We start from the raw sequence: 56,641 nt of genomic DNA on the forward strand, positions 1-56,641 counted from the left end.
GAGCTCGGTGACCAGGCCCCCGAAGCTGTAGCCGAGGACGTGGGCCGGCCCGCCGTCCTCGAGGATCGCGACGAGGTCGTCCACGAACAGGCGGTAATCGTACGACGCCTGGGGCGGATCGAGACGGGCGGGTCCGGAATCCACGGATTCGTAATGGCCCGCGAGGTCGTAGGACTCCACGCGGTAGCCCGCGTCCGCGAGGAGCGGGAAGAGCAGGATGAAGTCCTCCTTGGAGCCGGCCACTCCGGGCACCAGCACGACCCTCGGCGCGCCCGCGTCGCCGAGGCGCACGCGCGCCAGACCGCCGCTCGGGGCCGCGAACACGTCTCGCTCGGTGCCGGGCGGGAAGACGTGCCAGTCGAGGTCGGGAATGGCCTGGTCGCGCTGCAGCGCGTCGTCGATCGTGGTCATCGCGCGGAAGAGACTACCGCCCCCACGGGCCGACGGCGCGTCCGGACCCGGCGCGGCGGGCCCGGGCTAGTCTGGTCAGCGCGCAGCGAGGGGGTGGACGATGACCGGCAGCAGCGCGCCGCCGACGGCGGCGACCCCGGCGGGATCCGTCTCGCGGCCTCGCCGCCGCGTCCCTTTCTGGGACAACGCGCGCTTCGCGTGCATCGTGCTGGTCGTGCTCGGACACGCGGTGCAGCGGCTGACGTACGATTCCGACATCGCGCTGGGCCTGTACCTCGTGGTGTACGCGTTCCACATGCCGGCGTTCGCGATCATCTCGGGATACTTCTCGAAGTCCGACGCGCCCACGAGGACCCAGATGGCGCGCGTGATCACCGACATCCTGGTGCCGTACGTCATCTTCGAGGGGCTGTGGACCCTGACGAAGTGGCTCGTCGAGGGACAGGCCACCGCGAACCTCACCGAGCCGTCCTGGACGCTGTGGTTCCTGCTGGCGCTCGGGATCTTCCGCCTCGTGCTGCCCTACCTCGCGCTGCTGCGCTGGCCGCTCGCGTGGACCGTCGCGATCTCGATCGGTGCCGGATACTTCGCGGGCATCGACTCGACGTTCTCGCTGTCGCGGACGTTGGGCCTCCTTCCCTTCTTCACCCTCGGCTGGTGGCTGCGCGAACACGACATCGTGGCGCGCTTCGGCCTGCTGGACCGCCGGCCGTGGTGGACGCTCGCAGCAGGCCTCGGACTGTTCGCCGCCGCGGGGTGGGCCGCCTGGTTCTTCGTGGACGACTGGCGTTCGATGAACCTCCGCGAGTGGTTGTTCTACGACGAGAACTACGCGTCGATCGGCGGCACGCAATGGTGGGCGGGCGGCGTCCGCCTGGCGCTCATGGCGGTCGCGCTGGTGCTGTCGGCCGCGTTCTTCGCGCTGGTGCCGCGCGGCGGCCACTGGTGGACGCACTTCGGCCAGTACACGATGTACGTCTACCTGCTGCACTCGTTCGTCCTCTACCCGTTCCGTGAGAACGGCCTGCTGAGGCATGCCGAGCCCACCTGGATCTGGCTGCCGCTGGTCGTCGTGCTGTCGGTGCTGATCGCACTCGGGCTCGCCACCAGACCCGTGCGGTGGGTGTTCCGGCCACTCATCGAGCCGCGCCCGTCGTGGCTCTTCGCCGACCGACGGCTCGCGCGTCGCGAAGGTCATCGCAGCGACCCCACCGGTTCGCGACGTCCTCGCGAGGAGTCCCGGATGCCTCGGCACGGGCCGCGGCGACACGACTGAGCCCCGGTCAGCCGGCCGCCCTGGTGTACACGCCGGCGAGGCGCCGCAGGTGGTCTCGCAGCTCGCCGGGCGAGTCGACGGTGAAGTCCATGCCGAGCATGCCGATGTACGCGGCGACGGTCTCGAGACTGTCGGCCCCGGTCACGAGGACCGAGGTCTCGCGGTCGACGGCCTCGACCACTCCGACCGTCGGGTTGATGCGGGCGATGACGCGATCCGCGGGCGCGGCGATCCGCAGTCGCGCGTGGACCTTCCACCCGCCGGCGGCGATCGAGCGCAGCGCGAACGCGGTGAAGTCGCCGCCCGGGACGGGCATCGGCTCGAACCCCCGCCGCGTGGGCATACGGGGTTGGATCCAGTCGAGGCGGAATGTCTCCCACGCGCCGCTGTCGGGGTCCCTCGCGACGAGGTACCAGCGTCGCTGCCAGCTGAGCAGCCGGTACGGCTCCACGAGCCGCGGCGTGCCGCGATCCTCGAACCGGAGCCACTCACGCGCGTGCACCGCCTTCGCAACCGCGCTGAGCACTTGCGGATCGACCTCGGGATCCGGCGCGTCGGTTCCGACGTTCTCGGGACCGCTGTCGACGGTCGCGGCGACCGCGTCGACGGTCGGGCGCAGCCTCTCCGGCAGCACCTGCAGCAGCTTCGCCAGCGCGCGGGCGCCGGCCTCGTCGACGCCGGCGATGCCGCGGGCGACTCGGAGCCCGATCGCGACGGCGACGGCCTCCTCGTCGTCGAGGAGCAGCGGCGGGAGCTTTCCGCCCGCCGCAAGACGGTAGGACCCGGCGCGGCCGCGCTCCGCCTCGACGGGATAGCCGAGCGACCGCAGCCGCTCGATGTCGTTGCGGATGGTCCGCACCGAGACGTCCAAGCGCGCGGCGAGTTCTGGCCCCGACCACCGCGGCCGGCTCTGCAGCAGTCCGAGGAGCGCGAGCATGCGCGCCGAGGTGTCCGCCACGTCTCACCGATCTCTGGAGAACTTGGATATCAGGAAGAGAACCTGCCTGTTTCGACCGTAACGTCGAAGACATGAACACCGCAACCACCGCCACCGCCGACATCCGCCCGTTCCGCATCGACGTTCCGCAGACCGCCCTCGACGACCTGGCCGATCGCCTCGCCCGTACCCGCCTTCCCCAGGCAGCGCCCTCCGACGACTGGGAGTCGGGCACGCCGAACCACTACCTCGCGGATGCCGTCGCCCGCTGGCGCGACGGCTTCGACTGGCGGGCCGCCGAGGCTCGCATGAACGAGTTCCCCCACTTCACGACCGACATCGACGGGCAGCCGATCCACTTCGTGCACGTGCGCTCACCCCATGAGGGAGCGACGCCCCTGCTGCTCGCGCACACGTACCCCGGCTCGTTCGCCGACTACCTCGACGTGATCGCCCCGCTGGTCGACCCGGTCGCGCACGGCGGCCGCGCCGAGGACGCATTCGACGTCGTCGTCCCCGACGCGCCGGGCTTCGGCTTCAGCCAGCCGGTGACCGAAGCCGGTTGGACGACCGCGCGGGTCGCCGCCGCGTACGACACGCTCATGCGCCGGCTCGGCTACGACTCCTACGGCATCCATGGCAGCGACAACGGCGCGATGGTCGCTCGCGAGCTCGGACTGCTGAACCCCAAGGGATTCCTCGGCCTGCACGTCCTGCAGCTCTTCTCGTTCCCGTCGGGCGACCCGGCGGAGTTCGAGAAGCTCGAGCCGCAGGACTACGCCGGCCTCGAGCACATGCAGTGGTTCCAGTCCGTCGGCGGCTACAACACGATGAACGCCTCACGGCCGCAGACCATCGCGGCGGCGCTGTCGGACTCGCCCGTCGGGCAGCTGGCGTACTCGGAGCTGTTCAACTCGTTCGGCAACGGCACCTCGCTGGTCCCTCTCGACGCGATCCTCACCGAGGTGAGCATCGCGTGGTTCACGAACGCGTCGGCGGGCATGAGCCGGGCATACCGCGAGAACGCCCTCGCCGGCGACGAGCCGCGCGTGAGCGACGCGCGCACCGGCGTCGCCGTCTTCAAGGACGACTTCCAGACGATCAAGGTCTTCGCCGAGCGAGACAATTCGAACATCGTCCACTGGAGCCGGTTCGAGCGCGGCGGCCACTACGCCGCTCTGGAGGTCCCCGAGCTCCTCGTGGGCGACATCCGGGCCTTCTTCGCCGCGTGACGGCGGGACGAGGGGCGGCGCCACTGCGGCGTCGCCCCTCGTCGCTTAACCGGAGGCAACAAACCGGCGGATGCCTCGGCATCCGCCTACTCTCGCACCATGACCGACCTCACCCTCCCGATCCTCGACCTGTCCCGACTGGACGCCGGGCCGGAGGCCGCCGCACGATTCCGTGACGACCTGCGCGCCGCGACGCACGACGTCGGGTTCTTCTACCTCACCGGCACCGGTGTCACGCCTGAGCTCGAGTCGCGGCTGCACCGCGCCGCGCGCGACTTCTTCGCGCTGCCCGAGGCCGACAAGCTCGCCATCGAGAACGTCAAGAGCCCGCATTTCCGCGGGTACACGCGCATCGGCGGCGAGCGCACGCAGGGCAAGGTGGACTGGCGCGAGCAGATCGACATCGGCCCCGAGCGCGAGGCGGTGACCGACCCCGCCGCGCCGGACTTCGCACGTCTGATCGGTCCGAACCTGTGGCCCGACGCCCAGCCGGAGCTGCGGGAGGTCGTCTCGGAGTGGCACGACCACCTGTCGGGCGTCGCGCGCAAGCTGCTGCGGGCATGGGCGCTCTCGCTCGGCGCCCCCGAGGGATACTTCGACGAGCACTTCGGCGAACCGTCGACGCTCATCAAGATCGTGCGGTACCCCGGCAAGGAGGATCCGACGCCGCAGCAAGGCGTCGGCGCGCACAAGGACTCCGGTGTGCTGACGCTGCTGTGGGTCGAGCCCGGCAAGGGCGGCCTCCAGGTGGAGCGCGACGGCGAGTGGGTGGACGCTCCCCCGGTGCCCGGCGCGTTCGTCGTCAACATCGGCGAGCTGCTCGAGTACGCGACGCAGGGCTACCTCATCGCGACGAAGCACCGCGTCATCTCGCCGCAGTACCCCGACGACCGCATCTCGGTGCCGTTCTTCTTCAACCCGGCGCTCGACAAGCGCCTGCCCCTGATCGAGCTGCCGCCGGAGCTCGCCGCCCAGGCGAAGGGCGTCACGCAGGACCCGGCCAACCCGATCCACGCACTGTACGGCGAGAACGCGCTGAAGTCCCGCCTGCGGGCGCACCCGGACGTCGCCGCCATCCACCACGCAGACCTCGTCGCGGCCCGGGAAGCGGCCTCCGCCTGACCGGTCTTGCACGCCCTGCACGGCCGGGCAAGGGGGTGACGGCACACCATCGCCGCGCCTAGCGTGGCGGGCATGAGCGACGTCACGATCTTCGCGCCCTCCCCGACGCTCACGGTCACGGTCGAGGAGCACGGCGACGAACCCGACATCCATGTCCATGCCGGCGGTCAGGGCGTGTGGCAGGCGCGGATGGTGCTGCGACTGGGCGTCTCGGCGACCATGTGCTGCTCGCTCACCGGCGAGATCGGACGGATGCTGCGGCACCTGCTCGAGGATGAGGGCATCTCCGTCGCGGGTGTCGAGCGTCCCGGCAAGGGATCGGCCTACGTGCACGACAGGCGCGGCGGCGAGCGCCGGCCGATCGCCGAGACCGAGGGCGACCCGCTCGGCAGGCACGACCTCGACGAGCTCTACGGCCTCACGCTCCGCGAGGGCCTCGCGTCGGGCCTGGCGATCCTCAGCGGCCCGGCCGGAGAAGGGGCCCTCCCCGCCGACACCTACCGCCGCCTCGCTGCGGATCTGCGTGAGGGCGGCGCCAGGGTCGTGGTCGACCTGGCCGGGGAGCGCCTCGAGGCCGCCGTCGCCGGAGGGGTCGACGTGCTCAAGGTGAGCGACGAAGAGCTCTTGCGCGATGGGCTCGCCGAGGACGACTCCCCCTCCGCGCTCATGGCCGCGATGCGCGAGCTCCGCCGGCGCGGCGCCGACGCCGTCATCGTCTCGCGCGGGACCGAGCCGCTCCTGCTGCTCGACGCCCGCGGGTTCCTCGAGGTCGGCCCGCCGCGGATGGAGGCGGCCGACACGCGAGGCGCCGGCGACTCGCTCACCGCCGGAGTCGCTGCGGGCATGGCGCGAGGCGAGAGTCCCCGCACCGCGATCGTGACGGGCGCGGCGGCCGGCGCGCTCAACGTGACGCGCCACGGGCTCGGGACCGGCGACGCCGACGTGATCGACAAGCTGCGCGACGCGGTCACCGTGCGGGAGATCGCGGACGAGTCCGAGGCGGGGATCGATCAGCCCGCGATGGGACACGTCAGTCCGGACGGCCTCGCCGCCCTGGCCGTGCCCGACGACGAGGAGGACGCGCGATGACCCGGGCGCTCATCACGAACGACGACGGCATCGACGCGCCCGGGCTCCACGTGCTCGCCCGTGCGGCACTCGACGCGGGCTTCGACGTCACCGTCGCCGCGCCCGCCCGGCAGTCCAGCGGAACGAGCGCGTCGATCGTCGCCGCCGAGGAGGGCGGGCGCATCGCCATCGAACGGCGCGAGCTTCGGGGACTCGACGGCGTGCCGGCGTACGCGGTGCGCGGCGGACCGGGCCTCGTGACGCTCATCGCGGCGCACGGCGCGTTCGGCGACCCGGCCGACCTCGTGCTGTCGGGCGTCAACCACGGCGCGAACGTCGGCCGCGCCATCCTTCACTCCGGCACGGTCGGAGCGGCGCTCACCGGCGGCCTGAACGGGGCGTGGGGTGCGGCCGTGTCGCTCGACGTCGGCATGAATCCCACCGAGTTCCACTGGGAGGCCGCGGCCGACGCCGTCATCGGACTGCTGCCGTTCCTCTTCGAGCGTCCGCGCGGCACGGTGATCAACGTCAACGCGCCGAACCGGCGCGACAACCGCGGAGTGGTCGAGGCCGCGCTCGCCCCGTTCGGCATCGTGCAGACCACGCTCACCGAGCGTCACGCGACCCACATCCGGCTCGCCGTCGAGGACCTGCCCAACCGGCCGGAGCCGGGAACGGACGCCGCGCTGCTCGCGGACGGCTGGGTGACGCTCACAGGCATCGATCCCGTATCGCAGGTGCCGCTCGGGTTCGAAGCGGCCGAGGCATCCGTCCCGCCGTCCACGACGCGCACATGACGAAGGCCGCCCCACACCGTGGGGCGGCCTTCCAAGAATGTTCTGCGCGATTGAACGCTGGTTCGCTCTGCCTTATCGACGGAGACCGAGGCGCTCGATGAGCGAGCGGTAACGGTTGATGTCGATGTCCTGGAGGTAGCCCAGGAGACGGCGGCGCTGGCCGACGAGCAGGAACAGACCACGACGCGAGTGGTGGTCGTGCTTGTGCTCCTTGAGGTGCTCGGTGAGGTCCTTGATGCGCTGCGTCAGCATCGCGACCTGCACCTCGGGGGATCCGGTGTCACCGGGGTGCGTCGCGTACTCTTCGATGATCGCCTTCTTGACGTCTGCATCCAGTGCCATAGGTGATCCCCTCTCTCCTTGTTGCGCGGTGCCCGTCACCCGATGTGCGAGCTCTCTTTCTCCGCGGCCGATCCAACGGCAACCTCAAGAGTCTACCAGCCGCGAACGCGGACGCGCACCAGCGGGTGCGGCCGCTTGCGCCGCCCGCCGATAGCCTCGAGAGGTGCAGGAACGGCGCAGCCACTTCATCGATCTGCGGCCCTTCCGCGTCAGCCCGGCATTCACGAGGATGTGGATCGGATCCACGCTCGCGGGCCTCGGCGGTCAGCTCACGATCGTCGCGATCATGCTGCAGATGTACGACCTCACGGAGTCGACGTTCGCGGTGTCGATGATCGCGGTCGCCGGCCTCGTCCCCATGATCCTCGCGGGCATCTACGGCGGAATGCTCGCCGACGCGTTCGACCGTCGCGCCGTCGCACTCATCGCGGCGAGCGTCACCTTCGCCTCGACCGTCGTGCTCGCCGCGCTCGCGTGGGCGCAGCTCGAGACCGTGTGGTGGCTGTACGGGCTGAGCATCGTCAACTCGGCCGCGAACTCGATCGTGATGGCCACGCGGCAGGCCATCGTGCCGCGACTCATCCCTCGCGAGCTGCTGCCTGCCGCGAGCGCGCTCGGGGGCATCACCGTCGGCATCATGGTGATGGCGGGACCAGCGCTGGCGGGCGTGCTCGTCGCGCTCACCGGCTATGCGTGGACCTACACGCTCGACGTCGTCCTCATGCTCTCCCTCTTCCTCGGGCTGTGGACGCTGCCCCGTCTGAGGCCCGAGGGCGAGATCGTGCGACCCGGGCTCGAGTCGCTCCGGGACGGCTGGCGGTTCCTGCGTCGCGCCTCGAACATCCGGCTGCAGTTCGTGCTCGACATCATCGCGATGACGTTCGGGCAGCCGCTGTCGCTCTTCCCCGCCATCGGCGCGGTGCTGCTCGGGGGCGGGCCGATCACGACGGGCCTGCTCACCGCCTCGGTGGCCGTCGGGGCGTTCACGTCGAGTCTCTTCTCGGGCCGGGTGGGTGCGGTGCGCCGGCAGGGGCTCGGCATCGAGCGGGCGATCCTCGTGTACGGCGGTGCGATCGCCGCTCTCGGCCTCGTCCTGGGCGCGGCGGCGCTCGGCTGGTTCGCGCCGGCAGGCGTCGATGCCGAGACGCCGAACGTCCCGTTGATCGCTGCCGCGTGTCTCGTGCTGGCGGTCTCGGGCGCCGCCGACAACATCAGCTCGATCTTCCGCAACACCATGGTGCAGGCGGCGGTGCCCGACGCCATCCGCGGCCGCCTTCAGGGCGTCTTCATCGTCGTGGTCGCCGGCGGGCCGCGCGTCGGCGCCCTGTACGCGGGAACGCTCGCGACGCTCACCGCACTCTGGTTCCCGCCGCTCCTCGGCGGATTCGTCATCATCGCCCTGGTCGCGACGCTCGTCCGGTTCAGTCCGAGGTTCCGGGCCTACGACGCGGAGAACCCCATGCCGTAGCCGGGCGGTCGCGCATGCGCGGATTTCGGACGTCGTATGCCCGCACCGGGGGCGACGACGGATGCCGCGCCTAGAGTGGGCGCGTGACCTCGACCGACACCCTGCCGACGACCCGTGCGACCGCCCCCGGGTGGATCGCGACGCAGTTCGTGCTGGCCGGCATCGTGTGGGGCTCAAGCTTCCTCTTCATGAAGATCGCGCTCACCGGGATCTCGCCCGCGCAGGTGGCGTGGACCCGGATCATGCTCGGAGCGCTCACCCTCGGCGTGCTCGTCCTGCTGCGGCGCGAGCCGCTCTCGAGGAGCCTGCGCGTGTGGGGTCACCTCGCCGTGCTGGGTCTCACGTTCTGCGTCATCCCTTTCCTGCTGTTCTCATGGGCGCAGCAGCATGTCACGTCGGGCGTCGCGAGCATCTTCAACGCGACGACGCCGATCATGACGGCGATCATGGCGTGGCTCGTGTTCCGGGTGGAGCGGCTGCGAGCCATGCAGGTGCTCGGCATCGGCCTGGGCATCGCCGGCGTCGTCGTCATCATCGCACCGTGGCAGGGCGTGGCGCTGGGCGGGAGCCTCATCGCGGAGCTCGCGATCCTCGGCGCGACGGCCAGCTACGGCTTCAGCTTCGCGTACATGCGCCGGTTCGCGTCGAACACCGGCATGTCGGCGCTCGCCTTCACGTTCGGCTACATCGCGCTGGCGGGAGTCGTGATGGCGCTGCTGACGCCGTTCCTCGTGCTCACTCCGGTGCGGCTCGACGCACCGATCGTGGTGAGCCTGGTGCTGCTCGGATGCCTCGGCACCGGCATCGCGTACGTCTGGAACCAGAACACCGTGCGCGCGTGGGGACCGACGCGCGCGTCGACGGTGACCTACATCACGCCCGTCGTCGGAGTCGTTCTCGGCATCGTGATCCTCGGCGAGACGATCTCGTGGAACGAGCCCGTCGGCGCCCTCATCGTGTTCCTCGGCATCCTGCTCGCGCAGGACCGCCTGCGCCGACGGACGGCATCGAAGGTCTGATGACCTGCGAGGCGGCGCCGGTCTCGGGCTGACGAGCCGACGGAACGACGAGAGGGCGGATGCGCAGCATCCGCCCTCTCGATTCGGAAGTGGGTCAGCCGACCGCGATGAGGTCGATGACGAAGATCAGGGTCTTGCCGCCGAGGAAGTGACCGCCCGCCGGGCCGTATGCCAGGTGCGGCGGGATGACGAGCTCGCGGCGCCCGCCGACCTTCATGCCGGGGATGCCGTCCTGCCAGCCCTGGATCAGGCCACGCAGCGGGAACTGGATGCTCTCGCCCCGGTTCCACGAGGAGTCGAACTCTTCGCCGGACTCGTAGTCGACGCCCATGTAGTGGACGGTCACGGTGTCGCCGGGCTTCGCCTCGGCACCGTCGCCCACGACGATGTCGCGGATGACGAGGTCGGCCGGAGCGGGGCCGGTGGGCGCGTCGATCTCGGGCTTGGTGCGGTCGTCAGTCATGGGTCCATCCAACCATCAGAGGTGCTCGCGCGCAGTGCCGTTCGCGATCAGGGAAACCCGTCGCGAGACTGCCGTTAACGAACCCAGCGCCCGGTGCCGCGGCGATGCCTGCGTGTCTACCGAGCGCTGAGTTGGCCTGGTTTCAGGATGCCGGGGGCCCGCAGACGATGTCAAGACCTAAGGCGCGAACATCGCGGCGCGTGTCGCCGCGGTCTTCGCGAGAAGGTCGTGCTCGTCCGACGCGGCGTGCGGATCGCGGCCGGTGAGCGCCCGCTGGCGCGTGGCCGCGAGTGCCGTCGCGTCGGCGATGAAGGTCTTCATGAGGCCCGTCCGGTCGCCGCGCAGGGAGGCCGCCCACCTGAGCGCAGCCTTGCGTCCGGCCGGGGTCGCGAGCATGTCGACCTCCTGGGGGGTGAACCAGCCGGCGACCGCGTACTCCCCCAACCGGCGCCGCGTGAGGCGCGACTCCTCACGGCGCAGGGCGATGATCCCGAGGATGAAGCCGGCGAACAGCGGCACCTGCAGCGTGAGGTACAGCGCGAAGAAGTCGCCGAACAGCGCTGACCCGTTCCACAGCGCGTGCAGCGCGATGGCTCCGGCGAGCCCGAGCAGCCATGGTCCGATCGCCTGCCCGACCGTGGCGCCGCGGCGCGCGGCGAGACCCAGCGCGAACCCCGTGACGCTCGTGAACATGACATGTGCGAAGGGCGACAGGATGCCGCGCACGAAGAACGTCGCGGAGGTGTCGGCCGCGCCGCCCTCGAGGAAGCTGATCGCGAAGTACTGGATGTTCTCGGTGAACGCGAAGCCGGCGCCGACCAGCGCTCCGTACACGATCCCGTCGACGGGGCCGTCGAACGATCGGCGCGCGGTTGCGAAGATGATGAGCACCCCGAGGCCCTTGGCGACTTCCTCGACGACCGGCGCCTGCACGACGGCGCTGAAGGCCTCGCGCAGCGGAGAGCCGTCGTCGCCGATCGCGATGGTGATCAGCAGGTCGACGCCGAGCGCGATGCCGACCGCCGCGATCGCACCCCATGCGACGGCGAGCGCGAGCAGTCCGCGGGGCTCTGGCTCCCACCGGTCGACGAGCCGCACCGCGAAGACGACGCCCGCGAGAGGCAGGAGCGCGAGCAGCATGCCGATGAGCGAGGCACCCGGGCCCAGCGCGTTGAGGAAGTAGCCGATGAGGGCGACCAGCACCAGCACCAGGAGACCCGCCAGCCAGATGCTCGCGGTGCGGCCGCGTCGCGGTGTCTCCGTCGCCGGCATCGGGACCGGCGCCGGTGATGTCGTCGGGGGCGTGATCGGCGCGGGTGCGGCATGGCGCGGCTGTGCGAGCGCCGAGGCGAACTCGGGCGGAGTGAGCGAGGGGCGCAGGTGAGAGGCGCCCTGATCGTGCGTCATGCGCTCAGCCTAGAGCCGGGCGAGCGGGGACGACGGCGGGGAACCGCAGCGCTGAGCGGGACCGGCACGGCACGGTGCCGGGACAGCCAGGTAGGTTGGAGGGATGCGCTTCGCCCATGTCGTCCCGCCGGATTCGGAGGAGCCCAGGCTCGTCGTGGTGGACGGCGAAGAGGCCGTCTTCGTCGACGAGCTCTTCGACGGCGCACCGCGCGTGCTCGAGGAGCTGATCGAGGGCGGCGACGAGCTGCTGCACCGCGTGCGCGACAGCGCGGACCGGGGCACGCGGCATCCGCTCGACGGCCGGCGATACGCCTCTGCCGTCCTCGCGCCGCCCGTGATCCTCGCGATCGGGCTGAACTACGCCGCTCACTCGAGCGAGCTCGGGCTGAAGACCGACTCGACGCCGACGGTCTTCGTGCTCTGGCCGAATTCCCTCGCCGGGCACGACGGCACGACCGCGTGGCCGCGCTCGCTCAGCGAGTCCGTCGACTACGAAGCGGAGCTCGGCGTCATCATCGGGACGCCGGCGAAGGATGTCTCGCCCGAGGACGCCCTCGATCACGTGTGGGGCTACACCGTCGTCAACGACATCACCGCCCGCGACATCCAGTACTCCGAGGCGCAGTGGTCGCGGTGCAAGTCGTTCGACGGCTTCACGCCGACCGGGCCGTTCGTGGTCACCGCCGACGAGGTGCCCGATCCGCAGGACCTCCACATCTGGACGGTCCTGGACGGTCACACCATGCAGGACGCGACGACCGCGCAGATGGTGCGGCCGGTCGCGACGCTGATCTCGCACCTGTCGAAGTCCGCCACCCTCCTCCCCGGGACTCTCATCTCGACGGGCAGCCCGGGCGGCGCGGGCTACTCCCGCGACCCGCAGGTGTTCCTGCGCGACCGCTCCACCGTGACGGTCGGCATCGACGGCATCGGGTCGCTCACGACCCACTGCCGGATCCTCGACTGAATGCGCCGAGGGCGACCCCGCGTCGCGGGACCGCCCTCGGCCGGCTCAGCTCTTAGCTCACGGGCACGTGACCGTGAGTCCAGACGTCGTTTCGTGCGTACCAGTGCCGTACTGGGCGCAGAACTCCGCGATCTGCGCTGCGCCGGCGGCGGCGATGCCGATGAACACGACGACCAGGATGATCGTGAGGACAAGGAAGACCGATCCCAGGATGATCGCGGCGACGGCCCAGCCGTTCTTGTGACCGGCCTTCTTGCTCTGCACGAGGGCGACGATGCCGAGGATCAGGCCGATGAGGGACGCGAAGAACGACACGACGAACGCGACGATGCCGAGGGTCCGCCCCGGGACGGTCGCCGGGGCGGGTGCGCCGTACTGCGGCGGCGGAGCCGCAGCGTAGGCGGGCGGAGCAGCGGGGGCCGCGGCGGGCTGCTCGGGGGCAGCGGCGGGCGGGGCGGGCGGAACGTTCGCGCCCGGCACGGTGGGGTCGGCGGGGTTCTGCGGATCGGTCATGTGATTCCTCTCATGTGGACTCACATGACCGTAGCGGCATGCGCGCTCGCAGGGCAATCACCGCGCCGGACCCGGCATCCGTCGTTCAGCCGTCGGCCGGATCGTCGCTTGGGATCTCGCCGGGGCCGACGACCGGAATCGCCGCCGTGATGGTCTCGAGGCCCGAGAGCCGGGCGGGCGAGAGCTGCTTGATGACCTCGTCGCGCGACATGAGGTCTGCCTCGACCACGAGGTCGGCGACGCTGCGTCCGGTGAGAAGCGCCGTCTTGGCGAGCGCCGCCGCCGCGGAGTAGCCGATGAAGGGCGTGAGCGCGGTGATCACGCCGACTGACGAGCCCACGAGTGCGCCGAGCCGCTCGCGGTTCGCCGTGATGCCCTCGACGCAGTTGACGCGCAGCGTGTGCATGCCCCGGCGCATCCACGTGATCGACTGGAAGATCGAGTGCGCGATGACCGGCTCGAACGCGTTGAGCTGCAGCTGGCCGCCTTCGACGGCCATCGTGACGGTGAGGTCGGCGCCCGCGACCGCGAAGGCCACCTGATTGACGACCTCCGGGATCACCGGATTCACCTTGCCGGGCATGATGCTCGAGCCGGCCTGGCGCGGCGGCAGGTTGATCTCACCGAGTCCCGCCTGCGGGCCCGACGACAGCAGCCGCAGATCGTTGCAGATCTTCGAGAGCTTGATCGCGTTGCGCTTGAGCGACGACGAGAACGACATGAACGCGCCGGTGTCGCTCGTCGACTCGACCAGGTCGGTCGCGAGGTCGAGGTCGAGACCGGAGATCTCGCGCAGGTGACGCAGCACCGCCTGCCCGTAGCCGGGATGCGTCGTGATGCCCGTGCCGATGGCCGTGGCGCCCATGTTGATCTCGTACAGGAGGTACGCGTTCTCCTTGAGACGGTGGTAGTCCTCGCCGAGCGTCGTGGCGAAGCCGTGGAACTCCTGTCCGAGCGTCATCGGCACGGCGTCCTGCAGCTGCGTGCGACCGACCTTGAGCACGTCGTGGAACTCGACGGCCTTGTCGAGGAACGCACGACGCAGGAGGTCCAGCTCCTCGAGCAGGGTCAGCAGATCGAGGCCGAGCCCCACTTTGATCGCGGTCGGGTAGACGTCGTTGGTGGACTGGCTGCGGTTGGTGTCGTCGATCGGCGAGAGGAACTTGTAGTCGCCCTTCTCACGGCCGGCGAGCTCGAGCGCGACGTTGGTGATGACCTCGTTCGCGTTCATGTTGGTCGATGTGCCGGCGCCGCCCTGGATGACGCCGACCACGAACTGGTCGTGGAACTTCCCGTCGATCACGAGCTGCGCCGCGCGGTCGATGAGGTCGGCCTTCTCGGGGTCGAGGACCCCGATCTCCTTGTTGGCTCGCGCCGACGCCTGCTTGACCATCGCGAGCGCCTTCACGAGGTCCTTGTAGACCGAGATGGGCCGCTTCGAGATCGGGAAGTTCTCGAGCGCCCGGGCCGTGTGGATGCCCCAGTACGCGTCGGCGGGGATCTCGAGGGATCCCAGGGAGTCGGTCTCGGTGCGGGTTCGCGTCATTGCGTCCAGAGCCATGTGTGCAGTCCTCGTGGGTCGATCACAGCGGTGTGGGGATGCCTCCGACACTACCCGCGCACGAGTCGCGGGTCGCTGTACACGGCGTACAGGAGGCCGACGGGTTCGTACACCGCGGCGCGCGTCATCGTCGCTTGCGCGAGAACTCCTCGAGTCGCTGTTCAGGCGTGAGGCGCGACATCCGCTCGACCCATTCCGCCGAGAAGACATCGGCTGTGGCCGCGTCGACCACCGGCACGACGGCGTGCGTGATCGTGTCGTCGTACACGTGGACGAGGTGGAACGACTGGCCGGCGTCCATCCCGTTCACCTCGGCCGCAGGGCGCGCGAGGTTCATCGTGTAACAGGTCGCCGACGCGACGCTCACGGGGACCCCCGCGAACGTCCCGCTGGTGGAGTAGTGCAGGTGGCCCGCGAGGATCGCCCGCACGTCGGACCCCGCGACGATCTCGGCGAGCCGCCCCTGGTCACGGAGTTCGAGGATGTCGAACAGCGGCACATGCGACGGCAGCGGCGGGTGGTGCAGCGCGAGGATCGTCCCGAGGGGCGCGGGCGTCTCGAGTTCACGGCGCAGCCACTCCAGCTGGGCTGCGTCGAGGTCGCCGTGGTGCCATCCCGGCACCGTGGAGTCGAGGGCGATGAGGCGCAGGCCGTCGAGGTCCCACACGCCCGTGACCGGCTCTTCGGTCTCGTCGAGGCCGAACAGCACCCGGCGCATGGCCGTCCGCTCGTCGTGGTTGCCTGCCACCCACACCACCGGCGCTCCGAGCCGCTCCGCCACGGGCTCGACGGCCTCTCGAAGCGCCGCGTAGGCCTCCGGCTCGCCGAGATCGGTCAGGTCGCCGGTGAACACGATCGCATCGGGACGGATGCCGGTGGCCTCGGCCGCCTCGAGCGTGCGGGCCAGATTCGCCGCGGTGTCGAAGCGCCCGCCCAGCGGCGGGTTGCCGGCAAGGAGATGCGTGTCGCTCACATGCAGGAGCGTGCGCCGCGCGGGCGCGTACTGACCGAACTGCACGGGTGCCGTCGTCATGCGCACAGCCTAGGCGGTGGCGGCGACGCCGTGCTGGCGCGGGGCCCACGCGACCCGATGCTCCGGGAGGGGGCGTGGGCACCGTCGTCGCCGCAGTGCATCCCGGTCAGTGGTTGAAGACGATCAGCAGGATGCCGCCGATCACCGCTGCGGCGCACACCGCGAAGCACGCGTACGCGCCGATGAGCGCGAGCCGCTTCTGCCCCTCGGTGAGGGGATTGCGCTTGGCCGCCTTCGCCGCCGCCTTCTCGGCGCGGCGAGCCTCCTTCTCGGAGATCACGGTGATGGCGTCGGTGAACTCCACGGGTGCCACGACCGGCGGGCGGCCGGCACGGACCAGCAGGCGCAGACCGAGGGCGTAGAACCCGACCACGAGCACGGCGGCCGTGAGCGCCGCGAGGAAGACCTGCACGAAGGCGAGCCAGTTGATCACGATCATCGCTCGCCCCCGTCCTTCGGCGCGCTGGGCGTTCGTTCGGCGCCCTTGGCGGGTTTGGCCGCCTTCGCCGCCTTGGCCGCCTTCTTCGCGGCCGCATCGTCGGCGGCGCGGCGACGGGCCTCCTCCCGCGCGATCGCGCGCTGACGACGCGTGGGCGGCGGGTTGCGCTTGACCTTGACCGCGCGACCCGACTCGGCGACCTCGCTCATCGCGTTCGCGGCCGTGACGGCGTTGCGGCGCGAGCGCAGGAACAGGCCCAGGATGACCGCGACCGCGAGCACCGTGTCGATCACGATGCCCCAGAAGCCGAACGACACCGCGATCAGCGCCGCGAGGGCGCCCACGGCACCTGCGGCGGGCAGCGTCAGGACCCAGCCGATCATGATGCGGCCGGCGGTCCGCCATCGCACCTGCGAGCCGCGCCGGCCGAGGCCCGAGCCGATGACCGACCCAGACGCCACCTGCGTGGTCGACAGCGCGAAGCCGAGGGCGCTCGAGGCCAGGATCGTGGCGGCGGTCGAGCTCTCCGCCGCGAAGCCCTGCGCCGGCTTGACGTCGGTGAGACCCTTGCCGAGCGTGCGGATGATGCGCCAGCCGCCCATGTAGGTGCCGAGCGCGATCGTGATCGCGCACGCGAAGATGACCCATGTCTGCGGGTCGGCGTCGTCCGAGGACTGCCAGCCCGCCGTAATCAGGGCGAGGGTGATGACTCCCATCGTCTTCTGTGCGTCGTTGGTGCCGTGCGCGAGCGCGACGAGAGACGACGTGAAGATCTGGCCGAAGCGGAAGCCGTCGCGGCCGTCGGGCTTGCTGTCGTAGCGCCGCGTCAGCGCGTACGCGAGCTTGGTCACCGTGAACGCGATGACGCCCGCCGTCAGCGGCGCGATCACCGCCGGGAGGATCACCTTCGACATCACGACGCCGAAGTCGATCGCCATGACCCCGACGCCCACGATCGTCGCGCCGATGAGGCCGCCGAACAGGGCGTGAGACGACGACGACGGCAGCCCGAGCAGCCACGTGAGCATGTTCCACGTGATCGCGCCGATCAGGCCCGCGAAGATGACGGCGGGGAAGACGGATGCCGAGATCTCGTCCTCGCGGATGATGCCGCCCGAGATGGTCTTGGCCACCTCCGTCGACAGGAACGCGCCGACCAGGTTGAGGATGGCGGCCAGCAGCACGGCGGTCTTGGGCTTGAGGGCACCCGTCGCGATGGGCGTCGCCATCGCGTTCGCCGTGTCGTGGAAACCGTTCGTGAAGTCGAAGAACAGCGCCAGCACGATCACCAGCACGATGATGAGGGTTGCGGTTTCCACCGTTCGCTTTCCGTGAGGGGGGGTGGTGTGTGGATGCCGACGTGATCGGCGTGACGAACGAACAGTTCACCTAGAGTTCAGGAACCGGCAACCGGCCAGCAAGAATCCTACAACGGCTCCCCGGACGATCAACTCACGCCCGCGCCCGCGCGAACCGCGCACGCCGCGCGAGGGCGACTACCGTGGAGGGCGTGACCGCCCACGACACGTCCGCCCTCCCGCCCGCCCCCATCGCCGACATCCGCCCGGTGACCCGATCGCACCACGGCGACGACGTCGAGGACCGCTACGAGTGGTTCCGCGCGAAGGAGGATGCCGCGGTCATCGCGCACCTCGAGGCCGAGAACGCGTACACGAAGGAACGCACCGCTCACCTCGAGGGACTGCGCGAGCGCATCTTCGACGAGATCAAGGCGCGCACGCTCGAGACCGACCTGTCGGTGCCGACCCGCCGCGGCGACTGGTGGTACTACGGCCGCACGCTCGAGGGCAAGCAGTACGGCATCCAGTGCCGCGCGCCGCTCGCCTCACCCGACGACTGGACACCCCCGGAGCTCTCCCCCGCCGTGCCCGTGCCCGGCGAGCAGATCCTCCTCGACGGCAACGTGGAGGCCGAGGGGCACGAGTTCTTCTCGCTCGGGAGCTTCGAGGTCTCGAACGACGGCACGCTCATGCTCTACGGCGTCGACGTGGCCGGCGACGAGCGCTACACCGTACGGGTGCGCAACCTGGTGACCGGCGAGCAGCTGCCCGACGAGATCCCGGGCACCTTCGCCGGAGCGACGTTCTCGCCCGACGGACGCTTCATCGTCTACACGACGGTCGACGACGCCTGGCGGCCTGACACCGTGTGGCTGCACGAGCTCGGGACGCCCGTCGAAGACGACGCGAAGATCTTCCACGAGCCCGACGAGAAGTTCTGGGTCGGGGCCGGGTTCACCCGCAGCGACCGCTACCTCGTCATCGGGCTCGGCTCCTCCATCACGTCCGAGGAGTGGCTGCTGGATGCGGCCGACCTCCGCGGCGAGCCGCGCGTGGTGTGGCCACGCACCGAGGGTGTGGAGTACGACTCCGAGCATGCGGTGGTCGACGGCGAGGACGTGCTCTTCGTCCTCCACAACGACGGAGCCCTGGACTTCGAGCTGGTGCGGGTCGCGGCGTCCGACCCCTCCGGAGCGCGCGAGGTCGTCATCCCGCACCGTCCCGGCGAGCGGCTGCTGGGCGTGTCGACCTTCCGCGACTGGGGTGTGGTCGGCTACCGCCGGGGCGGCCTCGCGCGGCTCGGCCTGCTCGACTATGCCACGGGCGGCGTGAGCGAGATCGAGTTCGACGAGCCGCTGTACTCGGTCGGCACGGGCGGCAACCCCGAATGGGCTCCCCCGCTGCTGCGGCTCGGCTACGGCTCGTTCGTGACGCCCGGAACGGTGTACGACCTCGACGTCGCCACGCGCGAGCTGCACCTGCGCAAGCGCCAGCCCGTCCTCGGCGGGTACGACCCGGCGGATTACGCCCAGGAGCGGGTCTGGGCGACGGCACAGGACGGCGCGCAGATCCCGATCTCGCTCGTGTTCAAGCGATCGTTCGGCGACGCGGGCGCCGCCCCCCGCCCGGTGCACCTCTACGGCTACGGCTCGTACGAGCACTCCATCGAGCCGGGCTTCTCGGTGCCGCGCCTGTCGGAGCTCGACCGGGGCGTCGTCTTCGCGGTCGCGCACGTCCGCGGCGGCGGCGAGATGGGCCGCCAGTGGTACGAGGACGGCAAGCTGCTGAACAAGCGCAACACCTTCACCGACTTCGTGGACTGCGCCCTGCACCTCGTCGACAACGGCTACACGACCGCGTCACAGCTGGTCGCGGAGGGCGGCTCGGCCGGCGGGCTGCTCATGGGAGCCGTCGCGAACCTCGCACCCGAGCTGTTCGCCGGCATCCTCGCCGATGTGCCCTTCGTCGACGCGCTCACGACGATCCTCGACCCGTCGCTCCCTCTCACCGTGATCGAGTGGGACGAGTGGGGCGACCCGCTCCACAACCCCGACGTGTACGCCTACATGAAGTCGTACTCGCCGTACGAGAACGTGCGGACGGATACCTCGTACCCGAGGATCCTCGCCGTGACCTCCCTCAACGACACCCGGGTGCTGTACGTCGAGCCGGCGAAGTGGGTCGCGCGTCTGCGCGAGGTCGGCGCCGACGCGCTGCTGAAGTGCGAGATGGTCGCCGGTCACGGCGGCGTCTCGGGTCGGTACAACGCGTGGCGCGAGCGCGCCTTCGACCTCGCCTGGCTGCTCGACGTCGTCGGCCTCGCCGACGCCTGACCCCCGGCGCCCGTCGCGCGGCCCCGCACTTTGCGAGACCGAGGGTTCTCGCCGAGACCGGGGGCGATGCCGTCGGTTTCGTCGGGACTGCCCGGTTTCGCGGTGAAGGGTGAGCGGCTGCTCCTCCCCAGCCGGGCGGGTGCGGGAGATTTCCACCGACCTGCGGATGACCGGGCTGGAGCGCTCGCCCGCAGGAGCAAGGTCGACGCATGCCGGCGAAGCTTCTCCTCACTCGCGAAAGACCATCGGACGTCGCACGCCTCGACCGGAACGGCGCGTTGCACCGCCTCCGCGCAGGCGCGTACGTCCGCCAGGACGAGTGGGCGGCTCTGAAGCCGTGGGAGCGGTATCGCCTGCGGGTGGAGGCGGTCGCACGGATCTGGGAATCGCCGGTGTTCTGTCTCGAGTCCGCCGCGGCGATGCAGGGTCTGCCTACCTTCGGCGAACCACGGGAGATCCATCTCCTCAGCAATGACGGGAGGTCATGGCGGGAGGGGGATGTCGTCGTCCACGGAAGCCGAACCGAGCGCGAAGTCACAGCGCTCGACGGGATTGCGATGACATCCGTTGTTGAGACCGCAACCGATGCGTGCCGCGTGCTGCCGCCGGCCTTCGCACTTGCCGTGGCGGACGCGGCCGCGCGAATGCTTCAGCATGACGGCCTCTCTGTCGATCTCAGCGAGCGCGGGCGCGCTCAGGCGAACCGGCGCGGGCTGAGGCAGCTCGATTGGGTTCAGGCCCGCATGGCTCCCGCCGCCGAGAGTCCCGGCGAATCCGTGAGCCGTGCGGTCATCGAGTGGCTCGGGTACGAGGAGCCAGAGCTTCAGCACCAGTTCGACTATGAAGACGAGAACGATCGCAGCGACTTCTACTGGCAGCGAGCCCGGGTCGTGGGAGAGTCTGACGGATACGGCAAGTACGACGCCGAGGATCGCGAATCGATGAAGGCGCACTTCGTCCGGGAGAAGAAGCGAGAAGACCGACTCCGCCGCTACGTGTCGGGGTTCGCGCGCTGGGATTGGTCAGACGTGATCCGTCATACACCGTTGGACAAGAAGCTCGCGTCGGCAGGACTCGTGCGTGCCCATCCGCGGCACGATGAGATGCTCGCGTCGCTGGCATCGAACCCGCGATCGTTCGCAACACGAGCCCAAGCGGGCTCGACGAAACCTAGGACGACGCACTAGGTCTCGTCGAGACTCCTCGGGTTCGCGAGGTGGCGTGGTGTAGGGATCAGCCGAAGAGGGCGGCGGCCTCTTCGTATCGGTAGAGCGGGACGCTGTTGAGCTCGCCGAGCGCGTCGGCGAAGGGGACGCGGACGATGTCGATGCCGCGCAGCGCCACCATCTGGCCCCACGCGCCGTCGACGATCGCGTCGGCGGCGTGGAGGCCCAGGCGGGTCGCGAGGACGCGGTCGAAGCCCGACGGCGACCCGCCGCGCTGGATGTGACCGAGCACCGTGGAGCGCGTCTCGATGCCCGTGATGCGCTCGATCTCGGGGGCGAGCACCTCGCTGATGCCGCCCAGGCGCGGACGGTTGAACGCGTCGAGACCCTTGTCGGAGTAGGCCTCGTCCTGCCCCTTGAGCTTGAAACCCTCCGACACGACCACGAGCGGCGCGCGGCCGCGGTCGTGCGCCTTGGTGACGAGCTCGGTGATCTCCTCGATCGACAGCGGCACCTCGGGGATGCAGATCGCGTGCGCGCCTGCGGCGATGCCCGCGTGCAGCGCGATCCAGCCGACGTGGCGGCCCATGACCTCGGCGACCATGCACCGCTGGTGCGAGTCGCCCGTCGTGCGGAGGCGATCCATCGCATCGGTCGCGATGTTCACGGCGGTGTCGAAGCCGAACGAGTAGTCGGTGGCGCGCAGGTCGTTGTCGATCGTCTTGGGCACGCCCAGCACGTTGATGCCGTCGTTCGCCAGGCGGTTGGCCGCCGCGAGCGTGCCCTCGCCGCCGATCGCGATGATGCCGTCGAGACGGTGGCCGTACATCGTCTTGGCGATGTTCTCGGCGCCGCCGCGCGGACCCTCGTAGGGGTTCGTGCGGCTCGTGCCGAGGATCGTGCCGCCCACCTTCGACAGGCCCTTGACCTCGTGGCGGGTCAGCGGGAAGAAGTCCCCGTCCACGACACCCCGCCAGCCGTCGCGGATGCCGACGAACTCGAGGTCGTACGTCGTCGTGCCCTTGAGCACGACTCCGCGGATGACCGCGTTGAGTCCGGGGCAGTCGCCGCCGCTCGTCAGGATGCCGATCTTCATAGCTCAAGTTCCTCGCTGTCGGGTGAAGAGGTCCGGCGACGCTGCCTCACCCGACATTAGTGCCGGATGCCGCGCCCTGCCACACAGCGCCATCCTCCGGCCTTAGCGACCCGGGTGAGCGGCCACTCAATCCGTCTCGCGGCGCCAGATGCCGTCCTCCCGCCGCCACTCCCGCTGCTCGGCGGGCCGCGCCGAGGTGCCGCGGAACCAGAACGTCTCGTCGGGATTCCACCCGGCCACCACCGATGCCCTGTCGTCGTCGATCTCGATCAGGCGAGTCGCGACGGCGAGGTACCCGGCGACCGTGAGGTGGACGGCGTCGGCCTCCCGAGCAACGGCCGACCAGTCCGGCATGACCCACCGGCCGTCGCGGCCTGTGACGCGATACCAGTCATGCCGCCGCGACGCGGTGACGTCGAGCGGATGCCGTCGGCACAGGTCCGCCCAGTCCTCCAGCGTGCGGATCTCGATGACCCGGCCCGGGTACGCGTCGACAGGCACGGCGGTCGCCTCGTCGCCGCCGAGGAAGTCCTCGACGAACCAGAGGCCGGCGGGGCCGTCATCGCCGAGCGAGCGCGACGTCCGCACGAGGCCGTGGGGAGGGATCGACCACCACCACCCGGTCCAGCGCGCGGTCGGGTCCGACGGCCGGTCCACGGCCGCCCTCGCGTCGTCCTCCAGGACGCTGACGCGCCAGGCGTCCAGTTCCGCACCGGGGTCGGCGGAGGGCCGCCCTCCGCCATCCCAAGGCACGGCCCACTGGTCGCCGAGGTCGACGGGGGTGTGCCACCACGCCGAGTCCGGCGCGGCCGCGATGACCTCGGCCGCGCGCCGGAGCGACCGTCGCACCTCGGGCGTGGCCGCCAGCACGTCGGCGCCGTCGGGCTCCTGCCAGCCCCGCGCGTGGTCCACGGAGATCGCAAGCGCATCACGCAGCATCGCCGGAGTGGGCGCACCGACGTCGATCGATGCGAGCGCGTCCGCCGCGTCTGCTGGGGAATGCGGCGGGGGCTCCACGGCCTCCGCTGCGGACGCATCGGAGCGAAGGAATGTGATCGTCGCGGCGTCCTCGAGAGCGTGGACAGCCCAGAAGACGACGGATGAAGCACGCCGGCCCTCCGGCGTGACCGCCAGGTCCGCCCGGGCCAGCGCGTACTCGAGACAGAGCCGGCGACCGCGCGGCCCGGCGAGCAGGTCCTCAGCGACGATGGTCATCCGGCCACCCTAGCGAGCACAGTCCGGCGCCGAAGGCCCAGAGGCGGGCGGATGCGCGAGGGGACGAGCGGCGCCCGTGGTCGCCGCTCGTCGATCGATGCCCGGTCTACGCGGCGCCGAGGGCCTGGCGCAGCACGTGCATGAGCGCCGAGAGCTGGACCGAGTCGCTGGACTGCGGGTCGACGGCCTCGCCGTCGAGCGCGCGCGCCGCGAGACCCTGCTTCGAGTCGATCAGCTCCGCGATCTTCGTGTCGATCGTGTGCGCCGCGATGATGCGCCATGCCGTCACGGGCTCGTCCTGGCCGATGCGGTGCACGCGGTCGATCGCCTGGGTCTGCTCGGCGGCCGTCCACGACAGCTCGGCCAGCACGACGTTCGACGACGCCTGCATGTTCACGCCGACGCCCGCCGCCGTGAGCGAGCAGACCGCGATGCCGACGTCGGGGTCGTTGTTGAACGCGTCGATCGCCTGCTGGCGGGCGGTGGTCGCCTGGTCGCCGCGCAGCGACACCGTCTTCAGGCCCGCCGCCGCGAAATGCGCCTCGGCGGCGTCCATGACGTCGATGTGCTTGGCGAAGAACACGACCTTGCCCACCGAGCGCTGCAGCTGCACCGCGTAGTCGGCCGCGAGGACGGCCTTCGCCTGGCCGATCTTGCGCACCATGGTGAAGACGTTCTCCGAGCCGGTGCCGGCGGCCTTCGACTCCTCGAGCTCGTTGTGCGCGACGAGGCGGACGATGTCCTCGTCGATCTCGCCGGGCGCGAGCCCACGGGCGCCGCGCGCCTCGATGATGCGGCGGTACTTCGCGGCAAGGCGCTCGCCGAGCTCGCGCTCGGCCTGCCGGATCGACCGGCCGAACTCGTCGTCGAGCTCCACGGGGAGGTCTGCGATGAGCTTGTCGGGCAGGTCGGCGGCGACATCCTTCTTCTTGCGCCGGACGATGCCCATCGAAATGACGGCGTCGCGCGCCTCGGGATAGAACGCCTTGTCGGCGGGCGTGAGGCCCGTCTCGTCGAGCCTCTCCATCAGCACGGGCCCGGGCTTCTCGCCGGTGGTCCAGCCGAGGAATCGCCAGATCGCGTCGAAGTCCTCGACGTCGTTGATGAGCGGCGTGCCCGTCAGCGCCAGCAGCAGCGGGTCGCGCACCTGCTCGCGGATGCGGGCGGCGAGGGCGAGCACGTTCTGCGAGCGCTGCGAGGTGAGGTTCTTGATGAAGTGAGCCTCGTCGACGACCATGCCCTTCAGCCCGATCGAGCTGAGCCACGACAGGTGGCGATCGAGGATCTCGTAATTGACGATGAACACGTCGGCGAACGCGTCGATGTCCTCGCCGTCGCCCTGGATGACCGTGGCGCGCCGCTGCGGTGTCCAGCGCTCCACCTCGCGCGCCCAGTTCATCTTCACGACGTTGGGCACGACCGCCAGCAGCGGGTAGGCGCCCGCGACGGATGCCGCGAGCACCGACTCCGCCGTCTTTCCGAGGCCGGGCTCATCGGCGAGGAGGAACGTGCGGTGCCCAGCGCGCACGGACTCCAGGAACCGCGACTGGTGCGGCATGATCTCGAGGCCCTTGGGCGACAGCCGGTCGAACTCGGGAACCGGCGGCAGGTCCATCGACGCGCTTCCGCCGCCGGCACCGGTCTCGAACGCCTTGTAGAGGGGGCCCATGAGCTCCCAGCTGTCGAGGCGCCGGCGCGGGGTCTCCTTCGGCGCTCGGATCGACAGATCGGGGGCGAGGAACGGATTGGCCTCGCGCCGTGCCTCGACCTGCGCCGGCACGACCTGGCGCTCGGCGAGAGCGGCGGGCACCACAGGAGCGGCGACCGGGGCGACGTCGGTGATGATGAGCTCGTCGGGCGGCAGCTCGGCACCGGACTCGAGCAGCCAGTCGCGGCGCATGCGGCGCGCCACCGGCGATGCGGCCTGGTCGACTTCGAGCAGCTGGATGAGCGAGGTGTCGCGGGCGGCGGTCTTGGCGAGGATGGTGGCGACACCGTCCAGGCGCTTGAGCAGTTCGGCGCGCGCGGCATCCGTCAGCTCGCCGTCGTTCTTGACGCGAGCGCGCTCCTCGCGCACCAGGAACGCGATCACCTGGAACTTGACGCGGTTCGTGGGCCCGAGCTTGCCGCGCTGGGCCTTGGCCTCGACCTCGCGCACCTTGCGGGCGAGGATCGGGATGATGGGGGCCTCGTCGTCGCGGCGCGCGGACGAGGACTTGCGGCGACGCTGCGCCGTCTGGGGTGCCGTGGTCGGCATGCTCCTCCTGAGCGTGAGTGCCGGATCGGGACCGGCGATGATCGGATGACACCGATGGTCGTGCGTCCCGCGGGCGGCGCGAACGCCGTCGCGAACGCGGGACCGGGGCTCGCCGTCGACGGCCGCGGGCACTCGCTTCTGCGAGCTGCGACATCGTCAGCGGTTTCCCCGCGGCCCATTCTAGCCGGATCGGCGGCCCGATCGGGGAATGCGTCCGCGAACGGGGGCCGCTTCAGCCCCAGAGCGTCGCGACGATGTCTTCGGTGTACCCGTCGGGGTTGAAGTTGATCCAGGCGGTGGTGACGACGGCGCCGTCGCCGATGTAGTGCGTCTCGCCGCGCGTGTACTCCTCGTCGTCGAGCGTGACGCCGCGCTGCTCGATGCGGCAGATGGTGCCGTCGCCGAGGGCCTCGCAGCCGAATCCCGCTTCCGGCAGCGCCGCCGAGATCGCCGCCGCCTGCTCGGCGTCGATCGTCGTGACGTTCGTCGCGAGCCCGACTTCGCTGGGCTGACCCCACGAGCAGCGGATGGTGGGCGCGCCGCTGTGGACGATCTCCAGGAGGTCGGCGTTCTCCGTCGAGAGCATCGTGACGCCGGGGTCGTTCAGCGGCGGGTTCGCCGACTGCAGCTGCGCGAGCATCGCGGCGGAGTAGATCTCCTCGCAGGTCGCCGGCAGCTCGAATCCGGCATCCGGCAGCTCAGTCTCGATCGGCGTCACCGACGGACCGGGCGTCGGCTGCTCGACCGTCGCGGACCCCGAGGGCTCGGGAGTGGCCGAAGGCTCGGGCCGGCATCCGGTCGCGAGCATCGCCACCGCGGACAGCGCGGCGATCGCGATCGCGACCCGCTTCGTCCGGACATCGTCGAACAGCCGCATGACACCTCCGGTTCGCGTGCGCCGACTGGCGCCCTTCGACCTTACGACGCTGCGCCCGCGACGCGCTCGGGGCACGCCGCGGGAGCGGAGCGAGGCGCCGCCGCGGGTTTCCGAAGCGGCCCCGACGTAAGCCTGCACACGGCGCACGTGCGTCAGCGACCGTCCGCGTACGCCTCCTGCCACCGCGAGAGCGTGTGCGGGTCGTCGGTCACGATGCCGTCCACCCCGAGCGCGGTGACGGCGTCCCAGTGCGTGTCGTCGTTCAGGGTGTAAACGACGACGCGTGCGCCCGCGGCGTGGAGCTCGTCGACGATGCCGGGACGATCGAGCACGGCCTTCCGGCTCACGATGACGCCGCGCGCGCCGGCCTCGGCGACCGCGCTGACGACGTCGTCCGGCACGTGCTTCAGGATGAGCAGGCGCGGCACGACCTCCGAGCCGGCGGCGACCAGCGCGAGCGTCCGCGCATCGAAGCCGGCCAGCGCGACGCGACGCTCGAGGTCACGCGCGACGACCTGCGACACGGCCGCGGCGACGGCCTCGGCATCCCACTCGCCCTTCAGCTCGATGATCGCGCGGCCGCCCGACGTCGCGAGCGTGTCGAGGAACTCGTCGAGCGTGGGCACCAGCGTGCCGGCGTAGGCGCCGTCGAACCACGAGCCGGCGTCGAGGGCGCGCACCTCGGCGAGCGTGAGCGCCGAGAGTCGGCCGTGGCCGTTCGTCGTACGGTCGACGGTCGCGTCGTGCATGAGGACGGGGTGGCGGTCTGCGGTGAGCGCGACATCGACCTCGACGTAGTCGAATCCGCCGTCGAGGGCGGCGGAGATGGCGGGCAGCGTGTTCTCGGGGGCGGTCTGCGCGCCCCCGCGATGGCTCGCGATGAACGCCGCCTCGCCGGGCGTGCGGGGATCGCCGAGCAGCTCGCGGGCGCTGACCCGCGCCGGTGTCGCACCGAACAGCGCGATCACCATGCTCGCGGCTGCGAGCACGCACACGATGAGCAGGGCGTGGATCCGATCGCGGGCGCGATCGGATGCCGCGGAGTGGGGCATCGGGCATGTCCTCCGGGTCTTGCACCGCGTCGTCGTCGACGTGGTGCGGACCACTCTACATGCGCCGTTACCGTTTCGTTACTCAGTTTTCGCGCGTGATCCGCGCACCGACAGCACCGCGTCCCACAGCGCCTCGGCGACGTCGCGCTTGCTGCCGTTCGCCGACGCGACGAGCCGCCCGTCCGCGGCGATGATCGACACCGCGTTCTCGCCGCTCTCGAACCCTCTCGTCCAGCCGACCTCATTGACGGCGAGGAGGTCCGCGCCCTTGCGCGCGGCCTTGCGCCGGCCGCGGTCGAGCAGCGTCTCGCCCTCCCCCGGCGTCTCTGCCGCGAAGCCGACGATCGTCTGCCCGTCTCGCCGACCGCGGACGAGCTCCGCGAGGATGTCGTCGTTCTCGATCAGGTCGAGGGTGATGCCCTCGCCGGGCGCCGACTCCTTCGCGCGCTTGAGGGGCGACACCTCGGCGACGCGGTAGTCGGCGACCGCCGCCGCCATCACGACGACATCGGCGGACGCCGCCTCGACTGCGGCCACTGCACCGAGCTCTGCGGCGGTGCCGGCGCGGACGACCCTCACGCGCGGGTGGGCGGATGCCTCGGCCAGCGGTCCGTCGTCGACGTGCGCCGCGATCAGCGCCACGTCGGCGCCGCGATCTGCCGCCGCGAGCGCGACCGCCACCCCCTGCCGTCCGCTCGATCGGTTGCCGATGTAGCGCACCGGATCGATCGGCTCACGGGTGCCCCCGGCGCTGACCACGATGCGCAGGCCATCGAGGTCGCGCGTCACCGCGGCCGCGGCGAGCGCGCGCTCCAGGATGGCCTCGGGCTCCGACATCCGTCCGGGGCCGCTGTCCCCGCCGGTGAGCTCACCGTCCTCGGGACCCACCATGATCACACCGCGCTCACGGAGGGTCGCGATGTTGGCGACCGTCGCGGGGTGCCGCCACATCTCGGTGTGCATCGCGGGCGCCACGACGACCGGTGCCGTGGTGGCGAGTAGGGTCGTCCCGAGGAGATCGTCCGCGATTCCCGCGGTCATCTTCGCCAGCGTGTTCGCCGTCGCGGGCGCCACGATCACGAGATCGGCCGCCTGGCCGAGCGCGACGTGCCGCACGCGTGCGACGTCGTCGTGGACGGAGGTGGTCACGGTGTGGCGGCTGATCGCCTCCCACGTGGGCAGGCCGACGAAGCGCAGCGCGTCGTCGGTGGGCACTACGTGGACCTCGTGGCCGTCCTTGACGAGAAGGCGCACCAGCTGAACCGTCTTATACGCGGCGATCCCGCCGGTGACTCCGACTACGACGAACACCCTCCGATCTTGGCACGACCCGAAACCCCCGACGTCAGGAGATCCGCGATGTGCACGGTCGTCGTCCGCGTTCCGCATACGGCAGACGAGCCGACGCGCGTGCTCGCGATCCGCGACGAGGATCCCGGCCGGCCGTGGAACCCCCTGGGCCGATGGTGGCCGGAGCCGCACGACGGCGTCATCGGCGTGCGCGACGCGCGCGCCGGCGGCGCCTGGCTCGCGGCCGATCCCACGACCGCGCGCCTCGCCGTGCTCCTCAACCGCGCCGACGTGTCGACGAGGCCCGAGTCGGAGCTCGTCTCACGCGGCGGCATCGTGCTCGAGTCGGTGGCGGGGCGCTCCCCCGGCGGCGAGCCGCGCACGCACGGGTTCAACCTGGTCGAGGTGACGGGGCCGCGCGCCCGCGTGACCACCTGGGACGGAGCGCGGCTGCAGACCCGCGACCTCGAGCCGGGCACCCACATGATCGCTCACGACGACGTCGACGATCCGTCGACACCGCGCATCGCACGGTGGCTCGATGAGTTCCGTGCGAGCGAGCTCGCCGCAGGCGGGCACTGGTGGCTGCCGTGGCTCGAGGTCCTCGAGCGCTCGACCGAGCTGCGGCCGACCGACGACCGCGCGATCATCCGCGACAACCGTCCCTACGGCTACCCCACGCTGTCGCTCCTGGCGTGCGTCGCGTCGGTGTCGGCGACCGACGTCGACGTGCACTACGGCGAGCTCACCCGGCCCGGCGCGTGGGGCGGGCTCGACCTCGCCTGAGCCGTCCCGCCGCCCGCGGCGCGGGCAGCTGACTACACCAGGCTCTTGGTGTGACCCAGAGTCGCGTTGACCCATTTGTCAATGACGCAGATCGACACCGTCGCCGAGTGGCAGCCTGGCCAGTCCGGCGCGCGCGGCCTCGGTCACGTCGCGGCAGGCTACTACGCCGTCAGCTCTTGCTAGACGATCACCTCGCCCGGCCAGGTGAGCGCGTACGTGTACTGGACCGGCGCGCTGGGCCTCGGCAGCGGCGCGGTCTGAGCCCCCGCCCTGCAGCGGCCCCGTCTCCACCGAGGCGGGACCGCTGCCGTTGTCGCTGGGGCAGTCCGGTGCCTCGCTCACGCGGATGGGCATGAGTAGCGTTGCGCCCATGCTGAACCTCGTCACTAGGGCCGCAGCCGCAGCCGTCGCCCTCACCGTCGCCGCTGGGCTCGCCTCCTGCGCGCCCGCCGCTGACCCTGCGCCCGCTCCGTCCAAAGCCGCCGAGCCGACGCCCGCCACGTCACCGACGCCCAGGAACTATGTCGCCGAGGCCGAAGCGGCCGCCGCGGCGGAAGCCGCCGCCAAGGCCGAGGCGCGCCAAGCCGAGTACACCGCCGCGGTCGCCACATTCCCGCTCGCGATGCCGGGGGGCTACACATTCCCTGAGACGGCACCTGCGGGCGGTTTCATCGCTCGACCCGGGAGCGGCTCGGGGTCCGCGACGGCCTATGCAGTGTGGCGCTGCTCGGTCGCACAGGCGGCCCGGGACGCGCACGTCCTCAACGGCGACGACGCGAGCGCCCAGTCACTCCTCGCGCAGATCGCCGCGGTGAGCGACGATGACCTGCCCGGCAACGGCGACTGGGTCCAGATGGTCCTCCCCGAGTCCGGCGTCTCGTGGGGCTCGCTGGAGGGCGAGACGGGCATGTGCTACTTCTGGCTCCGCCCGCACGGCCGCTGGAACGTATAGACCCCCGCGTCGAACACCGAAGGCCCCGCTCTGCTTCGCGAGCGGGGCCTTCGCGTTGTCGGCCTAGTCCGTCATCCCCGACCGCACCCAGTCCTGAACCCGCCAGACGACGTTGTACAGGTTCAGCGGCGCGCGGTCGTAGCTGTCCCACCGCTGGCCGACGCGGGCGGTCCAGGCGCGGATGCGGCCGCAGCAGACGCGGTGGCCGAACAGGCGGAACAGGGTGTTGCAGAGCATGCCACGCATGAGGAGTCGTCCTCTCGATGGTCGCCGCCCCCGGTTGGGGCTAGCGTTGGCTGCTCATGCCCCGATGGTATCGCCCGGCAGGCCGGGCCGGGCGGGGACGCCGATAGTGTGAGCCGCAACTCGAAGCTCCTCTACGGCTCGCAGATCCAGCACGAGCTGGATGACGACGCGCTCTTCCACCTGGACGTACTCATCGCGCACCTGCGCGGCCGCCCATTCTTCACGTGACGGTGGCGGCCGCTCGAACGGCAATCTCGTTCCACTCTCGATCGCGCCGGGCGTGCCGTTGGTGCTGGAGTACTACAACGGCCCAGACCTCAAGCTCGACTGGGCGCTCATCGAACGCGCCGCCAAGAAGATCGAGGAGAGTGGCAGCGTCACGATGCCGCTGGCGCACTACTACCGCGCCTAGCGGCCGGTGCCGATCATTGCGGTCCCGGTACGGAAGCGCTCGAATATCAAACAAGGCTCTTGGTGTGCCAGACCGTCTTCGTCTCGGTGAACGCCGCGATGCGCGAGAGGCTGGGGGCCGCGGCATCCGTCCCGTTCTCGGGAGGCAGCACTCGCGTGAGGGTCTCGGCGGCCGCGATCTGCAGGTCGACCCAGTCCAAGTCGCCGGCGCCGACGAGGTCCAGCGCATGCACGTCGGGGTGCGACGCGAGCCAGGGCGCGATCTCGGCGGGCGAGCCGGTGAGCACGTTCACGACGCCGCCGGGAACGTCCGACGTCGCCAGCACCTCGGCGAGGCTGATCGCCGAGAGCGGGAACCGCTCCGATGCGACGACGACCACCGAATTGCCGGTGACGAGGGCCGGCGCGATCGCCGAGACGAGCCCGACGAGCGCGGAGTCCTGCGGTGCGATGACGCCCACTACACCGGTGGGCTCCGGCACCGAGATGTTGAAGTACGGGCCCGCGACCGGGTTGCCGTTGCCGGCGATCTGGCCGAACTTGTCGCACCACCCGGCGTACCAGACCCAGCGGTCGACGGCCTCGTCGACCTCGGCGGTGGCGGCGGATGCCGACACCCCGGTCTGCTGGACGATCTCGTCGACGAACTGCGCACGCCGGCCTTCGAGCAGCTCGGCCACGCGGTAGAGCACCTGACCGCGGTTGTAGGCGGTGGCGCCCGACCAGCCCTTGACGGCGCCGCGCGCCGAGACGACGGCATCCCGCGCGTCCTTGCGGGACGCCAGCGCGGCGTTGGCGAGGAAGTCGCCCTTGGACGAGAGCACCTCGTACGTGCGCCCCGACTCGCTGCGCGGGAACGCGCCGCCGATGAAGAGCTTGTAGGTCTTGGGGACGGTCAGTCGCTTGCTCATCAGCGGGATCCCTTCAAGTACGCGGCGAGCCCGTGGCGGCCGCCCTCGCGGCCGTAGCCGGACTCCTTGTAGCCGCCGAACGGCGACGACGGGTCGAATCGGTTGAACGTGTTGGCCCACACCACGCCCGCACGCAGCCGGTCGGCGACGGCCAGGATGCGGGAGCCCTTGTCGGACCAGATCCCCGCCGAGAGCCCATACGGCGTGTTGTTGGCCTTCTCGATGGCCTCGGCCGGCGTGCGGAACGTCAGCACCGACAGCACCGGGCCGAAGATCTCGTCGCGCGCGATGCGGTGGCTCGCCTGCACGTTGGTGAAGATCGTCGGGGCGAACCAGAAGCCGTTGTCGGGGATGACGCAGTCCGCGCTCCAGCGCTCGGCGCCCTCCTCCTCGCCGATGCGGCTCAGCTCGCGGATGCGGTCGAGCTGCTCGCGCGAGTTGATAGCGCCGATGTCGGTGTTCTTGTCGAGCGGGTCGCCCAGCCGCAGCGTCGACAGGCGGTCCTTGAGCCGGTCGACGACCTCGTCGTGGATCGACTCCTGTACGAGGAGCCGGCTGCCGGCGCAGCACACGTGCCCCTGGTTGAAGAAGATGCCGTTGACGATGCCCTCGATCGCCTGGTCGATCGGCGCGTCCTCGAAGACGATGTTCGCGGCCTTGCCGCCGAGCTCGAGGGTCAGCTTCTTGTCGGTGCCCGCGACGGACTTCGCGATCTCGCGTCCGACGGCCGTCGAACCGGTGAAGGCGACCTTGTTCACGTCCGGATGCCGCACGATCGCCGCTCCGGTCGCCCCGGCGCCCGTGACGATGTTCACGACGCCCGGCGGCAGATCCGCCTGTTGCAGGATCTCGGCGAAGATGAGCGCCGACAGCGGCGTGGTCTCCGCGGGCTTGATGACGACGGTGTTGCCCGCGGCGAGCGCGGGGGCGATCTTCCACGCGAGCATGAGCAGCGGGAAGTTCCACGGGATCACCTGGCCGGCGACCCCCAACGGCCTCGGGTCGGAGCCGAGGCCGGCGTAGTCGAGCTTGTCGGCCCAGCCGGCGTAGTAGAAGAACCACGCGGCGACCAGCGGCACGTCGACGTCGCGGCTCTCCTTGATCGGCTTGCCGTTGTCGAGGCTCTCGGCGACCGCGAGCTCGCGCGCCCGCTCCTGTACGAGCCGCGCGATGCGGAACAGGTACTTGCCGCGGTCACGGCCGCTCATCTTCGACCAGGTCTTGTCGAACGCGCGGCGCGCCGCGACGACGGCGGCGTCGACATCCGCCTCGGTCGCCGAGGCGATCGTCGCGATCTGCGACTCGTCGGCGGGTGAGATCGTCGCGAACGATTCGCCGGAGCCCGGACGGAAGTCGCCGTCGATGAACAGCCCGTACTCGGGCTTGAGGGACAGGATCGCGCGCGACTCGGGGGCCGGCGCGTATTCGAGGAAGCTCATGGCTCGTTCCTTAGTCGATCGTCACGTAGTCGGCGCCGGAGTAATGCCCGGTCTTCAGCTTCTGCCGCTGCAGCAGCACGTCGTTGAGGAGGCTCGACGCGCCGTAGCGGAACAGATGGGGCTGCAGCCATTCCTCGCCCACCGTCTCGGCGACCGTGACGAGGTACTTGATCGCATCCTTCGACGTGCGGATGCCGCCCGCGGGCTTCACGCCCACCTTCTCGCCCGTCGCCCGATGCCAGTCGCGCACGACCTCGAGCATGAGGAGCGTGACCGGCAGCGTCGCCGCCGGCTGCACCTTGCCGGTCGAGGTCTTGATGAAGTCGCCGCCGGCGAGGATCGCGAGCCACGAGGCGCGCTTGATGTTGTCGTACGTGTTGAGCTCACCGGTCTCGAGGATCACCTTGAGCGACGCATACGACCCGTCCTCGCGACGGCATGCCGCCTTCACGCGCGCGATCTGGTCGAAGACCAGGCCGTAGCGGCCGGAGAGGAACGCACCGCGGTCGATCACCATGTCGATCTCGTCGGCGCCGCTCGCCACCGCCTCGGCGGTGTCGGCGAGCTTGATGTCGAGCGACGCGCGCCCGCTCGGGAACGCGGTGGCCACGGCGGCGACGCTCACGCCGCCCTCATCGGGGTCGCCGTGCGCCGCGCCGAGGGCCTCGACGGCGTGCGGCACCATGTCGCCGTAGACGCACACGGCCGCGACACGCGGGCAGGTGGGATCCGAGGCATCCGGGTTGAGCGCCTTCGCGACCAGCGATCGGACCTTGCCGGGGGTGTCGGCGCCCTCGAGGGTGGTGAGGTCGATCAGTTCGATGATCTTGTCGAGCGCCCACGCCTTGGACGTCGTCTTGATCGACCGCGTACCGAGGCCGGCCGCGCGCTGCTCGAGGCCGACGGCGTCGACGCCGGGCAGCCCGTGCAGGTACCGGCGGAGCGTGGTGTCGTCGGGTTCGCCGCCGAGCAGCTCGACGGCGCGCTCCGGCAGCGTCATGAGGGAATCGCCTGACATGGCATGACCTGGCTTTCTGTGGGACGTGGCGGGGGGATGCGGTGAGGGGCCGGGGCTCACGGTGTCATCCTTCGAGCAGGTGGAGCGCGGTGGCTTCGTCGGTGATCAGGGCGGTGCACAGTCCCGATGCGACCAGCGCCGCGGCGATGGCGTGCTTCGGCGTGCCGGCGATCGCAGCGATCGCGACGGGCGCGGCCCGCAGCGCGTCGAGCGAGAGGCCCACGGTGCGTGCGTCGAGCTCGGGGTCGACGATGTCGCCCGCGGCGTCGACATAGCGTCCGACGACGTCGCCGACGGCGCCGCGACCGACGAGGCGGTCGATGTCCTCGGGGGCGAGGTAGCCGCTGTCGACATGGACGGACCGGTGGTCGGCGGCACCGGCGCTGAAGAGGTACGCGTCGGCCGAGCCGGCGAGATCCATGACGTTCGCGACGACCCGGTCGGCTTCGATCGCCTCCTTCGTCTCGCGGCGCTCCAGGATGGCGGGGCTCGGCAGCAGCGTCGCCCGTCCGCCGCCCTTCTGTGCGATCGCGACCGCGGTGGCAGCGGCGGTTCCCGGACGCTGCGTGAGGCTCACGCCGCCGTTGATCTGCACGACATCGGTGCCGCTCGACCACCCGTTGCGCAATTGGTGGGCGACCTCCGAGAGGGTGCGACCCCAGCTGACGCCGAGCACCCCGGGGCTCGGGCTCAACGCCGACAGGTAGTCCGCCGCGGCCTGGGCGACGCGCCGCTGCAGCTCGTCCTCCGTCTCGACGCCGGCTCGCGACACGACGATCGCGTCGGCGAGGCCACGTTCGTCGCGCAGGCGCCGCTCGAGCGGCACGCGCCGCGCGCGCGAGTGGAGGATCTCGATGCGGACGAAGCCCTCCTCCTTCGCCTGCGACAGCAGGCGGCCGACCTTCCAGCGGGTGATGCGGAGGCTGCGCCCGATCTCCTCCTGCGTGAGGTTCTCCTCGTAGTACAGCTCTGCTGCCCGGATCGACAGCAGCTCGTCGACGGCGTCCACATCCCCTCCTTCCGTCAGTCCGCCTTCAAGGCTGACACACGAATCGAGGTCGAGCAACATCTGAACGCACTTCTGCTCACATGAGCAGATACGCGGCGTGCGCCCGCGCTACCCGCCCTCGGCCACGGCGACCGGAGCCGCGACTGCGGCGCTCGCGCGCGAGTGCCTCAACAGCACGATGACGCCGATCCCCACGACGACCACGAACGCGATCGACAGGCTCGTGAAGGCGAACCAGTTCTCGTCGAGTGCAAGCACGATCGCGGCCGAGAGCACCGCGATCGCCGCCGCCGCCAGCTTCGAAGCGAACTTCAGGCCGATGCCCGGAGTGAGCCGCCCCGCGGGCGCGTCGCCGCGGGCGAGGATCACGTCGGCGAACGCGTCGAGGGTGGCCAGCAGCGACGCCGAGTATGCCACCGCGCACCCCAGCGCGCCCCACAGGTTGACCGGATTCGCGGCCGCGGCTTCGGCGGCCCACACCACGAGCTCTTGCACGCCTCGATCGTAGGGGGCGGGCGGGCGCCAGGTCTACGGACGCCCGGCAGCCGCCGTGGTCACGACAGCACGCCGCGCACGCGCACGACGTCGTCGGCCATCTGGGCGATGAGCGCGTCGACCGTGTCGAACGCGGCCATGCCGCGGATGCGCTCGACGAACTCGACCTCGACCGTGTGGCCGTAGAGGTCGATGTCGGTCTCGTCGAGGACGTAGGCCTCGACCTGTCGGACGTCGACGTCGTCGAACGTGGGGTTCGTCCCGACGCTGATCGCCGCGGGATACCGCACGCTGCTGCGCGGCTCGGCGCCGCCGTCGGCGGGCGCGCCCTCGTCGACCAGCCATCCCGCATACACGCCCTCGGCGGGCACGAATCCCTCGAGCGACTGCGACAGATTGGCGGTCGGGAAGCCGAGCTCGCGGCCGCGCTTGAGACCGTGGACGACCTCGCCGCGCACGCCGTGCGACCGGCCGAGCAGCTTGGCCGCACCCGCGACGTCGCCCGCGTCCAGCAGCTCGCGAACCCACGTGGACGAGACGCGGCGCCCCTCGTCGATCGCGCGGACGTCGTCGACGACGTCCACCTCGTAGCCGAACTCACGACCCAGCTCGCGCAGCAGGTCGGGTGTCCCCGCTCCCCCGCGGCCGAACCGGAAGTCGGCGCCGACCAGCACGATCGTGACTCCCAGCGCTCCGACGAGGACGTGCTCGACGAACTCCCGCGCCTCGAGGTCGGCCAAGGCGCGGTCGAACGTGAGCAGCAGCGTCGCATCGACGCCGGTCTCCGCGAGGAGCCGGAGCTTCTGCTCGACGCCGACGAGGCTCACGGGGCAGATCTCGGGCCGCAGCAGTGCCAACGGGTTGCGGTCGAACGTCACCGCGACGACACGGGCGCCGGCCGCCGCCGCATCCACCCTCGCCCTGTCGATCACCGCGCGATGCCCGGAGTGCACGCCGTCGAACTTGCCGATCGCGACGACCGACGGGCCGAAATCCGCGGGCACCTCGCGCGGGTCGCGGAAGACGATCACGACGCCACCGCCGCGGGCTCGACAGCCGACGCGCGAGCGGTCGGGCGGTGGGTGATGAGCCACCAGAGGCCGAGGAAGGGCAGCACGAGCGGAATGAACACGTAGCCCCGGCCGTACCAGGACCACACCGTGTCGTGCGCGAACAGCTCGGGCATCGCGAGGCTGAGCGTGCCGATGACGAGCACTCCCACCAGCTCGAACCCGATCGCGATCCACGCGACGAGGTACCAGCCGCGGCGACCGGCGAACACGAGCGCGAGCGTGGCCACGATGTAGACGACGGCCGACACCGCCGACAGCGTGTACGCCAGCGGCGCCTCGTCGAAGCGCTGGGCGATCTGGACGAAGGAGCGGCCGGTGGCGGCGAGCGCCATGATCGCGTAGACGATCACGAGCACGCGGCCGATGCCGGTCATGCGGGGGCGGGCGGACGACGACATAACCCCACGATCTTAGTTCGGATGCCTCGGCCCGCGGCCCGGAATCCGCGTAGCCGCGTCGTCATGCCACCTGGACGGTCCAGATCACCTGCATGCGCCACACCATCACCGCGATCGACAATGCGGCGATCCCCATGATGACGGTGCTCCAGCGGCTGCGCTCGAGGAGCGCCCACGCGACGGCGGCGAGCGGGAGCAGGGCCGCCGACACCAGGTACACCCAGTACTCGAGCAGGCTCCCGGTGGGCGGATTGCCCGCCAACGGCGCGATGACCGCGATCACGATCTGCGCGATGAGCAGCAGCTCGACCAGCGCGAGGGATCCGACTGTCCAATCGCTCGGGCGCCGGCCGGCGAGCCCCGCGACGATGCAGAAGAGCCCCGCGGCGACGGCCACCACCACCTGCAGGATCGTGAACCACAGGATCATCGCGCAGCCTCCTCGGGCATGTTCATGACGCTCTTGACGTCCGCTCCCCGCCTCTCGACGATCCCGACCAGCGCGCCGTGCGGGTCGATCGCCGCGGCCGGGGCGGCGGTCAGCCGCTCGGCGGCGCCGGCGAGGCGCTTGCCGTGGCGGAGGTCACGGCCTTCGTCGGCGGTCACGTCGAATCGTCCGAGGACGGCGGCCGCCGCCACGGCGGGGTCGAGGAGCGTCGCCTCGGCGAGGCCGTCGAGATCCACCGCGTCGTCGACGGAGAAGGGGCCGATGCGCGTGCGCCGCAGGGCGGTGAGGTGCCCGCCGACGCCCAGCGCCGCGCCGAGATCGCGGGCGAGCGAGCGGATGTACGTGCCGCTCGAGCAGTCCACCACGACGTCGAGATCCACCCGTCCCCCGGCCTCCGGGCCCGCCGGAAGGCGACGCTCCGCGCGCACCTCGAACCGCGACACCGTCACGTCGCGCGCCTTCAGCTGCACGTCCTCGCCCGAACGGGCGAGATCGTACGCACGCCGCCCGTCGACCTTGATGGCGGAGTACGTGCTCGGCACCTGCGAGATGCGTCCGGTCAGCGCCGAGATGCCCTCGGCGATCGCAGCCGAGCGCAGGGACGAGGCATCCGTCGTCGTCACCACCTGGCCGTCGGCGTCGTCGGTCTCGGTCGCGACGCCGAGCCGGATGGTGGCCTCGTAGGTCTTGTCGAGTCCCACCACGAACGTGAGCAGCCGCGTGGCGCCCTCGACGCCGAGCACGAGCAGGCCCGTCGCCATCGGGTCGAGCGTGCCGGCATGCCCGATCTTGCGCGTGCCGAGCGCGCGTCGCGCACGCGCGACGACGTCGTGCGACGTGATGCCGCCGGGCTTGTCGACCAGCAGCAGTCCGGGCGCGGCCATCAGCCTCTACCTCCCGGAACGCGTCGCGGATGGGCGAAGTCGGAGTTGTCGACGACGACGGATGCCGCCTCCCTCGGCGCCGCCTCGTGCAGGTACAGCTCCTGCCCGCGTCGGTATCGCGCGTTCGTCGGCGCGTCGGGATCGGGATCGCAGCCGTCGCGCTGCGCCATGCGCGCGTAGGCGACGTCGAAAGGCACCTCGAGCCACAGCGACCAATCCCACAGGCCGCGCAGCAGCGGGCGGTGCAGGAAGATGCCGTCGATCACGAGCACGGCGTCGCGGGGCGCGGTGACCCACTGCGACTCGGCGGGCGCATCGCGCACGACGTCGAACGCCGTCAGCTGGAAGCCCGTCGCCCCTGCGGTCTGCGCGCCCTCGCGGAACGGATCGACGAGCACGCGACGGAACGTCGCATAGTCGTACGAGTCGCGGTAGAAGCCCTCGGGGCTGTGGCGCCCTCGCGCGTACCGCTCGGCCCGCGGCCGGTGGAAGCCGTCGATGCTCGCGCGGAACACGGCATCCCCCGTCTCGGCGAACGCCTCGGCCAGCCCGTCGGCGAACACCGTCTTGCCGGCCCCGTCGACGCCGTCCACCGCGACGATCACGCGCCCCGCGGGGTACTGCCGCCGCGCGTCGTCGCGGAGATCCCGCCACAGCGTCGTCGTCGGCGTGGCGGGAAGGCGCATGCTTCCAGCCTACGGCGCGGGAGGGTGACACTCAGGCGCAGGCCGCATACGGCGGGGCTTCGAGCGACGTCGCGGTGAGCGCGCGCCACGTCGGCCAGATCGCGATGCTCCGGTGTGTGACGGGCACGGTCTTCTGGACTTCGAGGTCAGGACCGTCGCTCCGTAGGCTGGGAGGCATGCCCGACCTCGCGACACCGCTCGTCGCGTGGTTTCGCGACAACGCGAGAGACCTTCCCTGGCGGCAGTCGGGATTCGGCGCATGGGGCGTGCTCGTGAGCGAGTTCATGCTGCAGCAGACCCCCGTGAACCGCGTCGTCCCCCACCTGCGGGCGTGGCTCGAGCGCTGGCCGACGCCGGCGGACCTCGCGGCGGCCGCCCCGGCCGACGCGGTGCGCCAGTGGGCGAACCTCGGCTACCCGCGGCGCGCGCTCTGGCTCCACCGCGCGGCCGTCGAGATCCGCGATCGCCATGGCGGCGTCGTGCCGCGCGACGTCGACGCGCTCCTCGCCCTCAGCGGCATCGGCGAGTACACCGCACGCGCGGTGGCGGTCTTCGCGTACGGCGACCGGCATCCCGTCGTCGACACGAACACGCGACGCGTGCTCGCGCGGGCGATCGACGGACGATCGCAGCCCGGCTCCCCGTCGCGGCGCGACCTCGACGCGATGTCGGCGATCCTCCCCGACGACCGTCGAGAAGCCGCGATCGTCAACGCCGCCGCGATGGAGCTCGGAGCGACGGTGTGCATCGCGCGCGTGCCCCGGTGCGACGCCTGCCCGCTCGCCGCGCAGTGCGCGTGGCGGGCCGCGGGGTACCCCGATACCGGGGACGAGCGCCGGCGTCAGGCCCGCTATGAAGGCAGCGACCGGCAGGCGCGCGGCGCGGTGCTGAGGACGCTCCGGGATGCCTCGGCGCACGCCGTGCCGCTGCACGAGGTCGTCGCCGACTGGCCCGACCCGCGTCAGCGCGACCGCGCGATCGACTCGCTCGTCGCCGACGGCCTCGCCGAGGCCGTCGACGGGATGCTGCGACTGCCGGTGTGACAGGTGGTCCGGCGGCCTCTGGGCCGCTCAGTCCTCTTCGTCGAACTCGCGCGGCTTCACGTACGGGTCGGCCTCGCCCGCGTAGGAGGCGGTGGCCGCGAGGCCGGCGACGGACTGGTCGCGCTCGCGCGCCTCGCGCAGCAGATCCTCGATGTGACCGGCGTTCTCGGGGATCGCGTCGTGGATGAACTCGAGGGTCGGAGTGAGCCGCACGCCGAGCTTGCGGCCGACTTCGCTGCGCAGCATCCCCGTCGCCGCCTTCAACGCCGCCGCGGACGACGCGCGGTCGTCCGCCGAGCCCAGCACGGTGTAGAACACCGACGCATGCTGGAGGTCGCCGGTCACCCGGACGTCGGTGATGGTCACGAAGCCGAGGCGCGGATCGCGCAGCCCCTTCTCGAGGCGCTCCGCGATGAGCACGCGGATGCGGTCGGCGAGCCTCGCCTGACGTTCTGAAGCCATGATCACTCCTTCCGAAGCGTGAGGGACGCCCGTCGTGGGCGCCCCTCACGTCCGCGACTCAGCCGCGGGGCTTCTCGACCATCTCGGTGGTCTCGATCTCGTCGCCCACCTGGATGTCGTTGTACTTGCCGAGGCCGATACCCGCCTCGAAGTCCGTGCGGACCTCGGTGACGTCGTCCTTGAACCGGCGCAGCGACTCGATCGCCAGACCGTCGGCGATCACGACGCCGTCGCGGATGACGCGCGCCTTGGCGTTGCGCGTGATCGTGCCCGAGCGGACGATGACACCGGCGATGTTGCCGAACTTCGAGGAGCGGAACACCTCGCGGATCTCGGCGACACCCGACTGGACCTCTTCGTACTCCGGCTTGAGCAGGCCCTTGAGCGACTGCTCGACATCGTCGATCGCGTTGTAGATGACCGAGTAGAACCGGACGTCCACGCCCTCGCGGGCGGCGCGCTCGCGCGCCTTGGTGTCGGGGCGGACGTTGAAGCCGATCACGATCGCGTTGTCGATCGTGGCCAGGTTGATGTCGGACTCGGTGATCGCGCCGACGCCGCGGTGGATGATCCGCAGCTGCACAGACTCGTCGACCTCGATCTTGAGGAGCGACTCCTCGAGCGCCTCGACGGCACCCGACACGTCACCCTTGATGATGAGGTTGAGCGACTCGACCTTGCCCTCTTCGAGAGCACGCGTGAAGTCCTCGAGCGAGATGCGCTTGCGGGCCTTGGCCAGCTGCGCGTTGCGCTCGGCGGCTTCGCGCTTCTCGGCGATCTGGCGCGCTGTGCGGTCCTCGTCGGTCACGATGAACGTGTCGCCGGCTCGCGGCACCGAGTTCAGACCCTGCACCTGGACCGGACGCGACGGGTAGGCCTCCTCGACCGGATCGCCGTTCTCGTCGATCATGGCGCGCACACGGCCGTACGCCGTGCCCGCGACGATCGCATCGCCGACCCGCAGCGTTCCGGACTGGATGAGCACCGTGGCGACCGAGCCGCGGCCCTTGTCGAGCTTCGCCTCGATCGCGACACCGCGCGCAGCCTTGTTCGGGTTCGCCGTCAGGTCGAGCCCGGCGTCCGCCGTGAGCAGGACAGCGTCCAGGAGCTCCTGGATGCCGGTGCCCTGTCGGGCAGACACGTCGACGAACAGCACGTCGCCGCCGTACTCCTCGGCGACCAGGCCGTACTCGGTGAGCTGCTGGCGCACCTTCGCCGGGTTCGCGTCGGGCTTGTCGACCTTGTTCACCGCGACCACGATCGGCACGTCCGCCGCCTGGGCGTGGTTCAGAGCCTCCACCGTCTGGGGCATGATGCCGTCGTCGGCCGCGACCACGAGGATCGCGATGTCGGTGACCTGCGCACCACGGGCACGCATGGCGGTGAACGCCTCGTGACCGGGGGTGTCGATGAAGGTGATGGCGCGCTCGATCTCGTCGTGCTCGGTCCACACCTGGTAGGCGCCGATGTGCTGCGTGATGCCGCCGGCCTCGCCCGCGACCACGTTGGTCTGGCGGATGGCGTCGAGCAGTCGCGTCTTACCGTGGTCGACGTGACCCATGACGGTCACGACCGGCGGACGGATCTCGAGGTCTTCCTCGTTCTCCTCCTCCAGCTCCCTCTCGAGGTCGAGACCGAAGCCCTCGAGGAGCTCCTTGTCTTCGTCCTCGGGCGAGACCATCTGGATCTTGTAGCCGAGCTCCGCGCCGAGCACCTCGAAGGTGGCCTCGTCGAGCGACTCCGTCGCGGTCGCCATCTCACCCAGGTTGAACAGGATGGTGACGAGCGTGCCGGGCTGGACGGTGTAGCCGCGGATCGCCTCGAGCTTGTCGGCGAAGTCCGAGATCGACGCGCCACGGCGCAGGCGGATGATCTCGCCGTTGCCCTTCTGGACGTTGACGCCGCCGACGACCGGGGCATCCCGCATCTCGAACTCTTGACGCTTCGCGCGACGCGACTTGCGCTGCTTCGACTTGCCGCCGCCCTTGCCGAAGGCACCCGCGGTGCCTCCACCCGGGCCGCGACCACGGCCGCCGCCACCACCGGGACGACCGGCGAATCCGCCGGGCGCGCCACCGGGACGCTGGAAGCCGCCGCCCGCTCCGGCTCCGGCGCCGCCGGGACGACCGGGACCGCCCGGACGCTGCTGGAACGGAGCGCCGGGACGACCTCCGCCACCGGGACGACCGCCGCCGCCCGGGCGCGGAGCGCCCGGACGAGGTGCGCCGGGGCGCGGAGCCTGCGGACGCGGGATGTTGCCGGGCGTCGGGCGCTGGCCCATGCCCTGCTGCGACGAGAACGGGTTGTTACCCGGACGCGGACCGGCCGGGCGCTGGCCCATGCCCTGCTGCGACGAGAACGGGTTGTTGCCCGGACGCGGCGTTCCGCCGGGACGCGGCGGCTGCGGCGTGCCACCCGGGGCCGGTGCGGACGGAGCCGGCGTCGCCGAGGCCGCAGGCGCGGCGGGAGCCGCGGGCTCGGCCGGTGCCGGCGCCGGGGCGGCCTTCGGGGCCGGAGCCGCCTTCGCGGCGGGAGCCTCGGGCGCGGCCGGAGCCGCAGGAGCAGCCGGGCGCGCCGGACCGGGCTTCGCCGCGGGACCGGGGCGCGCGCCGGACGCCGGCTTGGCACCGGCGGTCGCGGACTTCGCCGGGGCAGGCGTGCCCGCAGCGGCGGGTGCACCCGCACCGTCCGCCTCAAGCGCGGCACGGAGCTTCCGTGCCACGGGGGGTTCGATGGTGGACGAGGGGCTCTTGACGTATTCGCCGAGCTCCTTCAGCTTCTCGAGCGCGACCTTGCTGTCGACGCCGAGCTCGGAAGCGATCTCGTGCACGCGTGGTTTGGCAGCCACAAATTCTCCTGTCTGGGCCCACCCAGACAGGGCAGACCGTTAGTCGCGGACGGGTCTCATTTCGAGCCGTTCACTTTGTTTCCATAGCCGTTCAGCCTTTTGTTTGCTGTAGGTACTGTTCGATGGTCTGCGTGTCAAGCGGGCCTGACACACGCAATGCCCGCACGAAGGCGCGGCGCCGGATCGCGGTCTCCACGCACTCGCTCGTCTCGTGGACCCACGCGCCTCGTCCGGGCATCGACGCACGCTCGTCGGGGACGAGGACGGAATCGATGGCGACCACTCGGAGAAGAGCGGACCGGGGAGCACGCGTGCGGCATCCGACGCACGTTCGTACAGGTTCCATCTTATACCCCGGGGCGACATGCCCCGGACCCCCTTCTCCTACACCCCGGGGCGACATGCCCCGGACCCCCTTCTCCTACACCCCGGGGCGACATGCCCCGGACCCCCTTCTCCTACACCCCGGGGCGACATGCCCCGGACCCCCTTCTCCTACACCGAGCCGCTGGGACGACGCGCCCGGGTCAGCTGTCCTCGAGGATCGAGTCGGGCTGGATGTCGATCTTCGCGCCGGTGAGCTTGGCGGCGAGACGGGCGTTCTGTCCCTCCTTGCCGATCGCCAGCGACAGCTGGTAGTCGGGAACGAGCGCCCGCACGGCCTTGTTCGAGGCATCCAGCACGAAGCTCGACGTGACCTTCGCCGGCGACAGCGCGTTCGCGACGAACTTCGCGAGCTCGGGGTCGTAGTCGACGATGTCGATCTTCTCGCCGCCGAGCTCCTCGGTCACGGCGCGCACGCGCCGGCCCAGCTCGCCGATGCACGCGCCCTTCGCGTTGATCGAGGGGTCGTTCGCCGTGACGGCGATCTTGGTGCGGTGCCCGGCCTCGCGCGCGAGTGAGACGATCTCGACGAGTCCTGCCGGGATCTCGGGCACCTCGAGCGCGAACAGCTTGCGAACGAGTCCGGGGTGGGTGCGTGACACCGTGATCGACGGGCCCTTGGTGCCCTTCGACACCGACGTCACATACACCCGGAGTCGCGAGCCGTGCGCGTACTCCTCGCCCGGAACCTGCTCCTCCGGAGGCAGGATGGCCTCGACCGAGCCGAGGTCGACGTGCACCATCCGGGGGTTCGGGCCCTGCTGCACGATGCCGGCGACGATGTCGCCCTCCTTGCCGCGGAACTCCCCCAGCACCGCGTCGTCGGCGATGTCACGCAGACGCTGGCTGATGACCTGCTTGGCCGCGAAGGCGGCGATGCGGCCGAAGTCGTCGGGGGTCGACTCCTCCTCACCGATGACGGCGCCTTCCTCATCGAGCACGGGCGTGTAGATCGCGACGTGGCCGGTCTTCTCGTCGAGCGCGGCCCGCGTGCCCTCGGTGAGCTCGCCGTCGTTCGTCGTCTTCGCATACGCCGTCAGGATGGCCTGCTCGATGATCCGCACGAGTTCGTCGAAGGGAATCTCCTTCTCGCGCGAAACAGTGCGCAGCAGTCCGAGATCGATGTCCACAGTGGCCTCCATATTCAGCTCTCACCGGCACGTCGCCGCGCGCCGGAACCCTACAACGTTACCGGATGCCGAGCCGGTCCGACCTGGGAGACCGCTGCTGCGATCACCGCCGGCAGTCGTCGACGTGCGTCTCGGCCGACCGCAGGCGCTCATCCGTCCACTTCGCGAGCACGGGCAGGAAGCTCGACCGCGGCTGCAGGATGCGCAGGTGGTCGTAGCCGCGGTATTCGAGGAAGCGCACCTGCTCCCCCTGGGCGCACAGCCGATCGACGTACTGCTGCTGCAGGTGCGGCGGGATGACCTCGTCCTGGTCCCCCCACGCGATGAGGAGCGGGTGCCCCCACGGACCCGACGGCACGTTGTCGGCGAGCCGCCGGCCGAGCGCGCCCGCGGTGAGGTCGCCGACGTACAGCGGCCGGTCCTCGGCGACCCCGAGCGCGGTCGCGACGGACACCATCACGCCCGGTTCGGACGGGCACCGCTGGGTCATCTCGCGCACGATCGCCTCGGCCCCGGGCGCGATGTAGCGCGACAGCTCGATGTCGTCGTAGGTGTCGGCGTACGGCACCAGCACCCACGAGATGAGGATGGACAGCAGAACATTGGCCTCGCCCGCGGTGAGCTCCTCGGCGAGCGCCAGCGGATCCGCCGCCGGAGCGAGGGCGGCGGTGCCGAGAAGCGTGACGCCGGGGGCGTAGTCGTCGGCGATCTGCGACATCCACAGCGCCGCGTGGCCACCCTGCGAATGCCCCCACGCGACGGTCCGCGCAGACAGGATGAGGCCCTCGATCTCCTCGGCGGCGAGGATCGCATCCAACGACGAGCGCGCCTCGCCCCGCCCGATGAGGTACGGGAAGACGCCGGGCGCGCCCTGGCCCGAGTAGTCCGACGCGACCACGATCCACCCACGCTCGATCGCCTCGTCGAGCGCAGGGATGGCCCAGCGCGTCGCGGACGCGTCGCGCAGGCTCGGGGCGCAGCCGCGCGCGACACCGGTCGTGCCGTGGTTCCACGCGATCACCGGGCGCGCGCCGGGCGGGCGCTCGTCGGGCACGATGACCAGCGCGCTCGCGACGGCGGGTTGTCCGACGGCGTCGCGCGTCGTGTAGAGGATGCGGTGCACCTTCGCGCCGGGTGGCTCCTGGCCCGTGAAATCGCCGACGCGGATGAGACGGCCGTGTTCGTAGGGCACCACCGCGGGCGGGTCGTAGAACGCGTCGACGAACGGCTCGCCCTCGGCGAGCCAGGCGTTCGCCCACCAGCCCGCCCCCGCGAGCCCGACCAGCACAGCGGCGAGGACGTAGCGCCCCGCGGCCGCCCAGGCGAGACGACGCCGGTGCCGCACTCCCCCGCCGGCAGCGAGCGGATCGGCGGCATGCCCCTCGACGGAAGCGCGTCGTGCCGGGTCGCCCGCCATCGCACCCGACGCCGAGCCGCGGTCACGGGCATCCGTCGACAAGACGTCGTGGTCGGCATCCGTCTCGCCCGCCGATTCGATCACCATCTCGGCTGCGGCGACGCTGCGCCCCGCGACGAACGCGCGAACGGCGCGGACGAGCAGGGTCGCTCCGAAGACGATCGTCCGCACGCCGAACACGATCGCGACGATCAGGACCGTCACGTCGGGCCATGCGAACGCCAGGATGCCGAAAACGATCTGCGCCCCACCCCACGCGGCGGCGAGCGCGCGCTGACTGATGCGCCCGCGCGCCAGGGCGTCGTAGAGGGACGCCAGTCCGCCCAGCACCAGGAGCGTCGCGATGAGCTCGGGAAGGAGGTCGAGAGTGCGGCCCAGGCCGATGAGGATCGCGAGGCCCAGCGCGACCCACACGGCGCCGAACGCCACGCGCGACCACAGCGGCGACTTCGGCGCGCTGAGGAAGCGCGCGACGCCGGCGAACACGGCGCTGAGTCCGACGTAGACCGTGAGCAGGAGCAGCGACGTCAGCGGGCGCGTCACGATGAGCAGGCCCACCAGCAGCGAGAGAGCGCCGACGATGACCAGCACGACCGGCGGCGCACCGCCGACCAGTCGCGGGGCGATGCTCCAGCCGGCCGCGCGCGGACGGCGGGCCTCGCGGATCATCCGCCCCATGATAGGTGCGGGATCCGTACGGCACGTGTCGCCGGCAGCCGCGCTGCCACCTCCAGCCCATGGAGGCGCGGAACGAAATGGCTGCTGGGCGGGGAGGGAAGCACCGAGATCACCCGTGCGACACCCGCCGGCGCAGTGACACGCGGGTCACGCGGCGTCAAGCCCCACGCGGTGGATCGGCGACCGGCCCTAGCGTGAGGCCGTGAACAGGGCCACGAGGCGGGTCGCCCGCGACGCCGAGGCGAATCCCGCGCTGCGCGCGCTCACACGTGCCGGGTACGCCGCGGACGGCCTCGTGCACCTGCTCATCGGCGTGCTCGTGCTCGTGGTGACGTTCGGCGGAGACGGCGAGAGCGATCAGACCGGGGCGTTCAAGGCGGTCGCCGCCGCGCCTCTCGGATTCGTCGTGGTGTGGGCGGTCGCCGTGGCCCTGTGGGCGCTCGCGATCTACCACGTGTTCGAGGCCATGCTGGCCCGTGGCGACACGACCGCGAAGAAGTGGACGCGACGTGTCGGCGAGCTCGGCCAGGCGGCGGCGTTCGCGGCGCTCGGCGTCATCGCGGCCATCGTCGCCTCCGGCGCGCACCCGAACGGCGAGCAGTCCGTCGAAACGGCCAGCGGAGCCCTCATCGCCACTCCCGGCGGTGCGCTCCTGCTGGGGGCCATCGGCCTCGGGGTCGCGATCACGGGCGCCGTCTTCATCGGGCTCGGGGCGCTGCGACGCTTCCGCCGGCTCATGACGATCCCGCCCGGACCGCCCGGGGTCGCCCTCACGGCGCTCGGGGTCGTCGGCTACATCGCGAAGGGGGTCGCGCTCCTGATCGTCGGCGCACTGCTCGTCGTGGCGGCCGTGACGCTCGACCCGGACGTGGCCGGCGGCCTCGACGGCGCCGTCAACGCGCTGCTCGAGGTGACTTACGGGCCCTGGCTCGGCGCCGCCGTCGGCATCGGGCTCCTCGCGTACGGGCTCTTCCTGCTCGCGAGGGCGCGCTACGCGCACCTGTGATCGGGCGTGCGCCGCGCTGCGCCGCGCACGCCCGATCCACTACGGGCGGTAGACCTGCACGACCGACGGACGAGGCGCATTCGGTGCAGAGCCGGGTGCCGTCGACCCGTAGTCGGGGAACCGCGACGTCGGCGCGGCGAAGGAGCCCCCTTCGCCCGGATGCTGCACGGCGACGAACACGAGGCCCTCACGGTCGTGGATCACCGGTCCGCACGTCTCGGCCTCGCGAGGCACCGAGAGGAACTGCTGCACGTGTCCACGTTCCGGCCCCTCGAGCGGCACGAGGAACAGGCCGTCGTTGTAGCCGATCGTGCTCGGGGCGCCGTCGGTGGAGATCCACAGGTTGCCCGCCGAGTCGAACGCCACGTTGTCGGGGCACGAGATCGGCGAGACCAGCTCCTTCGGGAACCCGGCGAAGTACGAGTTGGCGAACACCGCAGGATCGCCGCAGAGGAGAAGGATGCTCCAGCCGAAGGTCGTGCCGGCCTGGCCCGCCGTCTCGGTCATCTCGATGACGTGGCCGTAGCGGTTGCCCGTGATGGGGTTGGCCTCGTCGAGCGTCGCGACCGACCGCGCCGAGTTGTTCGTCAGCGCGAGGTACACCTTGCCGGTCTTGGGGTTCGGCTCGACGTCCTCCGGACGGTCCATCTTGGTCGCGCCCACGGCATCCGCCGCGAGTCGCGTGTAGACGAGGACCTCTTCGGTCGAGAACCCGGCGACGACGCTCTCGCCGTTCTGCGTGAGCGGGATCCACTGGCCGGAGCCGTCGAAGAGCCCGTCGCCGGGAAGCGCTCCGTTGCCGAGGATCTCGCCGGCCGGCGAGTTGCCGGAGAACTTCGCGACGTACAGGTCGCCCTCGCTCAGGAGGTTCAGGTTCTTCTTGCGCGAGCCCGAGATCCGGTTCTTCGAGACGAACTTGTACAGGTAGTCGTTGCGCTCGTCGTCGCCCATGTAGGCCACGACGCGTCCGTCCTCGGCGACGATGACGTTGGCGCCTTCGTGCTTGAACCGACCCATCGCGGTGTGCTTGCGCGGCGTCGACGTCGGGTCTTGCGGGTCGATCTCGACGATGTAGCCGAAGCGGTTCGGCTCGTTGACGAAGTCGGGGTTGTGCGCGTCGAAGCGAGGGTCGTACTTGTCCCAGCCGGTCTCGGTCGAGGTCGACGACGTCGACTGGTAGCGCTTCTGGGCAGGAGTGTCTGCGGCCCACGCGAAGTAGCCGTTGAAGTTCTCCTCGCCCGAGAGGATCGTGCCCCACGGCGTCGTGCCGCCGGCGCAGTTGCCGAGCGTGCCGTGGACCCAGCGGCCCTCGGGGTCGGCCGCGGTCTTCACGAGGTCGGTGCCGGCGGCGGGGCCGGTGAGCTCGAACATCGTCTCGACGGTGATGCGGCGGTTGCGCTTGCCGTCGACCACGTACGACCACGGAGCGCCGGTGCGCTTGCGCGTGATCTCGACGACCGACATGCCCTGCGCGGCCTTGAAGATGTCGCCACGGCGACGGAGCTCCGCCGGGTCGGACGAGGGCGGGAACATGATGCCGGGATTGCAGTACTCGTGGTTGTTCACGAGCACGCCCGTCTTGCCGCTCGGGTCGGCGACGATGTCGAGGTAGTCGGCGTTGTAGCCGAACTGGAGCGCCTGAGCCTCGGGAGTCTGGTTGTCGAGGTCGAACTCGGGCGCGTTCGAGAACAGCGGGTCACCCCACCGGATGATGGGCTGCCAGACATACCCCGCCGGCACGTGGAACTCATCGACGAGCCGGTTCACCGGCGCGATGGCGTCGAACGCGAGCCCGGCCGTTCCGGGGCGGGCGAACGACGCACCCGCGCCGGCTGCGCCGGACGCTGCGGCACCCGACACCGGTGCCTGACCGCGAAGGCCTCCGACCGCGATGGCGAGTGCTCCGGCGGCGCCCAGGCCGAGAAGCGCCCGCCGCGAGAGCGCGGCCGAGGCGATCTGCTGGAAGGTCTCGTTCGACGAGGAGTTGCACTCCGGGCCCAGGCACGCGTTGGCGCACTTGTACTGGCACGTCACCGCCAGGCGCTTGCCGCGCGCGTGCTCTGCCAGGGGAAGGGATCTACGGAAACCCTCGATGATGCTCACGGTGCGTCCTCTCTACGTCGTGACGGTGCGCCGGCGTCAGCATCCCCGGGGCCGGGTACGCCGCGGCGAACCGGAGGTGAACACCACGCGACGCGCACGTGAGAACGCGTTCATCCGACGGATGCCTCGGCCGCTGTGCGACCGCGGAAACCGTCGGCGGGGTCGTCGTCAGGCGGCGCGGGCCGGGCCCTTCGGCGCGCTTCCGAGGTCGCTGAGGGCGCGGATGAGGCGGTACAGCGAGCCGACCTGGAACTGGTCGAGTCGCATCACCAGGCGCGGCAGGTCGAGTCGGTCGTCGTCCTCCCGCTCCGGTCGCAGCGGCTCATGCCGTTCGATCGACCCCGATGCCAGCATGCCCGCGAACCGCTCGTTGAGCTCGGCCACCTCCGCCTCCGTCGGCTCCGACTTCAGACGCAGCACCAGCCGGTCGCCGACCCACCGCATGGAGTCGTAGTTGCGCCAGAAGTCGGTGATGGCCTGAGCCGCTGCTTCGACCGAGTCCGTCACGAGCACGCGGTCGAAGTCGTCGGGCGAGATCACGCCGTTGCCGACGAGCTCGCCGTCGACGAAGCGCTTGAGTCCGTGCCAGAACGTGCCGCCCGGCTCGTCGAGCAGCACGATCGGCGTCGGCTCGGCCTTGCCGGTCTGCTGCAGCGTCAGCAGCTCGAACAGCTCGTCGAGCGTGCCGAACCCTCCCGGGACGCACACGAACCCGTGCGACTCCTTCACGAGCATGAGCTTGCGTGTGAAGAAGTACTTCATCGCGACGCTGCGCGCGTTCTCGGCGATGACGGCGTTGGGCTTCTCCTCGAACGGCAGCCTGATCGAGACGCCGAGCGAGCGCTGGGGACCGGCGCCCTCCGCCGCGGCCTGCATGATGCCGGGCCCCGCGCCGGTGACCACCATCCAGCCCTTCTCGGCGAGGGCGCGGGCGACCTCGGCCGCGGCGCGGTACACGTGCTGGTCGGCCCGGGTCCGTGCGGAGCCGAAGATCGTCACCTTCGGCACGTCCGCGTACGGGGCGAACAGGCGGAACGCCGCCCGCATCTCGGTGAGCGCCGCCGTGGTGATCTTGAGGTCGAGCCTGCTCGCGTCGTCGAGGCCGAGCCCGACCCCGGTCACCAGGATCCGAGCGATCAGGTCGACGTTCTCGGTGATCCCCGCCGCGGCGATCGTGGCGCGCAGCTGCTCGGTGACGGGGTGCGGGACGGTTCCGGTGTCGCTGGAGGCCATGATGCCAGCGTGCCACGCCGCGGCCGCGTCCCGCTCGCCGCGCTGACGACCGACGCAGGACGCCGGGTCAGACGTCGGGCCCGGTCTGCGAGTCAGAGCGCGCCTTCCAGCAGGTCGGCTGCCCGTTCCGCGCCGCCGAGCGAGTGCAGCTCGGCGGCCACACGGGACGCGGCATCCCGCAACGACCGCTCCCCCAGCACGCGATCCACCGCCGCCGCGATGGCCACCGGCTTCGGCGTGCCGGTGCGCAGGTTCACCCCCGCGCCCGTCCAGGCGACCCGTGCGGCCACCTCGGGCTTGTCGAGGTCCCCGCCCGCGATGATGAGCGGCGTGCCGTGCTCGAGAACCGCGATCGTGCTCCCCCAGCCACCGTTCGTGATCGCGAGGTCGACGCGGGGCAGCAGCTCGCCGAAGGGCAGGAAACCGCCGACCCGGGCGTTGGCGGGCACGGCGAACGGGAACGAGTCCTGGCCTGCGACTCCCGTCGTCGCCACCGCGATGACGTCCCTTCCGTCGAGCGCCTCCAGCGCGGGGCGGATCAGGTCGTCCGGATCGAGGTTCTGAGTGCCCTGCGTGACGAGCACTACCCGACGCCCGTCGAGGTCGCCCCACCACTCCGGCAGGGCGGTCCCGGCGGCCGGCAACCCCACACCACCCACGAAGTGCAGGTGCGGCGGTCGGTCCGTGCGACCGTAGTCGAGCAGCGGCGACCCGGTCGCGACGATCAGCGTGCGCGAGAACACGAGGCGGTCCATCGTGCGTCCGTCGGGGGCGAGTCCGACCGCGAGGCGCGCGTCCGCGAGGGGCTTCGCAAGCGGTCGCGCGAAGAGCGGCACGAGTCCGCGCAGCACGGCGTCGCGCGCTCTGGTCACCGGGTTCGTGCCGGGACGGATGCCCATGCCGCTCGGCGGACCTCCTGGGCCTGGGAGATTCAGCGGCAGGACGCACACCGTGGCCCACGGCATCCGGTTCCGCTCGCCGAACAGCACGGCGCCGACGGACGTCTCATCGGTGGCGAGCGCATCCCACGGCTCGCGCTCCCACTCGGCCTCGAGGTCCGACACCTGCGCGGGCGCGGTCGCGATGAAGCAGTCCGCGACGTTGACGAGCAGCTGCCGCATGCCCTTCTTGCCGACCAGGCGCGGAAACGTCGCGGCGAGATCGTTCTCGTCGAAGTCGGGCGCCTGGCGCCAGGGCACGAGCCGCGCTCCGGACGCCTCGACCCGGCCACGGAAGCGCGAGCCGGTGTAGAAGCGCACGTCGTGTCCGCGCTGCACGAGCCGCCGCGCGATGGCGGTCATCGGGCCGACGTGGCCGGTGAACGGCATCGCGGTGAGGAGGAACCGGCCCATGATCGATCTCCTGACGTCAGGGCGTGCCGCGACGCCACGGCGGGTCGTCCCGGGTTCCGGGACTCATCCCGTATGCCAAGGATGCCGCACGTGTCACCTGTCGCGCATCCGTGCTGATCCCGGGATCACACGGCGCGCTAGGCGCGGGCGGCGAGCCGCGCGACGGCCTCGGCAGCCGGTACGACCTCACGATCCCCGGTGCGGCGATCCCACAGCTCGACCTGACCGTCTGCCGCCCCGCGGCCCACGACCAGGATCCGCGGCACGCCGACGAGCTCGGCGTCGCCGAACTTGACCCCGGGAGACACCTTGGGGCGGTCGTCGTAGAGCACGTCGAGACCGGATTCCTCGAGCTCGGCCGACACGTGCTCCGCGAGGTCGTAGGCCACCTGGTCCTTGCCGGTGGCCACCACGTGCACGTCGAACGGGGCGACCGACTCCGGCCAGATCAGACCCTTGTCGTCGTTGTTGAGCTCGGCGAGGATCGCGAGGATGCGGGTCACGCCGATGCCGTATGAACCCATCGTGACGGTCACGAGCTTCCCGTTCTCGTCGAGGACCTTCAGGCCCAGCGTCTCGGCGAAGAAGCGCCCGAGCTGGAAGACGTGGCCGATCTCCATACCGCGTGCGATCTCGACCGGACCCGAGCCGTCGGGCGCGGGGTCGCCGGCACGGACGTTCGCGACCTCCACGAAGCCGTCGCCCGTGAAGTCGCGGCCGGCGACGAGGGTGTGCACGTGCTTCTCGTCGATGTTGGCGCCCGTCACCCACGCCGTCCCGTCGACCACGCGCGGGTCGAGCAGGTAGCGGATGCCGGTCGCCGACTCCTCGCCGAGGACGGCGCCCGTCTCGGACCACGGGCCGATGTAGCCCTTGACCAGCAGCGGGTTGTCCTCGAAGTCCTGCTCGGTCGCCGGTTCCACGGCGGCGGGCGCGAAAGCCACCTCGGCGCGCTTGTCGTCGATGTCGCGTTCGCCGGGGATGCCCACGATCACGAGCTCGCGCGTGCCGTCGAGGTGGGTCAGGGCGAGCACGACGTTCTTGAGCGTGTGCGCCGCGGTCCACTCGGTCAGGTCGTCCGTCGCAGGTCCCGCGATCCCGGGCGCCGGAGGATCCAGGTGGGCGTTGGCGTGGTCGACCAGAGTCTGGATCGTCGGCGTGTCCGGCGAGTCGAAGATGACGGGCGCCGCGATGCCGTCGAACGGGATCGCCGCCGGGACGGTCGTGGTGTAGGCCTCGACGTTCGCCGCATATCCGCCGGCCGACCGCACGAACGTGTCTTCGCCGACGGGCGTCGGGTGCAGGAACTCCTCCGAGCGCGCGCCGCCCATCAGGCCGTTGTCTGCGGCCACGATGACGTACTCGAGACCCAGCTTCTGGAAGATGCGCTCGTAGGCGTCGCGCTGCGCCTGGTACGAGGCATCCTGCCCCTCGTCGGTGTAGTCGAACGAGTACGCGTCCTTCATCGTGAACTCGCGCCCGCGAAGGAGGCCGGCACGCGGACGCGCCTCGTCGCGGTACTTGTCCTGGATCTGGTAGATCGCCAGCGGCAGGTCCTTGTACGACGAGTACAGGTCCTTCACGAGGAGCGTGAACATCTCCTCGTGCGTCGGAGCGAGCAGGTAATCGGCGCCCTTGCGGTCCTGCAGGCGGAAGATGCCGTCGCCGTACGACGTCCAGCGGCCGGACGCCTCATACGGCTCGCGCGGCAGCAGCGCCGGGAAGTGCACCTCGTAGGCACCCGCGTTCGCCATCTCCTCACGGATGACGGCCTCGATCCTCGCCTTGACCCGCAGCCCCAGCGGCAGCCACGTGAAGATGCCGGGCGCCGCGCGGCGGATGTAGCCGGCGCGCACGAGCAGCCGGTGGCTCGTGACCTCGGCATCGGCGGGGTCTTCGCGGAGGGTGCGGAGGAAGAAGTGCGACAGACGGGTGACCACGAGGGACAAGTCTAGGGCGAGCGGATGCCGCGCCCCGGCGCGCTACGGATGCATGAGCGCGAGGAGGGCGGCGGCCAGTCCCGCGGCGTCGGCCGTCGCACGGGTCATGTCCGGCGTGACCATGAGCACGTTCACCCCGTCCGTCACGACGATCATCGCGTTGGACCCCTCATAGCGGTCCAAGCCCGGCACGATCACCGCCGCCTGCGCGCCGGCCACGTCGACGGGCTGGGAGTGCTCGGCGTCCACGGCCGTCGGGAAGGCGACCGCGCCACCGGGCACGAGCGTGACCGTCACGACCTCGCCCGACGTGTTCTCGCCGCTTCCCGACGTGAAGTGCAGGTCGCACCCGTACGCCGCGCCCGCAAGGAAGCTGATCGCCTCCGGCCGGTCGGAACCGATCGTGGACTGCTGCTCCAGCAGAGCGACGCGCTCGAATCCGTAGGTCGCCGGGTCGATCGCCGCGGCGATCCCCGCGCAGTCGGGCGCCGCCCACCAGTCCGGCGTCGGCGCCGCCGCCACTCCGGGCGCGTGGTCCGCCAGGCGGCCCGACGCGCTCCGCAGCAGCGAGTCGACTCCTTCCTGCGAGATCTGATCGGCCGGTCCGGTCGCGCGCACGAGCATCCACATGCCTTCGACCACTTCCGTCGAAGAACACTCGACGAGGTTCCCGGCGCCTTCCAGTGACCGGCATCCGTCGACCGCCGCCGCTCGCACGCCGTCCGGCACGACGCCCTCGGGGAACGCGTACAGGTGGAGCGTGGCGCTGAGATAGGCCTCTTCCGACACCCAAACGCAGTCGATCCCGCCGAGCACGGTGTTCGCGCCGGTCTCCCAGCGATAGTCGGAGAGCGACATCCCCACACCACGCAGAGCGTCGACCTCCTCGTCGGTGAGCGTGTTGGCGCATTCGCCGCCGAAGGGCATGACACCGGTGACCGGAGCAGGAGGCTCCTCGGGCGTGGGGGTCGGGCTGACCGTCGGGGTCGGAGTCGGCGCCGTGGTCGTCGGCGTCGGCGTGCGGGACTCGGCCGGGGCGGGCGTCTGCTCCGCTCCGAGCAGCGCGGCGGTCGTGACCGCTCCCCCCGTCACTCCGCCGACGAGCACGAGCGCGATCGCGGCGGCGACGATCCGCGTGCGATGCCTGCCGGCCGGGCGGATCCGCTGCGCGCCCGCCATCACCACGTCGCGCATGTCCGCGTGCTCGCGTGCCGAGAGTTCGTCGTTCATGTCCAAGCCCCCTCGATCGCCGTCATCTCGTCGCGAAGTCTCCCCTTCGCGCGCGCCAGCCGCGATTTGACCGTTCCCACCGGGATTCCGAGCGTCTCGGCAGCAGCCCGCTCCGGGTAGCCCTCCAGCACCGTCAGCACGATGACGCTCTGCTCTCGCGCCGGTAGCCGACGGAGCGCCGCCAGCACGCCGCTCTCGTCACTGGCATGCAGCTCGGGCACGAGACCGTCGACCGGGGTGCGTGCGAGGAGGGCGCGATAACGTCGCCCGGATCGTTCGAGATTCCGTGCGCTGTGCGAGACGGTGTTCAGCAGCCACGGCAGCGGCGAGCCGTCGACCAGCCGCACCGTCTCGCGCTTGCGCCAGAGCTCGAAGAAGGCGATGGTCACGGCATCCTTCGCGTCCTCGCGTGACGTC

53 protein-coding genes (2 of these 53 running past the window's edge) are annotated in these 56,641 nt (G+C 71.0%); 15 read left to right on the forward strand and 38 right to left on the reverse strand.

Translation table 11 applies throughout. The features are described from left to right. On the reverse strand, positions 1 to 411 hold the beginning of the coding sequence (locus AC3ANN_RS10845) for an alpha/beta fold hydrolase (protein WP_488337413.1). 471 nt of this gene lie to the left of the window's left edge; the window shows 411 of its 882 coding nt (coding positions 1-411); its start codon is at positions 409 to 411; its stop codon lies off the left edge, out of view. 100 nt (positions 412 to 511) lie between these two features. Here AC3ANN_RS10845 and AC3ANN_RS10850 point away from each other — a divergent pair, with 100 nt between their 5' ends. Next, a complete protein-coding gene (locus AC3ANN_RS10850) occupies positions 512 to 1,687 on the forward strand; it encodes an acyltransferase family protein (RefSeq protein WP_488337414.1) in 1,176 nt (391 codons plus the stop codon). Between the two features lie 7 nt (positions 1,688 to 1,694). Here the strand turns inward: AC3ANN_RS10850 and AC3ANN_RS10855 are convergent, their stop codons facing one another. Further along, positions 1,695 to 2,645, reverse strand: a complete 951-nt coding sequence (locus AC3ANN_RS10855) for a helix-turn-helix transcriptional regulator (RefSeq protein ID WP_488337415.1) — start codon at positions 2,643 to 2,645, stop codon at positions 1,695 to 1,697. 71 nt (positions 2,646 to 2,716) lie between these two features. On the opposite strand from AC3ANN_RS10855, the gene AC3ANN_RS10860 reads away from it, so the two are divergent. From AC3ANN_RS10860 to surE, 4 genes are all read left to right on the forward strand, one after another. Then, on the forward strand, positions 2,717 to 3,856 hold the full coding sequence (locus tag AC3ANN_RS10860; protein ID WP_488337416.1) for an epoxide hydrolase family protein: 1,140 nt from the start codon (positions 2,717 to 2,719) through the stop codon (positions 3,854 to 3,856). 99 nt (positions 3,857 to 3,955) lie between these two features. Continuing rightward, entirely contained in the window at positions 3,956 to 4,978 is a 1,023-nt protein-coding gene (locus AC3ANN_RS10865; protein ID WP_488337417.1) for an isopenicillin N synthase family dioxygenase, read from the forward strand. 72 nt (positions 4,979 to 5,050) lie between these two features. Continuing rightward, entirely contained in the window at positions 5,051 to 6,067 is a 1,017-nt protein-coding gene (locus AC3ANN_RS10870; protein ID WP_488337418.1) for a 1-phosphofructokinase family hexose kinase, read from the forward strand. Beyond that, positions 6,064 to 6,843: a 5'/3'-nucleotidase SurE gene (gene surE, locus AC3ANN_RS10875; protein ID WP_488337419.1), complete on the forward strand. Its 780-nt coding sequence runs from the start codon at positions 6,064 to 6,066 to the stop codon at positions 6,841 to 6,843. Before AC3ANN_RS10870 ends, surE begins: the two co-directional genes overlap by 4 nt. Positions 6,844 to 6,915: 72 nt before the next feature. Here surE and rpsO read toward each other — a convergent pair whose 3' ends face one another. Continuing rightward, a complete protein-coding gene (rpsO, locus tag AC3ANN_RS10880; protein WP_039401864.1) occupies positions 6,916 to 7,185 on the reverse strand; it encodes a 30S ribosomal protein S15 in 270 nt (89 codons plus the stop codon). A 163-nt stretch (positions 7,186 to 7,348) separates the two neighbouring features. Between rpsO and AC3ANN_RS10885 the strand changes: the two genes are divergently transcribed. Together AC3ANN_RS10885 and AC3ANN_RS10890 are read left to right on the forward strand one after the other, a co-directional pair. Beyond that, positions 7,349 to 8,653: an MFS transporter gene (locus AC3ANN_RS10885; RefSeq protein WP_488337420.1), complete on the forward strand. Its 1,305-nt coding sequence runs from the start codon at positions 7,349 to 7,351 to the stop codon at positions 8,651 to 8,653. A gap of 83 nt (positions 8,654 to 8,736) precedes the next feature. Further along, positions 8,737 to 9,672: a DMT family transporter gene (locus AC3ANN_RS10890; protein ID WP_488337421.1), complete on the forward strand. Its 936-nt coding sequence runs from the start codon at positions 8,737 to 8,739 to the stop codon at positions 9,670 to 9,672. Positions 9,673 to 9,766: 94 nt separating this feature from the next. Here the strand turns inward: AC3ANN_RS10890 and AC3ANN_RS10895 are convergent, their stop codons facing one another. Beyond that, positions 9,767 to 10,135 (reverse strand): FKBP-type peptidyl-prolyl cis-trans isomerase, encoded by a 369-nt coding sequence (locus AC3ANN_RS10895; protein WP_488337422.1) that lies wholly within the window; start codon positions 10,133 to 10,135, stop codon positions 9,767 to 9,769. 177 nt (positions 10,136 to 10,312) lie between these two features. Continuing rightward, on the reverse strand, positions 10,313 to 11,542 hold the full coding sequence (locus AC3ANN_RS10900) for a PrsW family intramembrane metalloprotease (RefSeq protein WP_488337423.1): 1,230 nt from the start codon (positions 11,540 to 11,542) through the stop codon (positions 10,313 to 10,315). A 103-nt stretch (positions 11,543 to 11,645) separates the two neighbouring features. Here AC3ANN_RS10900 and AC3ANN_RS10905 point away from each other — a divergent pair, with 103 nt between their 5' ends. Then, positions 11,646 to 12,509, forward strand: a complete 864-nt coding sequence (locus tag AC3ANN_RS10905; protein WP_488337424.1) for a fumarylacetoacetate hydrolase family protein — start codon at positions 11,646 to 11,648, stop codon at positions 12,507 to 12,509. A gap of 57 nt (positions 12,510 to 12,566) precedes the next feature. Here the strand turns inward: AC3ANN_RS10905 and AC3ANN_RS10910 are convergent, their stop codons facing one another. The 5 genes from AC3ANN_RS10910 to AC3ANN_RS10930 form a co-directional block, all read right to left on the reverse strand. Further along, on the reverse strand, positions 12,567 to 13,022 hold the full coding sequence (locus tag AC3ANN_RS10910; RefSeq protein WP_488337425.1) for a DUF4190 domain-containing protein: 456 nt from the start codon (positions 13,020 to 13,022) through the stop codon (positions 12,567 to 12,569). Between the two features lie 85 nt (positions 13,023 to 13,107). Then, on the reverse strand, positions 13,108 to 14,583 hold the full coding sequence (locus AC3ANN_RS10915) for an aspartate ammonia-lyase (protein ID WP_488337426.1): 1,476 nt from the start codon (positions 14,581 to 14,583) through the stop codon (positions 13,108 to 13,110). Between the two features lie 124 nt (positions 14,584 to 14,707). Beyond that, positions 14,708 to 15,616 carry a phosphodiesterase gene (locus AC3ANN_RS10920; RefSeq protein ID WP_488337427.1) on the reverse strand — a complete coding sequence of 303 codons (909 nt, stop codon included), beginning with the start codon at positions 15,614 to 15,616 and terminating at the stop codon, positions 14,708 to 14,710. 106 nt (positions 15,617 to 15,722) lie between these two features. Beyond that, entirely contained in the window at positions 15,723 to 16,055 is a 333-nt protein-coding gene (locus AC3ANN_RS10925; protein WP_488337428.1) for a peptidase, read from the reverse strand. After that, positions 16,052 to 17,374 (reverse strand): inorganic phosphate transporter, encoded by a 1,323-nt coding sequence (locus AC3ANN_RS10930; protein WP_488337429.1) that lies wholly within the window; start codon positions 17,372 to 17,374, stop codon positions 16,052 to 16,054. Before AC3ANN_RS10930 ends, AC3ANN_RS10925 begins: the two co-directional genes overlap by 4 nt. 191 nt (positions 17,375 to 17,565) lie before the next feature. Between AC3ANN_RS10930 and AC3ANN_RS10935 the strand changes: the two genes are divergently transcribed. Both AC3ANN_RS10935 and AC3ANN_RS10940 read left to right on the forward strand, forming a co-directional pair. Next, a complete protein-coding gene (locus AC3ANN_RS10935) occupies positions 17,566 to 19,689 on the forward strand; it encodes a S9 family peptidase (protein ID WP_488337430.1) in 2,124 nt (707 codons plus the stop codon). Positions 19,690 to 20,048: 359 nt separating this feature from the next. Then, the gene (locus tag AC3ANN_RS10940) at positions 20,049 to 20,876 is read left to right on the forward strand and encodes a hypothetical protein (RefSeq protein ID WP_488337431.1); all 828 of its coding nucleotides are present in this window, start codon (positions 20,049 to 20,051) and stop codon (positions 20,874 to 20,876) included. 46 nt (positions 20,877 to 20,922) lie between these two features. On the opposite strand, the gene AC3ANN_RS10945 is transcribed toward AC3ANN_RS10940, so the two are convergent. The 6 genes from AC3ANN_RS10945 to coaBC form a co-directional block, all read right to left on the reverse strand. Beyond that, positions 20,923 to 21,951, reverse strand: a complete 1,029-nt coding sequence (locus AC3ANN_RS10945) for an ATP-dependent 6-phosphofructokinase (RefSeq protein WP_488337432.1) — start codon at positions 21,949 to 21,951, stop codon at positions 20,923 to 20,925. Between the two features lie 126 nt (positions 21,952 to 22,077). Beyond that, entirely contained in the window at positions 22,078 to 23,166 is a 1,089-nt protein-coding gene (locus AC3ANN_RS10950; protein ID WP_488337433.1) for a hypothetical protein, read from the reverse strand. A gap of 106 nt (positions 23,167 to 23,272) precedes the next feature. Further along, positions 23,273 to 25,423, reverse strand: coding sequence for a DEAD/DEAH box helicase (locus AC3ANN_RS10955; protein ID WP_488337434.1), 2,151 nt, complete (start codon positions 25,421 to 25,423; stop codon positions 23,273 to 23,275). Between the two features lie 232 nt (positions 25,424 to 25,655). Next, positions 25,656 to 26,300: a hypothetical protein gene (locus AC3ANN_RS10960; RefSeq protein ID WP_488337435.1), complete on the reverse strand. Its 645-nt coding sequence runs from the start codon at positions 26,298 to 26,300 to the stop codon at positions 25,656 to 25,658. A gap of 152 nt (positions 26,301 to 26,452) precedes the next feature. Next, a complete protein-coding gene (locus AC3ANN_RS10965; protein WP_488337436.1) occupies positions 26,453 to 27,352 on the reverse strand; it encodes a glycerophosphodiester phosphodiesterase in 900 nt (299 codons plus the stop codon). A 78-nt stretch (positions 27,353 to 27,430) separates the two neighbouring features. Further along, complete coding sequence (coaBC, locus tag AC3ANN_RS10970; RefSeq protein ID WP_488337437.1) at positions 27,431 to 28,663, reverse strand: bifunctional phosphopantothenoylcysteine decarboxylase/phosphopantothenate--cysteine ligase CoaBC; 1,233 nt, start codon at positions 28,661 to 28,663, stop codon at positions 27,431 to 27,433. Positions 28,664 to 28,672: 9 nt separating this feature from the next. On the opposite strand from coaBC, the gene AC3ANN_RS10975 reads away from it, so the two are divergent. Both AC3ANN_RS10975 and AC3ANN_RS10980 read left to right on the forward strand, forming a co-directional pair. Further along, a complete protein-coding gene (locus AC3ANN_RS10975) occupies positions 28,673 to 29,428 on the forward strand; it encodes an NRDE family protein (RefSeq protein WP_488337438.1) in 756 nt (251 codons plus the stop codon). Positions 29,429 to 29,798: 370 nt separating this feature from the next. Next, positions 29,799 to 30,380 (forward strand): hypothetical protein, encoded by a 582-nt coding sequence (locus AC3ANN_RS10980; protein WP_488337439.1) that lies wholly within the window; start codon positions 29,799 to 29,801, stop codon positions 30,378 to 30,380. 63 nt (positions 30,381 to 30,443) lie between these two features. Here the strand turns inward: AC3ANN_RS10980 and AC3ANN_RS10985 are convergent, their stop codons facing one another. Then, positions 30,444 to 30,626: a hypothetical protein gene (locus AC3ANN_RS10985; RefSeq protein ID WP_488337440.1), complete on the reverse strand. Its 183-nt coding sequence runs from the start codon at positions 30,624 to 30,626 to the stop codon at positions 30,444 to 30,446. Between the two features lie 280 nt (positions 30,627 to 30,906). Here AC3ANN_RS10985 and AC3ANN_RS10990 point away from each other — a divergent pair, with 280 nt between their 5' ends. Further along, positions 30,907 to 31,038: a hypothetical protein gene (locus AC3ANN_RS10990; protein WP_488337441.1), complete on the forward strand. Its 132-nt coding sequence runs from the start codon at positions 30,907 to 30,909 to the stop codon at positions 31,036 to 31,038. 46 nt (positions 31,039 to 31,084) lie between these two features. On the opposite strand, the gene AC3ANN_RS10995 is transcribed toward AC3ANN_RS10990, so the two are convergent. The 10 genes from AC3ANN_RS10995 to AC3ANN_RS11040 form a co-directional block, all read right to left on the reverse strand. Beyond that, complete coding sequence (locus AC3ANN_RS10995) at positions 31,085 to 31,948, reverse strand: aldehyde dehydrogenase family protein (RefSeq protein WP_488337442.1); 864 nt, start codon at positions 31,946 to 31,948, stop codon at positions 31,085 to 31,087. Further along, complete coding sequence (locus tag AC3ANN_RS11000) at positions 31,948 to 33,387, reverse strand: aldehyde dehydrogenase family protein (protein ID WP_488337443.1); 1,440 nt, start codon at positions 33,385 to 33,387, stop codon at positions 31,948 to 31,950. The genes AC3ANN_RS10995 and AC3ANN_RS11000 overlap by 1 nt, the downstream gene beginning before the upstream one ends. A 10-nt stretch (positions 33,388 to 33,397) precedes the next feature. Beyond that, positions 33,398 to 34,405: a deoxyribose-phosphate aldolase gene (gene deoC, locus AC3ANN_RS11005; protein ID WP_488337444.1), complete on the reverse strand. Its 1,008-nt coding sequence runs from the start codon at positions 34,403 to 34,405 to the stop codon at positions 33,398 to 33,400. Positions 34,406 to 34,469: 64 nt separating this feature from the next. Then, positions 34,470 to 35,414, reverse strand: coding sequence for a sugar-binding transcriptional regulator (locus AC3ANN_RS11010; RefSeq protein WP_488337445.1), 945 nt, complete (start codon positions 35,412 to 35,414; stop codon positions 34,470 to 34,472). 108 nt (positions 35,415 to 35,522) lie between these two features. After that, on the reverse strand, positions 35,523 to 35,909 hold the full coding sequence (locus tag AC3ANN_RS11015) for a hypothetical protein (RefSeq protein WP_488337446.1): 387 nt from the start codon (positions 35,907 to 35,909) through the stop codon (positions 35,523 to 35,525). A 59-nt stretch (positions 35,910 to 35,968) separates the two neighbouring features. Then, the gene (locus AC3ANN_RS11020) at positions 35,969 to 36,940 is read right to left on the reverse strand and encodes a bifunctional riboflavin kinase/FAD synthetase (RefSeq protein ID WP_488337447.1); all 972 of its coding nucleotides are present in this window, start codon (positions 36,938 to 36,940) and stop codon (positions 35,969 to 35,971) included. After that, the gene (locus tag AC3ANN_RS11025; protein ID WP_488337448.1) at positions 36,937 to 37,380 is read right to left on the reverse strand and encodes a hypothetical protein; all 444 of its coding nucleotides are present in this window, start codon (positions 37,378 to 37,380) and stop codon (positions 36,937 to 36,939) included. The genes AC3ANN_RS11020 and AC3ANN_RS11025 overlap by 4 nt, the downstream gene beginning before the upstream one ends. 61 nt (positions 37,381 to 37,441) lie before the next feature. Next, positions 37,442 to 37,810: a hypothetical protein gene (locus tag AC3ANN_RS11030; RefSeq protein ID WP_488337449.1), complete on the reverse strand. Its 369-nt coding sequence runs from the start codon at positions 37,808 to 37,810 to the stop codon at positions 37,442 to 37,444. Continuing rightward, complete coding sequence (truB, locus tag AC3ANN_RS11035; RefSeq protein WP_488337450.1) at positions 37,807 to 38,712, reverse strand: tRNA pseudouridine(55) synthase TruB; 906 nt, start codon at positions 38,710 to 38,712, stop codon at positions 37,807 to 37,809. The genes AC3ANN_RS11030 and truB overlap by 4 nt, the downstream gene beginning before the upstream one ends. Further along, on the reverse strand, positions 38,712 to 39,398 hold the full coding sequence (locus AC3ANN_RS11040) for a nucleoside/nucleotide kinase family protein (RefSeq protein ID WP_488337451.1): 687 nt from the start codon (positions 39,396 to 39,398) through the stop codon (positions 38,712 to 38,714). The genes truB and AC3ANN_RS11040 overlap by 1 nt, the downstream gene beginning before the upstream one ends. A gap of 176 nt (positions 39,399 to 39,574) precedes the next feature. Here AC3ANN_RS11040 and AC3ANN_RS11045 point away from each other — a divergent pair, with 176 nt between their 5' ends. Next, positions 39,575 to 40,441, forward strand: coding sequence for an HhH-GPD family protein (locus AC3ANN_RS11045; RefSeq protein WP_488337452.1), 867 nt, complete (start codon positions 39,575 to 39,577; stop codon positions 40,439 to 40,441). 27 nt (positions 40,442 to 40,468) lie between these two features. Here AC3ANN_RS11045 and rbfA read toward each other — a convergent pair whose 3' ends face one another. The 5 genes from rbfA to AC3ANN_RS11070 form a co-directional block, all read right to left on the reverse strand. Next, positions 40,469 to 40,903 (reverse strand): 30S ribosome-binding factor RbfA, encoded by a 435-nt coding sequence (gene rbfA, locus AC3ANN_RS11050; RefSeq protein WP_488337453.1) that lies wholly within the window; start codon positions 40,901 to 40,903, stop codon positions 40,469 to 40,471. Positions 40,904 to 40,961: 58 nt separating this feature from the next. Continuing rightward, positions 40,962 to 43,751: a translation initiation factor IF-2 gene (gene infB, locus AC3ANN_RS11055; RefSeq protein WP_488337454.1), complete on the reverse strand. Its 2,790-nt coding sequence runs from the start codon at positions 43,749 to 43,751 to the stop codon at positions 40,962 to 40,964. 91 nt (positions 43,752 to 43,842) lie between these two features. Next, the gene (locus tag AC3ANN_RS11060) at positions 43,843 to 44,154 is read right to left on the reverse strand and encodes a YlxR family protein (RefSeq protein WP_488337455.1); all 312 of its coding nucleotides are present in this window, start codon (positions 44,152 to 44,154) and stop codon (positions 43,843 to 43,845) included. Between the two features lie 124 nt (positions 44,155 to 44,278). After that, positions 44,279 to 45,265: a transcription termination factor NusA gene (gene nusA / locus AC3ANN_RS11065; RefSeq protein ID WP_488337456.1), complete on the reverse strand. Its 987-nt coding sequence runs from the start codon at positions 45,263 to 45,265 to the stop codon at positions 44,279 to 44,281. Positions 45,266 to 45,368: 103 nt separating this feature from the next. After that, entirely contained in the window at positions 45,369 to 47,360 is a 1,992-nt protein-coding gene (locus AC3ANN_RS11070; RefSeq protein WP_488337457.1) for an alpha/beta fold hydrolase, read from the reverse strand. 202 nt (positions 47,361 to 47,562) lie between these two features. Here AC3ANN_RS11070 and AC3ANN_RS11075 point away from each other — a divergent pair, with 202 nt between their 5' ends. Beyond that, positions 47,563 to 48,366, forward strand: a complete 804-nt coding sequence (locus AC3ANN_RS11075) for a DUF1206 domain-containing protein (protein ID WP_488337458.1) — start codon at positions 47,563 to 47,565, stop codon at positions 48,364 to 48,366. A 39-nt stretch (positions 48,367 to 48,405) separates the two neighbouring features. On the opposite strand, the gene AC3ANN_RS11080 is transcribed toward AC3ANN_RS11075, so the two are convergent. From AC3ANN_RS11080 to AC3ANN_RS11105, 6 genes are all read right to left on the reverse strand, one after another. After that, the gene (locus tag AC3ANN_RS11080) at positions 48,406 to 50,469 is read right to left on the reverse strand and encodes a PhoX family protein (RefSeq protein WP_488337459.1); all 2,064 of its coding nucleotides are present in this window, start codon (positions 50,467 to 50,469) and stop codon (positions 48,406 to 48,408) included. A gap of 168 nt (positions 50,470 to 50,637) precedes the next feature. Further along, a complete protein-coding gene (locus AC3ANN_RS11085; RefSeq protein ID WP_488337460.1) occupies positions 50,638 to 51,702 on the reverse strand; it encodes an LOG family protein in 1,065 nt (354 codons plus the stop codon). Between the two features lie 92 nt (positions 51,703 to 51,794). Continuing rightward, on the reverse strand, positions 51,795 to 53,054 hold the full coding sequence (locus tag AC3ANN_RS11090) for a glycosyltransferase (protein ID WP_488337461.1): 1,260 nt from the start codon (positions 53,052 to 53,054) through the stop codon (positions 51,795 to 51,797). Between the two features lie 137 nt (positions 53,055 to 53,191). Beyond that, positions 53,192 to 54,994, reverse strand: a complete 1,803-nt coding sequence (locus AC3ANN_RS11095; RefSeq protein WP_488337462.1) for a proline--tRNA ligase — start codon at positions 54,992 to 54,994, stop codon at positions 53,192 to 53,194. Positions 54,995 to 55,036: 42 nt separating this feature from the next. Then, a complete protein-coding gene (locus AC3ANN_RS11100; protein WP_488337463.1) occupies positions 55,037 to 56,224 on the reverse strand; it encodes a hypothetical protein in 1,188 nt (395 codons plus the stop codon). Continuing rightward, positions 56,221 to 56,641: the 3' portion of an RNA polymerase sigma factor gene (locus AC3ANN_RS11105; protein ID WP_488337464.1), read on the reverse strand. Its footprint extends 116 nt past the window's final position; the window shows 421 of its 537 coding nt (coding positions 117-537); the start codon falls outside the window, past its right edge — the gene reads right to left on this strand; its stop codon occupies positions 56,221 to 56,223. Before AC3ANN_RS11105 ends, AC3ANN_RS11100 begins: the two co-directional genes overlap by 4 nt.

Source organism: Microbacterium sp. STRO-2N (assembly GCF_057747775.1).

Excerpts from the sequence above, each read along its gene's own strand:
- AC3ANN_RS10850 (WP_488337414.1), top strand. The coding sequence starts at position 512 with ATGACCGGCAGCAGCGCGCCGCCGACGGCGGCGACCCCGGCGGGATCC.
- AC3ANN_RS10860 (WP_488337416.1), top strand. The coding sequence starts at position 2,717 with ATGAACACCGCAACCACCGCCACCGCCGACATCCGCCCGTTCCGCATC.
- AC3ANN_RS10865 (WP_488337417.1), top strand. The coding sequence starts at position 3,956 with ATGACCGACCTCACCCTCCCGATCCTCGACCTGTCCCGACTGGACGCC.
- AC3ANN_RS10870 (WP_488337418.1), top strand. The coding sequence starts at position 5,051 with ATGAGCGACGTCACGATCTTCGCGCCCTCCCCGACGCTCACGGTCACG.
- surE (WP_488337419.1), top strand. The coding sequence starts at position 6,064 with ATGACCCGGGCGCTCATCACGAACGACGACGGCATCGACGCGCCCGGG.
- rpsO (WP_039401864.1), bottom strand. The coding sequence starts at position 7,185 with ATGGCACTGGATGCAGACGTCAAGAAGGCGATCATCGAAGAGTACGCG.
- AC3ANN_RS10895 (WP_488337422.1), bottom strand. The coding sequence starts at position 10,135 with ATGACTGACGACCGCACCAAGCCCGAGATCGACGCGCCCACCGGCCCC.
- AC3ANN_RS10900 (WP_488337423.1), bottom strand. The coding sequence starts at position 11,542 with ATGACGCACGATCAGGGCGCCTCTCACCTGCGCCCCTCGCTCACTCCG.
- AC3ANN_RS10905 (WP_488337424.1), top strand. The coding sequence starts at position 11,646 with ATGCGCTTCGCCCATGTCGTCCCGCCGGATTCGGAGGAGCCCAGGCTC.
- AC3ANN_RS10910 (WP_488337425.1), bottom strand. The coding sequence starts at position 13,022 with ATGACCGATCCGCAGAACCCCGCCGACCCCACCGTGCCGGGCGCGAAC.
- AC3ANN_RS10915 (WP_488337426.1), bottom strand. The coding sequence starts at position 14,583 with ATGGCTCTGGACGCAATGACGCGAACCCGCACCGAGACCGACTCCCTG.
- AC3ANN_RS10920 (WP_488337427.1), bottom strand. The coding sequence starts at position 15,616 with ATGACGACGGCACCCGTGCAGTTCGGTCAGTACGCGCCCGCGCGGCGC.
- AC3ANN_RS10925 (WP_488337428.1), bottom strand. The coding sequence starts at position 16,055 with ATGATCGTGATCAACTGGCTCGCCTTCGTGCAGGTCTTCCTCGCGGCG.
- AC3ANN_RS10945 (WP_488337432.1), bottom strand. The coding sequence starts at position 21,951 with ATGAAGATCGGCATCCTGACGAGCGGCGGCGACTGCCCCGGACTCAAC.
- AC3ANN_RS10950 (WP_488337433.1), bottom strand. The coding sequence starts at position 23,166 with ATGACCATCGTCGCTGAGGACCTGCTCGCCGGGCCGCGCGGTCGCCGG.
- AC3ANN_RS10955 (WP_488337434.1), bottom strand. The coding sequence starts at position 25,423 with ATGCCGACCACGGCACCCCAGACGGCGCAGCGTCGCCGCAAGTCCTCG.
- AC3ANN_RS10960 (WP_488337435.1), bottom strand. The coding sequence starts at position 26,300 with ATGCGGCTGTTCGACGATGTCCGGACGAAGCGGGTCGCGATCGCGATC.
- AC3ANN_RS10965 (WP_488337436.1), bottom strand. The coding sequence starts at position 27,352 with ATGCCCCACTCCGCGGCATCCGATCGCGCCCGCGATCGGATCCACGCC.
- AC3ANN_RS10980 (WP_488337439.1), top strand. The coding sequence starts at position 29,799 with ATGCTGAACCTCGTCACTAGGGCCGCAGCCGCAGCCGTCGCCCTCACC.
- AC3ANN_RS10985 (WP_488337440.1), bottom strand. The coding sequence starts at position 30,626 with ATGCGTGGCATGCTCTGCAACACCCTGTTCCGCCTGTTCGGCCACCGC.
- AC3ANN_RS10995 (WP_488337442.1), bottom strand. The coding sequence starts at position 31,948 with ATGAGCAAGCGACTGACCGTCCCCAAGACCTACAAGCTCTTCATCGGC.
- AC3ANN_RS11000 (WP_488337443.1), bottom strand. The coding sequence starts at position 33,387 with ATGAGCTTCCTCGAATACGCGCCGGCCCCCGAGTCGCGCGCGATCCTG.
- deoC (WP_488337444.1), bottom strand. The coding sequence starts at position 34,405 with ATGTCAGGCGATTCCCTCATGACGCTGCCGGAGCGCGCCGTCGAGCTG.
- AC3ANN_RS11025 (WP_488337448.1), bottom strand. The coding sequence starts at position 37,380 with ATGTCGTCGTCCGCCCGCCCCCGCATGACCGGCATCGGCCGCGTGCTC.
- AC3ANN_RS11030 (WP_488337449.1), bottom strand. The coding sequence starts at position 37,810 with ATGATCCTGTGGTTCACGATCCTGCAGGTGGTGGTGGCCGTCGCCGCG.
- truB (WP_488337450.1), bottom strand. The coding sequence starts at position 38,712 with ATGGCCGCGCCCGGACTGCTGCTGGTCGACAAGCCCGGCGGCATCACG.
- AC3ANN_RS11040 (WP_488337451.1), bottom strand. The coding sequence starts at position 39,398 with ATGCGCCTTCCCGCCACGCCGACGACGACGCTGTGGCGGGATCTCCGC.
- AC3ANN_RS11045 (WP_488337452.1), top strand. The coding sequence starts at position 39,575 with ATGCCCGACCTCGCGACACCGCTCGTCGCGTGGTTTCGCGACAACGCG.
- rbfA (WP_488337453.1), bottom strand. The coding sequence starts at position 40,903 with ATGGCTTCAGAACGTCAGGCGAGGCTCGCCGACCGCATCCGCGTGCTC.
- AC3ANN_RS11060 (WP_488337455.1), bottom strand. The coding sequence starts at position 44,154 with ATGTCGCCCCGGGGTGTAGGAGAAGGGGGTCCGGGGCATGTCGCCCCG.
- AC3ANN_RS11070 (WP_488337457.1), bottom strand. The coding sequence starts at position 47,360 with ATGGGGCGGATGATCCGCGAGGCCCGCCGTCCGCGCGCGGCCGGCTGG.
- AC3ANN_RS11085 (WP_488337460.1), bottom strand. The coding sequence starts at position 51,702 with ATGGCCTCCAGCGACACCGGAACCGTCCCGCACCCCGTCACCGAGCAG.
- AC3ANN_RS11090 (WP_488337461.1), bottom strand. The coding sequence starts at position 53,054 with ATGGGCCGGTTCCTCCTCACCGCGATGCCGTTCACCGGCCACGTCGGC.
- AC3ANN_RS11100 (WP_488337463.1), bottom strand. The coding sequence starts at position 56,224 with ATGAACGACGAACTCTCGGCACGCGAGCACGCGGACATGCGCGACGTG.